We start from the raw sequence: 55895 nt of genomic DNA on the forward strand, positions 1-55895 counted from the left end.
TTGCGCACCACCCTGCGTACTTTCGGAGCCTTGACCCTGCCGATCTTGTCCTGCCTGTTGCTGGCGGCCCATTACCTGCGTTCCGGCGACCTGGGAATGGTGGCGGTCTGCCTGGCCTTGCCCGGCCTGTTTTTTCTTCGCCAGGCCTGGGTGCGTCCGGTGCTGCAAGCGGCCTTTGCAGCGGGCATGGCCGTCTGGGTACTGGCCATGATGGATCTGATCCAGTTTCGCCAAGTGGTCGGCCTGCCCTGGCTGCGGCTGGCCCTGATCCTCGGCTCGGTGGCCATGGTCACGGGCAGCGGAGCCTTGTTTTTCGAAACCCGCGTTCTTCGAGAACGCTTCCGCCGAAGGCCGGAAGCGGCATTGGTCCAGGCCGGGGCGTTTCTGCTCACGGTTTGCGCTTTGGTGCTGGCCCAGGCCAAGGTTTCCTTTCCGATCCTGCTCGCGGACCGCTTTTTCCCGGGCTTCGGCGTGCTCCAAATTCTGGGCATGGGCCTCTATGCGGCGTGGATCGCGGGCAAGCTGACGAATCCGGAGAGGGCTCCGCTGGTGCGTGCCCGGATGTGGCTGTTCTTTTCCCTGGTCTTTTTCGGCCAACTGGCCCTGGGTTTAGCGGGATGGGAGCGGTTCTTGATGACCGGGGACCTGCATCTGCCGGTTCCGGCCTTGATCCTGGCCGGACCGATCTATCGCGGGGAGGGGATCTTCATGCTCACTCTCTTTCTGAGCACGGTTCTCCTGGTGGGGCCGGCCTGGTGCAGCCATCTCTGCTACATCGGGGCCTGGGACCACCAGGCGGCCTTGCGGACCAAACGTCCGCAAGCCCTGCCGTCCTGGGCCTTCCCTGCCCGCCTGAGTATTTTCGCGCTTGTGATGGTTACGGCCCTGGGGTTGCGCCTGATGGGCGTACACTGGACCTGGGCCGTGACGTTGGCCGCCGGATTCGGACTGGTGGGAGTGGGGATCATGGCCGCAATATCCCGTAAAGTGGGCGTGATGGCCCATTGCACGGTCTTTTGTCCGATAGGGTTGGCCGCGGTGGCCCTGGGGCGACTGCTGCCTTGGCGGCTGCGCATCAACCGGGACTGCGACGCCTGCGGTCGCTGCGCCCGGGTCTGCCGGTACGGCGCCCTGGAGCCGGAACACCTCGCCAACCGAAAACCCGGATTGTCCTGCACCCTGTGCGGGGACTGCATCCACCGCTGCCGCGACGGTCGGTTGACCTACGGCTTTGCCCGGCTCTCGTCGGTCGCATCTCACCAATTGTTCGTCCTGCTGATCAGCACCTTGCATGCCGTGTTCCTGGCCACGGCCAGGATTTGATTCGAGTCGAAAAGAATGGTTCGGATCAAAAATCAGGGTTGACGCCGCAATGCACGCGCATTACCTTCAACCAATGCCATGAAGGAGGTATCATGCCAGCATCAACTTTGTTTGAGTCAACTCTGACAGAACGCTACCAAACCACCATTCCCAAGGTCGTTCGGGAAACCCTTGGACTCGGGAAAGGGGATAGGCTCAGGTACAGCATTGACGCGGGGGAAGTGTTCATTGCTCGTGTCGACGAGGAGGATAATGATCCCGTGCTGGAGGAATTCCTCGCATTTCTGGTCCGAGACATGGAACAACATCCAGAACGGATTCAGGCGATAGACAGTGGTCTAGCCCAACGGATCACGTCGTTGGCGCAAAATATTCAAGTGGATCTTGACCAGCCGTTGGAAGAAGATTGATGAGCGACGCTGCCCGGCCACTCGTCGTCAATGGATGGTCAATTTACGCCCACCCTTTGTTCCTGGACCAGTTAGAACGGCTTGCCGCGCAAGTGGCGAGTCTGAGGGACAAGGACCCACGAGGGTACCAGAAAAAAAATATCGCCAAACGTCTTGCCGCCATCTCCAAGCTGGCCTTCGAGATCATTCCCCAAGACCCGCGGCGTCCGGAATACCGCCAGGGCGGAACGCTGGGCGGCCAACGCAAGCACTGGCTCCGAGCCAAGTTTTTTCAACAATACCGGCTCTTCTTCCGTTATCATCAGAAAAAGCGAATCATTCTCTATGCCTGGGTCAACGACGAGCAGACAAAAAGGGCGTACGACAGTGGAAACGACGCTTACAAGGTCTTCCGGAAAATGCTCGACAAAGGATGCCCTCCGGAAGACTGGGAAAGCCTTCTGGCCCAATCGAAGGCGCACTCGAAGACATAATCGGCACAACAGCGCCTGCTCCGGACTTTAACCGTCACGCCCTCCAAAAGGCCGGCAGCAGGAAGATGATCACGGCGTAGAGTTCCAGCCGTCCCAGGAGCATGCCCCAGGCGAGCAGCCACTTGGCCGCGGCGGGCAGGTGGGCGAAGTTCTGCGCCGGCCCAACGTCGCCGAAGCCCGGGCCGATGTTGCCCATGGCCGCGATGGCCGCGCTGAAGGAGGTGACCATATCCAGCCCCATGGCCGCCAACAGCAGGGACAGCACCAGGTACAGGGCCGCGAACAGGCCCAGAAAACCCCAGATTCCGCTGATTACGCTTTCCTCCACGGGCTTGCCGCTCATCTTGACCTGGACCACGGCCTGGGGATGGATGACCCGGAAGCTTTCCCTGTACATATGCCTGGCCGCCAGGAGCACGCGCATGCACTTCACCCCTCCGGAAGTGGACCCGGCGCATCCGCCGATGAACATGGCCGCGAAAAGAAGAGCCCCTGCCAGTGGCGGCCAAAGGGCGAAGTCCGCCGTGGCGTAGCCGGTGGTGGTGATGATGGAGACCAGGTTAAAGGCACTGTACAGGAACGCTTCACCCAGGGTTTCGTAGGTCCGGTTTGTCCAAAGCGTCACGCCGATCACGGCAATGGCGCCCAGGACCAGCAGAGTGAAGAATCGAGCTTCGGAATTGCGCCACAACGCCAGAGGACGTCCGCGCAGGGCCTGGTAGTGCAGAGCGAAATTGATCGCGCCCAGGAACATGAACACCGTGACCACCAGATGCAGATAAGCGCTCTGGTAATGGCCCATGGACAGATTCTTGGTGGAATAGCCGCCCGTGGCAATGGTGGCGAACATGTGGCACAGGGCGTCGAAGAGGTTCATCCCGCCCAGAAGCAGCAAACCCACCAGCACGGCGGAAAAGAGCAGGTAGACCTTCCACAGCGACAGGGCCGCGGCCCGGACCCGGGGCTTGATCCGGTCCTGTCTGCCGCCGGAAAATTCGGCCCGGTAGAGGTGCATGCCGCCCACCCCGAGGATGGGCAGTACGGCCACGGACAGCACGATGATGCCCATGCCGCCGATCCATTGGGTCATGCTGCGCCAGAACAGCAGACCCGGAGCCACGACTTCGATATCCGTGAGCACGGAGGAGCCCGTGGTGGTGAAGCCGGAGACCGACTCGAAAAAGGCGTCCGTAAAGGTGTCGAACACGCCGCCGAGGTAGAAAGGCAGGGCCCCGACCAGCCCGGCGCTGATCCAGCACAGGGCCACCACGCTCATGGCCTCCCGGCTGGTCACGGTTTCCGGAGCGTGCTTGCGCCAAACCAGGTACAGCGCCAGCCCCGCGAGGCTGACCGAGACCATGGAGACCAGCAGGGGCGTGACGCCCGCATCCCCGTAATACAGCGAACAAGCCAGGGCCGGGAGCATGAGCAGGCCCACGGCGGCGATGATCACGCCGGTGTAGGAGAGGATGCCTCGCCAGTGCATATGTTTCCCTTGCAATAACCTGTGAGGGGTGGCTTGTGGTTGTTGCGGACGAATCTCCAGGCACAGGCCACGGATCACGATTTCAGATGTATTCCAGTTTGACGGCCAGGACCCGCTCCACTTTGGAGATGTTCGCCCGGGTGGAGAGGATCACGATTCTGTCACCGGGCCGGATCACGCTTTCCCCGTCCGGAATGATCACCTCTTCGCCGCGGATCACGCAGAGAATCAGGGCGCCCTTGGGGAAGCGCAGGTCCTTGATCGGCTTGTGGACAATGGGCGACTTTTCCTGGGCCACGGCTTCCAGGGCCTCGGCTTCTTCGCCGCGGATGAAGACCGAGGAAATGACCTTGCCCCGGCGGACATGGCGGTAAATGGTGTGGACCGCGGATATCCGGGGACTGATCACGTTTTCCAGGCCGATGGCCCGGACCAGAGGAATGTAGGCGAACTTGTTGATTCGGGTGATGGTCTTGGCCGCGCCCAGCCGCTTGGCCAGCAGGGAGAGCAGGACGTTGGTCTCCTCGCCGCCGGTCAGGGCGATGAAGGCGTCGGTTTCCCGGATGCCTTCCTCCTGAAGCAGGTCCCCGTCCGAGCCGTCGCCGTGGAGCACGATGGTCTTGTCCAATTCTCCGGCCAGCTTTTCACAGCGTTGCGGGTTGCGTTCAATGAGCTTGACGGACAGGCCTTTGCGTTCCAAGGCCTTGGCGGCCAAGAGCCCCACGCTGCCTCCGCCGACGATCATGGCGTTGCGGACCTTTGTCGTGCAGGGGGAAAACAGAGGCAGGACGCGCTCGACCCGGTCGCCGGCGCAGATGAAGTAGACCACGTCCTCCCTGCGCAAGGCGTCCGGGCCGGTGGGTATCAGCAACCTCTCGTCGCGGACAATGGCCGCGACGATGAACCGATCGTCCCGGTAGCGATCCGGGATATCCATCAGCCGCATGCCGATCAGCGGGCTGTCCGGACAGATCCGCACCCCGATCAGCTTGACCCGTCCCCCGGCGAACGGGTTGACCTCCATGGCCCCGGGAACCTCCAGCATCCGTTCCAGGGCCAGAACCACTTCCTGATCCGGATTGATCACATGAGCGATGTTCAGGATTTCCCGGGTCAGGGTGGATTTGTAGTGCAGGTATTCCTGGTTGCGGATCCGGGCCAGTTTGGTCAAGTCCGGGGCCAGGGCCCGGGCGAACAGACAGGCCGTGAGATTGGTTTCATCGCTGTCCGTGACCGCCAGCAGCAGCTTGGCCTGCTGAATCCCGGCCTGCTCCAAGAGCACCGGGCTGCTCCCGGAACCCAGAATGGTCTGCACGTCCAGGTGATCGTTGATCCGCCTGAGAGCCTCCGGGCTTTTGTCGATGACCACCACGTCCTTGTGCTCCAGTGAGAGGCGCTGGGCCACGTGAAAGCCGATTTCCCCGGCCCCGATGATCACAATGCGCATACGACGGTTGCTCCTTGTCGAAATTGCCGGCCCGTTTCGTAAGCCTTCCAAATGGGCTCCATACGCCCGGCAGGACCATCACGCAAGAAAACCCTCCGGAGGCTCCACGGCAAGTTTGTTCTCATCGAAATCCAAATCGCGATCGAAATCGCGATCGAAATCGAAACTTGAAAAATGCTGTGCATCACCCCGTGATTGCGTCATCTTCTTGGACATGATGTTCGATTTCGATCACGATTTCGATTTCGATACCGATTCAGATAGCGGGTGAGAGTCGAACAAATCTGCCCCCTCCGGTGGCCATTGACACCCTTTCTTGATGTTTGCGTGGGGTTTTGTCACAAGCCGCTTGGCGATTTGGACGCCGCAGATTACCGCGACCATCTTGGTCGCTGTTTTTCGCGCCATTTATCTCTCTTTCCGGAGTTCAATCAATGCTCATTATTTTAGTCAGCTTCGCCTTTGTCTTCGGCTTGGCCCTGACCCGGATCGGTCTGCCGCCCATGGTCGGATTCCTCGTGGCCGGGTTCGCCTATAACATGGCCGGTCTTCTGCCGCCTGCCGGACTGGATATGGTGGCGGACCTGGGCATCACGTTGTTGTTGTTTTCCATCGGACTGAAGCTGGACGTCCGCGGTCTGCTCAAGGCCGAGATCTGGGCCGGCGCCACGGCCCAGATGATCCTGACCACGGCCTTCATGTGCGGGGTTCTGCTCTTGGGGCAGTACTGGCTGGATACTCCGCTGATGGACATGACCTGGCAGACGATTTTGGTGCTGGGTTTCGCCCTATCCTTTTCCAGCACGGTGTTCGCGGTCAAGGTGCTGGAGGAGAAAGGCGATCTGACGGCTTTTTACGGTCGGATCGCCATCGGGATTCTGATCATGCAGGACCTCTTCGCCGTACTTTTTCTGAGCGCTTCAGAGGGCAAGGTCCCAAGCGTCTGGGCCTTGAGCGTGCTGGCCCTTCCGTTGTTGCGACCGGTGCTCTATCGGCTCCTGGACATGGCCGGCCGGGGCGAGCTGTTCATCCTGTGCGGACTGTTTATTGCGCTGGGCGTCGGGGCCGAAGGCTTCGCCCTGGTCGGCCTGAAGCCGGATCTCGGCGCGTTGGTGGTGGGCGTGCTGATCGCCGGGCATCCCCGGGCCTCGGAACTGTCCAAGGCCCTTTTCGGCTTCAAGGAATTGATGCTGGTGGGCTTTTTTCTCTCCATCGGCATGACGGGCCTGCCCACGCTGGAAATGCTGGTCGCCTCCGTGCTGCTCTGCCTGCTCCTGCCCGTGAAGACGGGCATCTATCACTTCATCGTCAGCCGCTTCGGCCTGCGGGCGCGTTCCAGCCTCTTCGCCTCGTTGTCCCTGACCAACTATTCGGAATTCGGGCTGATCGTGGCGGCCATTGCCGTGGGCCAGGGGCTGCTCTCCGCGGACTGGCTGCTGATCACGGCCATGACCGTAAGCATCAGCTTCGCCATTTCCGCTCCGCTGAGCACCCATTCCGAGTTCGTCTACCGCCGGATGTTCACCTGGCTGTGTCGATTTGAGCGGGATTATTGCCACCCTCACGACGCACCCATCGACCTTGGCGAGGTGAAGGCCGTGGTTCTGGGAATGGGGCGCATCGGCACCGGAGCATACGACGAGCTCCAAAAAACCTATGGCAAGCAAATCTGTGGCGTGGAGCACGCCCCGGAGCGGGTGGACTTCAACCGCGGGCAGGGCCGCAACGTGATCCTGGGCGATGCCTGCGACACCGAGTTCTGGCTGAAACTGCGCAAGGACATCCAACTGGAGTTGGTCATCCTGGCCATGCCCAACCACCAAGGCAACATCTACGCGGCGCAACAGCTGCGCAACCTGGGCTTCAACTGCCAAGTCGCGGCCATTGCCCGGTTCCCGGAGGAAGTGGAAGAACTGTCCGCCATCGGCGTCTGCACGGCCTTCAACATGTACGAACAGGCCGGGACGGGCCTGGCTCGCAGCGCTCTTGAAGGATGCCGGTTGGCGCAAGAGTGACGGCGGAACGGTTCAAGCAAAGCTGCCGCCGCGTTGCTTTCTTCCTTGTGGACGTGCCAGGCGAAGGATTGGTGAAAACGGATGAGAAGCAAATTCATGAAGAGTCGACAGGCCAAGGTCGGGGCCGCTCCGGGTACCATGGTGCATGTGGGGGAGCGAATGGCCGACAAGACTTCTTTGCGGGTGGTGACGTACAACGCGGCGGAGGTGCGGACCTGGCCTCCCCGCGACAGCGCCGAGGGCATTTTCCCATCCATTGGGCAGGGGGTCACGTGGATCAACGTGGACGGCCTGCACCAAGTTGACGTGGTCACAACCCTGGGTCGCGAATTCAACCTGTCCGCCCTGGTTCTGGAAGATATCCTGAACACCGATCACCGGCCCAAACTGGAGATCCACGACGACTTCCTGTTTATCGTCGTCAAGATGCTGGTTCCCGAACCAGCCCGTGACTCCTTCCGTGTCGAACAGCTCAGCCTGATCCTGGGCGATGCCTTTCTGCTGTCGTTCCAGGAATCGGAAGGGGACGTTTTCGATGCGATACGCCAGCGCATCACCATCGGCAAAGGTCGCATCCGCCAGAGTGGTCCCGACTATCTGGCCTATGCCCTGCTGGACGCCGTGGTGGACAATTACTTTCTGGTCCTGGAAACCATCAGCACGGAATTGGAACGCCTGGAGGAAGCCCTGCTGTCCGCCCCCGGGCCGAGCGACCTGCATCGTTTCCACCGCCTGCGACGGGAGGCGATCCTTTTGCGCCGGATCATCTGGCCGCTCCGGGAGGCCCTCGCCGGCCTGATCCGCGACGACTCCGCCCTGATCAAGCCCGAGACCCGCGTCTTTTTACGCGACGTCCACGACCACGCCGTTCAGGCCATGGACATCGTGGAAAGCCTCCGGGACCTGGCGTCCAGCCTTTTGGAGCTGCACCTCTCCAGGAACAGCCAGCGCATGAACGAGACCATCAAGGTGCTCACCCTGATCGCCACGATCTTCATCCCCCTGACCTTCATCGCCGGAGTCTACGGCATGAATTTCGAATTCATGCCCGAACTGCGCTGGCCATGGGGCTATCCCTTGATCCTGCTGTTCATGCTGGGCGTGGCCGTGACCATGCTGCTGTATTTCAAGCGCAGACACTGGTTGTAGCTGCAAATAAATCTCCCGAGAGTCGATGTCGGCGCTTGCGCAGCAGGCCGGGAAACATTATATCGAATTTCGATATCGAATAAAGGCGGTCTGACATGCCCCGAGAAAGCTCCACCAAAATGTTGGAACACCACGACCTGCTCTCCGGCCTGGTCCGGCTGCACGTGCTGCACCACGCCGCGGAGCAGGAAATTTACGGGCAGTGGATGATCGACGAGCTGGCCGAGCACGGGTATCGGCTGAGTCCGGGGACCCTGTACCCGATGCTGCACGCCATGGAACGCAAGGGGTACCTGGTCTCCCGCACGGAAAAGAACGGGAAGGTGACGCGCAAGTTCTACCGGGCCACGGCAAAGGGGCTGGAGGGTTTGGCCGTGGCCAAGGAACGGCTGCGGGAGCTTGTGGGCGAAACCATGCCGGAGCATGCGGAAGTTCGGAAACAAGGCGCTCCGAAAACCGGTTAGGGAGATCAACGGTGTTTGAATTCATCGACGTGCACTATGACAACATTCTGGACCTGCCGAGCCTAGTGCTCGGCACGGAACAGGTCACCTCCCTGGTGGGGGCCAGCGGCAGCGGCAAGACCACGGTGTTGCGCCTGCTGAACAAGATGATCTCGCCCACCCGCGGACGTATCCTGTTCCAGGGCGAGGACCTGACTCAAAGGGACTCGGTCCGCCACCGTCGCGACGTGGTCATGCTTTCCCAGAGTCCGGCGATCTTCGAGGGCACGGTGGGGGACAATCTGCGGGCCGGGTCGCGGTTTCAGGAAAAGGAACCGCTCGGCGACGGTGATCTGAAAAGATTATTGGAGCAGGTCCGCTTGGCCAAGCCCCTGGACGAGGCGGCAGACAAGCTTTCCGGCGGGGAGCGCCAGCGGCTGGCCCTGGCCCGGGTGCTCCTGCTGGAACCCCGGGTCTATCTGCTGGACGAGCCCTCCTCGGCCCTGGACGAGGAAACCGAACAACTGATCTTCGACATGCTCACCGCCCATGTCCGGGCAGCGGGCAAGACCATCATCATGGTCACCCATTCCAAGGCCATGGCCCGGAAGTACTCGGACACGATCATCGAGATGTCCGGGGGGAAAGTGCGTCGAGAGGAGGCTCGTCCATGAACGACGTCATTGATCTGACCATGCTCCAGGTCGGCCTGGCCTACATCTTCGTGCTTATCGTCCTGGCCATCGTCCGTTTCCGGGGCATCGGCCGCGAGAAGGAAATCGTACTGTCCTCGTTGCGCATGACGCTGCAACTGGTCCTGGTCGGGTACGTGCTGGTCTACGTGTTCGACAATCCGAGCCCGTACGTCACCGGCCTGATCATCGTGGTCATGGAAGCGTTCGCGATCCACACAATATTCCGGAAATTCCGGGACAGGCTGACCAATCCCCTGCGCAAGGTCATCGCCTTTGCCATGTGCTTCGGCACCCTGACCTGCATCGTCTATTTCCTGCTGGTGGTGGTCCGCGTCACGCCCTGGTACGAACCCAGGTACTTCGTGCCCATCGCCGGGATGATCATCGGCAACTCCATGACCGGCATCTCCCTGGGCGTGAAGTCGCTGCTGGAGGGCATGACCACCCGCAAGCACCTGGTGGAGGAAGCCCTGATTCTCGGCGCCACGCCCAAGGCCGCCACCCGGGGGATCGTCAACGGGGCCTTTGACTCGGCCATCATGCCGACCATCAACTCCATGGTCGGCATGGGCATCGTTTTTCTGCCGGGGATGATGACCGGCCAAATCCTCTCCGGTACCGTTCCGACCACGGCCATCGCCTACCAGATCGCCATCATGCTCGGCATCCTCGGCGCCGTGGCCCTGACCATCATCACCATGCTGCAGCTGGGCTGCCGCACGTTTTTCAACAAGCAGGACCAGCTGATGTGACGCGGAACCAATTCTCCCAGGGGCGGCTTTCAAGCTTTCCCTCTGAGCATCAAGGACACCGAACTCGAATCAGGAGTTGATCAATGAATGACAACCCAGCGAACACCTGGCGGATTTGGGAGGTTTTCAAGGCCTTTCTCGCGTTAGGCCTGACCTCCTTCGGCGGTCCCATCGCCCATCTGGGTTATTTCCGGACGGAGTTCGTGGCTCGGCGGAAGTGGCTGAACGAGTCGAGCTACGCCGATCTGGTGGCCATGTGCCAGTTTCTGCCCGGTCCGGCCAGCAGCCAGGTTGGGTTCGCCCTGGGGCTGATGCGGGCAGGGCCGTTGGGCGCCGCCGCGGCCTGGCTGGCCTTTACCCTGCCCTCGGCCGTGATCCTGGTACTCTTCGCCTACGGGGCCGCGGTCATGGGCGGGCCCATCGGCATGGGCGTGATTCACGGGCTGAAGATCGTGGCCGTGGCCATCGTGGCCCATGCGGTCTGGGGCATGGCCAAAAACCTCTGTCCGGATCGGGAACGGGCCGGGATCGCCCTGGGGGCCGTGCTGATCATCGTCTTCACGGGCGGGGCACTGGGCCAGGTCGCCGCCATCATTGTCGGGGCCCTGGCCGGATTGTGGTTGTGCCGGGCCAAGGTGGAAAACTGCGCGGAGCGTGCACGCTTCCCGGTTTCCCGGACCGTTGGCTTCGTTTCCCTGGCGCTTTTCCTGCTCCTGTTGCTGGGCCTTCCGTTGCTGACAACACTCACCTCGGCCCAGGGGCCGGCCCTGGTCGATTCCTTCTACCGGGCCGGGGCCCTGGTCTTTGGCGGCGGCCACGTGGTCCTGCCGCTTTTGGAAGCCGGAGTGGTGCAGCCCGGCTGGGTCACGCCGGATCAATTCCTAGCGGGCTACGGCGCGGCCCAGGCCGTGCCCGGACCGCTGTTCACCTTCGCGGCCTATCTCGGCGCGGTGGTCGAACCGGCCCCCAACGGCCTGCTCGGAGCCCTGCTCGCCCTGGTCGCGGTTTTCGCGCCGGGTTTTCTGCTCCTGGTGGCCGTGCTGCCGTTCTGGAACGACTTCTGCCGCGTCGAGGGCGCGCAGGCCCTGATGCGCGGGGCCAACGCCGCTGTGGTCGGCATTCTCGGGGCGGCCCTGTACCACCCGGTCTGGACCAGCGCCATTCTCGGGTCGTATGAATTCGCCCTGGCCCTGACGGGGTTCGTGCTGCTGGAAAAGTGGAAAGCCCCGTCCTGGGCCGTGGTGATCATCTCCGCACTGGGCGGCTTGCTGATCAGCCTGGCAAAGGGAACGGCCCTGTAATGCAGCGCCACGGATGGACAGACTGGAGCCGGCCGGCCCTCACACAAACGGCATGAGCAGGAGCTTGCGAAGTTTTTGGAAGCTCGCGTCCCGGAAGATGTTCAGGCCGATGGGCATGTGTTCGTGGCCCTGGGCGGGCTGGTCCTGGTAGGTTCGAAACAGGCGGTCCCACCAGGGGAAGTTGAACCCGAAGTTCCTGTTCGCTTCCTTCATGTTCGTGGAGTGGTGAACTCGGTGCATGTCCGGCGTGACCACCAGCCGCCGCAGCCGGGCGTCCGCGGCCAGGGGCAGACGGATGTTGGAGTGATTGAACATGGAGACGCCGTTAAGCATGATTTCAAAGACGATCACCGCCAGGGCCGGTGGCCCCAGGACAAGTACAACCAGCAACTTGATGCCCATGGACAGGATGTATTCCAGGGGGTGAAAGCGCACCCCGGTGGTCAGGTCGAAAACCGTGTCCGCGTGGTGCACCCTGTGGATGCGCCACAGGGGTATCCAATAGTGCAAGGCCCGGTGCTGGAAATAGATGACCAGGTCAAACAGCAGCAGGCCCGCGATAAACTGCGCGGGATAGGGGAGCGACACGCTGTTCAGCAGCCCCCAGCCCCGCTCCGTCGCCAGCAGGGCCAGCCCCACGGGCAGGACCGGAAACAGGACGCGCAGCAGCAGCAAGGAGCCCGCGACCAAGCCGAGGTTGCCTACCCAGCGGATCATCCGTTGGGGAGGCGTTCGCCGACGAGGAAAGAGGTGCTCGGCGATCCCGAAGAGCAGCAAAGCGCCCGCGAAAAACGCCAAACGCCACCAGTGTTCGTGTTCCATGCGCTTCTCCGCGATTCCCGGTTGATGGTCTTTCCGAACCGCCGGTCAGGAAAAAAAGCGGCTCAGAAAACCTGTTTTAGCCTTTTCCGGTTCCGGCAGGCCCAGGTGCCGACAGATACGGCATTCCAGCTCGTGTTCATCCACGTCCTTGTTCTCGACTACGATTTCGTCGTTGACCATAATGGCCGGGGCCGTGGGCAGGTCCAGCTCAAAATACTCGTCCGTGTTGTATTCCGCGATGGGCTTGGAAATGGTCTCCACCTCAATGGCGTATTTCTCGCCCAGACCGGGCGAGATTTTCAGGAAATGCTTTCAAGGTTTGCCTCGCGGTTCGTTCAGAAAAAACCGTACCAGGACCATTCAATCGCCTCCTTGGATTGTGGGGTCCGCGTCCAATTGATCCCGCACCGCCGCGAAAATCTGACCTTCCTCCATAAAGCCGCCGCTGATCAGCACGTGGTCGTTGATCATGATTCCGGGAGCCACCGGCAGGCCGAGACTTTTGTACGCCTCGGTGTGAAACTCCTCGCGGGGTTTGGAGACGATCTCCGTTTCCACGCCGTTAAGCTGGCCCAACCTGGGCAGCACGGACAGATAGTGCTGTCAGGTCTTGCCCCGGGGTTCATTCAGAAAAAAACGCACCTTGACCATGATCATTCCTCCCGTGAATCGGTGTTGAGCAGTTGATCCATGCGCCCCGCGAAAGCCTCAGGGGCGAGAAAGTCCACCAGCCGCAGGTCCGGGCGCTCCCGGCCCCGGGCGTCGAGAAAGACGATGGTCGGCACGCCGCGGACCCGGTACTCGCGCAACAGCCGCTCATGCAGCGGATTGCCGCCCCGGGTCACGTCGACCTTGATCATGACCATGTTCCGGGCGCGTTCGACCACGTCCGGATGGTGGAAGGTCACGGCTTCCAGCTCCCGACACGGCGCGCACCAGGTGGCGGAGAAGTCGATGATGACCGGCTTGTCCTGTTCCCGGGCCTGTTCCAGCAGTCTTTCGGAATAGGGCTGCCAGTCCACCCCGGCGCCGCGTACGGCCCAGGAGCCCACCAGGAGCGCGGCCAGAAGCAGCCCGGCCAGGCCCACGCCGTTCTTGATCCAGGGGAAAGCCCTGAAGCTGGCCGAGGAGCGGTCCACCCAGGCCAGGTGCACGGCCGCGGCCAGGGCCGTTCCGGCCATCAGGAACAGGCCCCAGGGCTCGCCCAATATCGGTCGGACAAAATAGGCGGCCATGCCCACCAGGACCCAACCCATCAGCTTGCGCACCCAGATCATCCATTCCCCGGAGCGGGGCAGGCGCTGGAGGTTGCCGGAAAACACGGCCAACACGAACAGCGGGATGCCCAGACCAAGACTGAGGGTGAAAAAGACCAGAAAACCGATCCAGGGGCTGCCCATGGTCGCCACCCAGGTCAGCAGACCCAGGACGAACGGGCCGATGCACGGCGCGGCCACCACGCCCAAAGTCAGGCCCATGAACAGGGTGCCCACGTACCCGGCCCGGGATTTGGACGCGGCCCGGGTCAGGGCCGCGGGCATGCGCAGCTCCCAGAAGCCGAACAGGCTCATGGCAAAGGCCACCAAAACCAGGGCGATGACCCCAAGGACCAGAGGGTTCTGGAGCAGCCCGCCCATCAAGCCCCCGGTCATGGCCGCCACCGTGCCCAGGATGGAATTGGTCAGGGCCAGTCCGCCGATGTACAGCAGCCCGTGGGCGATCAGCCCGGCCTTGCCTTGCTCGTCCCGCCCGGCGAAATAGGACACGGTGATGGGAATCAGCGGATAGACGCAAGGCGTCAAATTCAGGGCCATGCCGCCGAAAAAGATGCCCAGCAGGGTCCAGACCATGGCCCAGCCGGACAAGGGGCCCGGCGCTTCCGGAGCGAACGGAGCCTCGACGTGGCCGTCGTCGAACTCAGGCAGGGTGGCTGCCGTGGGATACCCTTTCTCCTCCCACTCCCGAAAACCCAACGGATCGCGATAAACGTTCACATAACCCAAGGAAACGGCCACCCGGGCCGCCGAGTCGCTGCGGACTCAGGCCAGACCGTCTCAGTAAAAGACGATGGTCCGTTCCTTGTCCTCGCCCAGGACGGCCCGCAGGTCGTCTTTCTTGCTCCATCTGGCCCACCAGGTGGGTTCCATGGGAAAGACCACGGCCCTTTCCATGTGCCCGGGGGCGAACTCCCATTCCTGGCGGGTGTCCACCAGCAGCAGATCCGGGTCCCTCTGGTACAGCTCCCAAAGCTCGTCCGTGGTGATCACGCCGTACCCGCCGCGCTCGGCCTCGGCCAGGACGTCGTCCCAGCCGGCCTCTTGCGGCGTAACGGCCCGGCTGGTCAGCCACAGGGCGCTTCCGGCGGCGATCACGAAAAGAAGCAGTCCCAGTACGATGCGTTTCGGCATGACGACCTCCCAGGATTTGGAGTGCGGCTCAGTCAATACGGCCTTCGTGCCGCAGCTTGGCCAGGAGGAAGTCGGCCCCGGAGCGGGAAAGCCCTACGGCTTCGGCCACCTGGTCCGCTTCCAGAGTGCCCGAACGGGCCATGTGCAGCACTTCCTCCTCCAGCTCTTCCAGCCAGTTCTCGAACAGCACCAGGATTTCCGGGTGAGCGATGGCCATCAGCTGCCGGGAGCGGGCCACCTTGTCCACGAGACTTTGACACATTTTGGTTGGATCGACACCTTCGTCCATGCATTCGGCCAGTCAGAGGTGGACCATGCTGCTGACCTTGTCTTCCCCCTGTTCCGTGCCTTGCCCCCCGGTCATGCCGACGATGATTGTCAGCCGCTGTTCGTCGGAAAGCAGGGGAAAGACCTCCGCGGCCGCGTCGGCCACGACCCGGGCCGCCTCTTCCGGAGGCATGGTGCTTAGGATGTCGCGAAAGTTGTTCATTGTCGCTTGTCTCCGTGGTCAAAAGGATTTTTTCTCGGCAAGCAGAGCCTGGGCCAACGCGCTCAAGGTCCGCAGGATGAACAGGATTTCCTCGGAAGCCAGGGTGTAGAAGATGAACGGCCCGCGCCGCTCCACCCGGACCAGCAGGGCCCGCTTGAGTTCCTTCAGGTGATGCGAGACCAGGGGTTGGGAAAGGTCCAGGACCTCGGCGATCTGGTTCACGGACTGCTCTCCTTGACCCAGGTGACACAAAATCCGCAGCCGGTTGGCGTCGGACAGCACCTTGGACAGAAAGGCCGCGTCGGCGAGTTGCTCTCGGGGAATGCAGGCAGGCTTCGTCATCATGACCTCAACGAGAAATAAGCATATAAACAGATATTGATATATTGACTGGAAACGATACGGTCAAGGGCTGGAGGGCAAATGGATTTTAATTCGCGGTTGACTTAAATTGATGGATTGATTCATAGATGAAGGAACTATTCAGCACATCCTGGGTAGAGCCTCATCCCGATGCTGGATTACCACCTTCGCGGGAATGAGTTTTTTCCCCTGTTGCCTGAATCAGTCGTACCCGCGAAGGCGGATATCCTGGACGCTTATACTCGGATGAACCGGTAGTTACGAACAAACATAATCGCAATTTCCGTCCGGGATTTTTTCCCGTCTCCCGGGATTTTCTTCGTCTAGAATTAGGAGATTCCCCTACAGACAAGACCAACCTACATGCTATTGAGTTGGTATGCTTTTCACGCCCAGGCGCACGGCTGCGGTCAATTATCAGTTCCACCCCAACATCCTTATCAAGGAGGTCGGCATGAAGCGCAAGATTACCGTACTGGTTATGGCGGGTTTTTGGATAGCGGCCGTGGGGCTTTTCGCCTGCGGCAGGGAGCAGGCCGTGGATGTTCGCGAGGTCAAGGCCCAGCCCAAGGAATTCGTCGGATCGGACACCTGTCGCAACTGTCACCTGGAACACTACGACTCCTGGAGAATGACCCTGCACAGTCGGATGCTCATCGACGTGCGGGAGAACCCTTACGCCATCCTGGCGGATATGAACCCCGACCTGATCCGGGCCGACCTGGAAAAGGTCAAGGACCGGCTCAAGGTTCCGGTGGAGGACGTCTACATCCCGACCAAGGATGAAATCCTCTACACCATCGGCACGCAGTGGAAGCAGCGCTACATCGTCCAGAAAGACGGCAAGTATCATGTGGCGCCGGTCCAGTACAACATCGCCACCAAACGCTGGGTCAACTATTACGACGACGCCTGGGACAAGCGGGACTGGCTGGTGCGCTGCGGCGGTTGCCACGCCACGGGCGTGGATCTGGACAACTACACGTTCGCCGAGACATCCATCGGCTGCGAGGCCTGCCACGGCCCCGGCTCGCAACATACGGCTCTTCCACGCACTGCTTTGTTCGAGAAACGGGAAACCATCATCAACCCGGCCAAGCTCACCGCGGGCGTCGCCGTGCAGATTTGCGGCTCCTGCCACACCCGTGGCAATGCCAAGCATGAAACGTACCCTGAAGCCGGCTGGCCCGTGGGGTTCACCCCGGGCATGGTCATGGAGCCGATTTATGAAAGCTCCTACGACAAGGCGGACATGCGGCGTCTTTACCCGGACTACGCTTCCCGCTCACACCACCAGCAGTATATAGACTGGATGCAGTCCGAGCATGCCGTGCAGGGCGTGACCTGCACCTCCTGTCACTCCGTACACCGTCTGGGTATTTCCCCCACCAGGTTCCAGACCAAGGAAGCCGGGTCCAGCCAGTGTCTGAGCTGCCATACCATGGTCAACGCCAATCGGGCCCATTCCATCCATTCCTTCGCCAACTGCCTGGGCTGCCACATGCCGCGCATCGCCAGCACGGCCGAGCCCAACGACATCCGCAGCCACACCTTCAACGCCAGGGCGCCCATGGACACCATTGACGACCCGAACCTGCCCAATTCCTGTCAGATCTGCCACTATCACAAGGACGACGATCTGGCCGAGTTGCAGCGTAAGTACGAAATCCTGACCCAGTTGCCACAGCCCCAAGGAATGATGATTCCCGCGGTAACGTACGATACATTCACGGAACGTCCCGGAACCGCTCCCGTGGCCAGCCCGGAATAATGCTCAGGGGAGATTCAAACCAACAAGGGGGATGTCATGATCATCAAAAAAGCGACGCCCCTGCTCTTCATTCTGATGCTGCTCCTGCCCGAACAGGTGTTCGGGCAGGAGGAGATGGCCTCCCGGTACTACCGCTATCGCAGCACGGAAATGAGTACGGGCGTTTACGAGGAGTACGAGGTCCGACCCCGGTCCATGGGCCGGGTCGACGCCGTCGGGGAAGTTCAGGGCCGAGGCCTCAGCAGGATCGACGAAGAGGAAAGCCGGGCCTTGAACCGGATGTTTCTGAACGACGCGCACCAGGGGCTGCGGTTTTACGAACAACGCCGCTGCGTGTCCTGCCATGTCGAGGAGGCGCGCAACAACCGCCACTACGTCCGGCACGGCATCACCTGTCGCCAGTGCCACGGCGAGGAGCCCATCGCCAGCAGCAACCACTTTTTTTCCCGGTTGAACAACATTCGCCAGCATACCCACGTCTGCGCGAAATGCCACGAAGGCGCCTCCGCCTCCTTTGCCCTGTACAAGGTGCACGAGCCCAATCCGGCCATGATCAGCACCGCGGACGTTCTTCCGCTGCTGTTTTATGCCTTCTGGATCATGATCGCCGTGGCCGTGGGCACCTTTGCCCTGTTCCTGCCGCACACCTTCTTGTGGGGCGTGCGGGAACTGTTCATCAAGAAAGCGAGGTCCGACGATGAGCAGCACTGAGAGCAGCACTAACGCCAAAATCCGGATCAAGCGGTTCACCGCGACGCAACGATTGTTTCACTTGGTGCTCATGGTCACCTTCCTGGTCCAGTCCGCCACCGGGCTGGCCAGGATGTACCACGAGACGGCCTGGGGGCAGGGTCTCGGGAATATTTTCGGCGGATTCGAGGCCTCCCTGACCGTGCACATCTACGTGGGCATCTTCATGGTCTGCGCGTTCGTGGTCCATGTCCTCTATGCACTGCTCAACATGGTCATCAACCGAACCGGCCTGTTCGGGCCGGATTCCCTGCTGCCCCGGTTCGCCGACCTGAAGCAGGCCGGGCAGCACGTGGGCTGGATTCTCGGTCTTTCCAGGCATCCGCCGTTGGATCGCTGGGGATACTGGGAAAAATTCGACTATTGGGCTGTTTTCTGGGGTATGGTCATCCTGGGCGGGACCGGCCTGCTCCTAGCCTATCCCCTGGCGTCCAGCAACTACATGCCCGGCTGGGGGCTGAACGTGGCCTTCTGGGTGCACCGCATCGAGGCCATCCTGGCCATGGCCCACATCTTCGTCATCCACTTCTTCATCGCCCATCTGCGGCGCAGCAACTTCCCCATGGACCGGACCATCTTCCAGGGCAGCGCGGACCTGCGCGTCGCCGCGCACGAACGTCCGGCCTGGTTGGCCCGGCTGAAGGAATCCGGCAAGCTGGACCAGATGATCGTGGGGGAGGCTCCGGTTTACAAACGGGCCGTCTTCCTGATCATCGGCTTCGCCGCCGTGGCCGCCGGCGTGTACATGCTCATCGGCGGGCTGGTTCACGCGCCCCTGATTACGTGGTGATGAAAGAGAAACAACCGGCGCACCCCAACACCAAAAACGCCCCTCCGCTCGACGAGCGGAGGGGCGTTTTTACGACATCGGTGCATCCGGTTATCTTCACTGATCCACTTCACTGATCAGGGCGCCGTAGCCCTGCTCTTCCATCTCTTCGATTGGGATGAACCTCAGCGCCGCGGAGTTCATGCAATAACGCAGGCCGGTTGGAGCCGGACCATCGGCGAATACGTGTCCCAGATGAGAGTCGGCATAGCGGCTGCGGATTTCGGTGCGAACCGAAAAAAAGCCTCTATCCTCTTTCTCCACCACCCAATCCGGGTTGATAGGTTTGGTAAAGCTGGGCCAGCCGGTGCCGGAGTCATACTTGTCGCGGGATGAGAACAGCGGTTCGCCGGATACAATATCCACATAGATACCCGGCCGCTTTTCATCATTGTATGCGTTCTTAAAGGGGGGCTCCGTACCGTCTTTTTGGGTGACGTTGTATTGCACCTTGGTCAGCCGAGCCCTGAGTACCCTGTCGTCCGGTTTTTCAAAGGTAGCGGGGTTGAATCCCTCCACCTGGATTTGCCGACGGTTGGATTCGCCACGATCAGCCTGCCCGGGGCCATCGCCGATTTGCGGACGATACCGGGAGTAATCCACTTCCATATCTTCTCCCCAGACGGATTCGATGAATTGGTAGCGTCCCGAGTTGAAGGTATAATACTTGTAGCGCAGCGGATTTTTCTTGTAGTAATCCTGGTGGTACTCCTCGGCCTCGTAGAAGACTTTGAAAGGGACGATCTCGATCACGACCGGAGCGGCATAGCGGCCGGACTCCTCCAGTGCCTTCACTGAGGCTTCCGCGGCCAGTTTCTGCTCCTGATCATGATAGAAAATCGCCGGGCGATATTGCCTGCCGCGGTCCACGTACTGGCCTTCGGCATCCGTGGGGTTGGCGGTCCGCCACAGCGCCTGAAGCAGTCCTTCGTAGGTGATCACCGTTGGGTCATAATGGACCTGTACGACCTCGGTATGGCCGGTGCGACCACCCGCGACCTCCTTGTAGGTCGGGTTTTTCTCTTCGCCTCCGCTGTAACCGGATACCGCCTCGACCACGCCGGGGACTTTTTCAAAGGCTTCCTCCACACACCAGAAGCACCCACCAGCGAAGGTGGCAAGAGCCAGATCACGATCGACCGGGGCATACTTCGAGTCCATGTCGCTGGAAGCGCTCAGTTGGAATCCCGCCAACGCCATGACAGCCGCTGTGAACATCAGGAACAGATGCCGTTTCATAATCTTGAATCTCCCGCTCCTTTCCCTTCAATCGCACGGATTGGCTTGTTCGACTGTCCGTCCATTGATCCATATCTCCGATTCCGCCAGATCAATTTCATCATTCCAGATGACTCCGTAGCCGTGGGGATCGGCATAAGCACAGCGGAAGATCACTTCGTCCTGCAAGGGGCGGAACGCCTCGGTCTGGAGGAGCGGGGTACAGTCGTACACTTTCTGATCACCGTTCACGAACCTGACCAAGAGGGTCTTCCCAGACTTTGGGTCAACGCTTTGGATTCTCGGGTAGACGGTTGCTGTTGTCATTATTTACTCCAATCCGGGTAGCTTCTTGTAGTTCTGTGTCTCCCACATCTGCTGGAGTTCGTTCCTATACTGCTCTGCCCAGTCGCGAACGAGGCGTTGTGCCCTCTGTGGGAGATCACCCTCAATCATTTCGAGTGTAATCACGTCGAACACTCCGTTGAATTCTCCATAGATCGCGTGAAAATGGGGAACTCCGTGCTCCCGAAAAAACATTTTGATCAAGATCCCGTAGAACCGTGCTATAACTGGCATCTCGTCTCTCCTTCGAAACCGTAGATTGGCATATAAGCTCAATTTTGTCATTCGCCACCGCCGCCCATATGCCGGGCGAATTTAACGCGGCGAAATGAGCGTCGCTTGATGGGTATGCCGATGGATTAGGCCTCTCGCCATCACCGGTGCACATCAAGATTGAACCGCGTTCTCCGTCGACAACTCAGCTTGTCGCAACACGAGCTGCGTCGCGCCTTCCGCGAGGTCCGGCGGGTAGCCGTACTTGGCCAGCAGTCGTCGCACGTTGCGCCGTAGGCTCGCCCGCACCGACTCGCGCTGGGTCCAGTCGAGCTTGGGCATGTTTCTGACCATCTCGGTGAGCTCTCGGGCCATGAGTCGGAGCGTGTCGCTCTGCATCGCCTCTCGGGCCGATTCGTTCTCCGCCAGCGCGTCGTAGAAAGCGGTTTCCTCGCTGCTCAGGCCGAGTTCCTCGCCGTGCTTCCGGGCGTCGCGCAGGTGCTTCGCCAGGTCGATCAGGCGGGTGATCATCTCGGCGGTGGAGATCGCCTTGTTCGTGTAGCGCAACATGGCGTCTTCAAGGGCCTCGCGGAATTTCCTGCTCTGGACAAGGTTCGTGCGCTCGGTGATGCGAATCTGGTCGTTGAGCAGCTTGCGCAGCGTCTCCAAGGCCAGGTTCTTCTGCTCCAGCGCCGCCACCCGACCAAGGAACTCGTCGCTGAGGATGTCGAGGCGCGCTTCCGACAGGCCCGCCACGGCGAACAGGTCGATCACCTCGTCGGCATCGACCGCGCCGCCGATCACCTGGCGCACGGCGGCGTCGATGTCGCGCTGGCGAGCGTGGCCCGCGCCGCCGCTATCGTCGGCCAACCGCTTGCGGATCATCGCCACCGCGCGCTGAAAAAAGGCCAGATGCGGCGTGATGGCTTCGGTTTCCGGGCGCGGCACCGCCAGTGCGAAGGCTGCTGACAGTTCCTTGACCATTGTCCTCAGGCGCTTCCAACCATCCTTCTGGCCGAACACGTGGTCGATGGCACGCAGGTACACCGGCAGGACATCTCCGGGCGTCGCGTCGAGTGCCTGCTCGTAGTCGCAGCCGTGGAAGAAGCCGCGCAGCTTCTCGAACGCCGCCTGCATCGCGGGCACCGCCTCGCCCTGCACCTTCCGGACAGCCTCGCCCGTGCCACCGGCCTGGGTGTAGGTGGCCAGCGCGTCGGCCAACTGGTCGGCCAGTCCCAGCAGGTCCACGATCAAGCCGCCGGGCTTGTCGCCATAGACGCGGTTCACGCGCGCGATGGCCTGCATCAGATTGTGCCCGGCCAGCGGCTTGTCCAGATACATGGTGTGCGCCGGCGGGCAGTCGAAGCCGGTCAGCCACATGTCGCAGACGATCACCAGTCGCAGGTCGTCGTCCGGGGCCTTGAAGCGCTCTGCCAACCGCTTGCGCGCCGCCTTTGTCCGCACATGACCGCGCAGCGGCTCCGGATCGTCGGCCGTTCCGGTAACCACCACCTTCATCGCGCCGCGCTCGTCATCCGCGTCGTGCCAGTCAGGATGCAGTACGCGGATCGCCTCGTAGAGTCGTGCGGCGATGTCGCGGCTCATGGTCACGATCATTGTCTTGCCTTCCATGGCTGCCCGGCGCTTCTCCCAGTGCGTGACGATGAACGCCGCCAGGCGTTCAATACGCTCCTGGGCGCCGACCAGCGACTCCAGCGGAACGCGAATCCGATCCTCCGCCGACTCCCCGTCGCGGTCGGTATTGGCCGCGTACTCGAGCTTTTCCTCGGCGACGCGCGAGCCTTCCTCGTTCACCTTCAGCTTGATTATGCGCGACTCGTAGTAGAGCGGCCGGGTGGCGCCGTCCTCGACGGCCTGGCGGATGTCGTAAACGTCCGCGTACTCGCCGAAGACGTGGATCGTGTTCTTGTCGTCGCGCTCCAGCGGCGTGCCGGTGAAGCCGATGAAGGTGGCGTTGGGCAGCGCCTCGCGCATCCAGCGCGCGCCGCCCTCGACAAAACCGTACTGGCTGCGGTGCGCCTCGTCGGCCATCAGCACCACGTTGGATCGGTCCGACACCACACCGTGCGCCTCGGCAAATTTCTGAATCGTCGTGAACACCACGCCCCCTGCCGCGCGGTCGAGCAGCGCCTTCAGTTGCTCCCGGCTCTCAGCCTGGACGGGAGGCTGCCGCAGCAGCGCGCGCCCGGCGGCGAAGGTGTCGAAGAGCTGATCGTCGAGATCGTTGCGGTCGGTGATCATCACCACTGTCGGGTTGGTCAGGCGCGGCTCGCGGATCAGCGCACCGGCCAGCATCAGCATGGTCAGCGACTTGCCCGACCCCTGGGTGTGCCAGATCACGCCGCCGCGACCGTCGCCCTCACCTGAGGGCGGCCTGAGACTCGTCAGCACGCTGGCCCGCGCCTTGCGCACCGCGCGGAACTGGTGGTAGCCCGCGATTTTCTTGGCGATGTCGCCTCTTTCGTCCTCCTCGAAGGTGACGCAGGTCCGCAGGTAGTCTGTCAGCGCCCGCGGCTCGAACAGCCCCCGGATCAGCGCTTCCAGCGTTGGCGCGCCGCCGCCGTCGTTGTTCAGCGGCCGCCAGGGCATGAAGCGGCTGCGCCCGCTGGTGATTGAGCCGACGCGGGTCAGCATGCCGTCCGAAACCGCCAGCAGCAGGTTCGGCACGAACAGGTCGGGGGCGGTCTGCATGTAGCGGTCGAGTTGGTCGATGGCGACGCCGAGGTCGGCCTGGGTGTCGGTCGGGTCCTTCAACTCGATGACCGCGACCGGCAGGCCGTTCAGGAATACCGTCAGGTCCGGGCGGATAAGTTTTTGTGAAGCTCCGGCGACACTGAGCTGGCGTACCACGAGGAGATCATTCGCCGTCGGCTTGTCGAAATCGATGAGGCGCGCGCGTCCTCCGCGTGTTTCACCGTTCCCATGACCAATTCGGGCATCACGGTATTCGACCTCGACGCCATCGGTGAGCAGCGCATGGAACCAGCGATTGTTCTGAAGCAGCGTGGGATGCGGCGGGCGCGACAGAATGCGCACCACCTCCTCGACGGTGTCGTGGGGCAGGTCCGGGTTGAGGCGATGCAGGGCCGCGCCGAGGCGGCCATTCAGCACGACCTCGGTGGCTTTGCCACGCTCGCCTGCGTCGTCAATCTCGACGCCGCGTTTGGTGGCCGCGCCGATTGCGCCGAAGTAGACGGCGGCGACATCCTCGACGCTGTGTTCCGAAACAGCACTCATGACTGCCTCCGGCGCTGTTGGCGGGTTCGATAGAGCCGCTCAGTGAAGCCGCCTTCCTGCTCAAAGGCGGCGGCCTGCGCCTGAACTTGACGGTCCAGCAACGAGATCGCCACGCCGATCAGAACCAGCGCCGCATTGGCCGCAGCGCCAGAATACATGGACTGCATGGATTGCATGGACGGCATGGACCGGGCATCAAGTCCGATCTGTCCATCGATCTGTCCATCGGGTCCAGCCAATCCATGATCTCGAACCCAGATCGCCACCTCGTCCACGGTGGTGCAGCGGCGGGCCACCAGCATCTTGCGCCGCGGGTCGTCCGGCACCCACAGCGCCAAGCCCCGCTGGCGTAGGAAATCCTCGTAGTCCAGGCGCAGTTCTTCGAGGCTGGCCTTGGCCACGTTGGTCAGCTTCAGTTCCATTTTCTTCGAGGTGCCGCTGGCTACGCTCCCCTCGGCGATATTCTGCACCCCCGAGCGCGCCGCCTGCACCATCTGGTCGTGGGTGCGGCTGCGCCGGTCGATGTAGCGGTTGCAGAAGCGCACGGTCACGTCATAGGCCAGTTGCGCCACCTGAAAGCTCTTCAGCTGACGGTATCCCCCATGCTTCGGCAGCAGCGGCTCCCGCCCATCTCGTCCATTCATGGCGCCGCCTCCACGCGGATCAGGCCGCTCAGCAACTTGGGTAGAAGGTAGTCGCGCATCTCGGCGAGCTTGCGGGATTCCTCCATCCCACCGCGAATGCAGTCGAACATCGGGTTCATAATTTCGCCGAACTCCACGGCCACTTCCTCAGAGGGGACGGCAAGTCGGAAGTGGTCCATAGCGGTCGAGGCGACACGCTGTCTGCCGCTCGTGCCAGTCATGTTCTGGATTGCGAAATCTCGGAACTCATCGGTTCTTGCGAGACAGTAGGCGAAGAGTGGCGGTAGCGGCGGCAGAGGACGAAGCACGATGTACTCAGTCGAACCCCATGCAATCTGTCCGTCCTCCAAGAAGTCCACGAACGATGTCTTGCCGTTTTCCAAGCACGGCGTAATACGTGCGACCAGGGTATCGCCGTTCATGAAGCGCATTCCGGAGCCGAACGGGCGCTCGATCCACGAGTCCGGCGCGTGCCCATTCGTCGGCATGTTCTTCATGTCAAGGTACGGCGCACGCTCGCTCTTCCGAAGCGATCGGGTCGGATTGACATCGAAGGCCTCTGATACGGCCTTCACCACCCAACCCTCCGGCACGGGGCCGATCTCCGAATCAACGAAGCGGGTGGGCAGGGCGTCGAAGACGGGCTGGGGCATGGAGGGGAAGGCGGTCGCGCCTGCGGCCTTGGCCTTGACCGGCTCGAAGTCCACGAACCACGCCCGGAAGATCGCCCGCGTCAGCCGCTCCAGCACCCGCGCCGTCCGCCGGTTCTGCTCGATCTTGTCGTCAATATATGCAAGCGTTTCCGCGATTGTCTGTTGGATTTCCATCGGTGGGAACGGAAGCAACTGGGCCGCGAAGGTGTCGCGACTGAGGGATGGATTAGACGTGCCATCTTTGAGGTGATTTAGCCCGATGTAACCAATCAAGTAATAAAAAAAACGAAGGTCCAGCGCATCGGTCTTCGGGATGACGAAGTAAGCGGTGTCAATCACCCAGAATGGTCCGCTACACCATTCCACACCGAGGTTGCCCATACCCTTTCGCCCCAGTATTACACTGGGACCGTCATCCAGCGCTTCGTTATGCCAACCGCATTGTCCGTTAGTGCCGTACACTGGAACTGATCCAGGCCGTCGTTTGGACTCAGTTAGTGCGCGGCCGTATCGCAGTTCCACTAACGAATCTGCACGAACCAATGGCCAAACGGGTAGCCGTTCTTGTGAGAATCCGCGAGGAAACGTGCCGACATCGGCCGTCAGCGAGTCACTCACTGGACGTAATCCTTCCCAACCGTTCCCGTACCACCCCCATCAACCGCTCCCCCTCCCCAAAGCACTCCTCCAACTCCGCCAACAAGCGCGGGTACTTCTCCGCGAACGGTTCGCCGTCGTCCTCCTGCGCCTCGGCGCCGACGTAGCGGCCGGGGGTGAGGACGAAGCCGTGCTTGCCGATGCCTTTGATGGTCTCGGCCTTGCAGAAGCCGGGGATGTCGCGGTAGGCCCACGCGCCGTGCTCGGCCTCGTCCCACCAGGCGGGCGCGGGCTCGCCGCGCCATTGGCGGAAGGCGTAGACGATGCGGCCGAGGTCGGAATCGAAGTTGGGGTCGCCCATGCCGTCGGCCAGCATGCTTTCGCCGTCGTCGCCGCCGGTCAGTACGCGCAGCGTCCGGGTCTGCATGGTGCCCAGTTTGCGCGCGTCGATGAACAGCGTCTCGCCTTTCCGGTCGCGCCCGCCATGCTTGAGGTTCTTGCCCGTCTTGTCGCGGGTCAGGAACCAGAGGCAGGCGGGGATGCCGGTGGTGAGGAAGAGTTGGGCCGGAAGCGCAACGATGCAGTCCACCAGGTCGGCTTCGACGATGCGCCGGCGGATCTCGCCCTCGCCGCCGGAGCCGGTGGAGAGCGAGCCGTTGGCCATGACGAAGCCGGCGACCCCGCCGCCATGGCCATTGGGCGGCGCCAGGTGGTGGATGAAGTGCTGGATCCAGGCGTAGTTGGCGTTGCCGACCGGCGGCGTGCCGTAGCGCCAGCGCACGTCGTCGGCCAGGAGCTTGCCCGACCAGTCCGAGATGTTGAACGGCGGGTTGGCGAGGATGTAGTCGGCCTTGAGGTCGGGGTGCAGGTTGCGCAGGAAGCTGTCGGCGGGCTGGGAGCCGAGGTTGGCCTCGATGCCGCGGATGGCGAGGTTCATGTGCGCCAGCCGCCAGGTGGTCGGGTTGGACTCCTGGCCGAAGATCGAGATGTCGGTCTTCTGCCCGCCGTGGGCCTCCACGAAGCGTTCCGACTGCACGAACATGCCCGCCGATCCGCAGCACGGGTCGTACACGCGCCCCTCGTAGGGTTCGAGCATCTCGACCAGCAAGCGCACGATGCAGCGCGGCGTGAAGAACTCGCCGCCGAGCTTGCCCTCGGCCTGGGCGAACTTGCCGAGGAAGTACTCGTAGACGCGGCCGAGCGTGTCGCGGGCCTTGGCGCGGTCGCCCTTGAAGCCGATGTCGGCGATCAGGTCGATCAGGCCCTTCATCTTTTCCGGCGCGATGCCGCGGCGGGCGTAGTCGCGCGGCAGTTTGCCCTTGAGGTTCGGGTTGTCGCGCTCCACGGCGAGGATGGCATCATCAATCAGCGTGGCGATGTCAGGCCGCGCGGCTTGGTTCTGGAGGTTCTGCCAGCGCGCTTCGGGCGGCACCCAGAAAACCCGCTCGGCGGTGTACTCGTCGCGGTTCTCCAGCAAGCTTTCGAGCTGTGGGCCGGTAATGCCGTCGGCTTCCAGCTCGACCTTGAGTTCATCGCGACGGGCCTCGAAGGAGTCGGAGATGTACTTCAGGAAAAGCAGGCCGAGGACCACGTGCTTGTACTCGGCGGCGTCGATCTGCCCGCGCAGGGCATCAGCCGATTTCCAGAGAATCTCGGCGCGGGCCAAATCGGTGTTGTTCGTCTCAGTTTTCGCCATCAGGGTTTTCCCAGGTCGTTCCAATCCCCCCTCCTTACTCATTCCTTGGACATTTTACGCACCATATCCTAATTTCTCCTGGGCCTTGATCTTTATGGATTACGCGCTGGAACGTCACCTGCAATTCCAACAGGAGACAAAAGACGAGCGGGCGGTTCAATTCTTCAAGTGTCGGGATGTTTTGAATCCATTACAGGAAACCGGTAAAATACCGAATGGTTGGACTTTTAAACTACAATTGGAGTGGAAGCAATCGCATGACGGAGGAGAAGGCATCATCGTCGAGTCGAGCGGAATCGTCGTGTCGCGGGCGCATCGTGGACAGCTGCGCACCCTGCACGCACAGGACCGCAAAGCCGGGCTGTCGGGCGCGGTCATTGAGGAAAAGATCGCCATGAAGCTGACAAACGCGGGCCTGGTGCTGGAAGGCGGGGGGCTGCGGGGGGTGTTTACGTCCGGGGTGTTGCGGCGGCTCATGGACGAGGGAGTGTGGTTTGCCTCGGTGTACGGGGTGTCCATGGGCGCGTGCAACGGGGCCAACTACGTGGCCCGGCAGCCGGAGCGCAACCGGATGGTGAACATCGGGTTCGTGCGGGACCGGCGCTATCTGAGCTGGATGCGGCTGCTGCGCGGCGGGGATTTGTTCGGCATGGAGTTCATCTTCCGGGTCATTCCGCGGCGGATCATCCCCTTTGACTACGCGGCGTTCCGGGACAGTCCCGTGACGTTCTGGGTCGGCCTGACCGACTGCGAGCAGGGGGAGGCGGTCTGGTTGGAGAAGGGCGGGTTCGCCCGGACCGACGACTCCGTGGACGAGGTGTTCCGGGCCACGGCCAGCCTGCCGGTGATTTCCTCCCCGGTGCGCTACGAAGGGCGGATGGTCATGGACGGCGGCATCGCCGACCCGGTCCCCGTCCGCGTCTGCATGGACCAGGGCCACGCCAAGCGGGTGATCGTGCTCACCCAGCCGGACGGGTACGTCAAAAAGCCGGGTAAAAGCGGCTGGGCCTGCAGATGGCGGCATCCCGAGCTTGCGGGCATGCACCGGATGCTGGCCCGCCGCCATGACGTCTACAACGAGACCCTGGCCGCGATCCGGGACATGGAGGCCCGAGGCGAGGCCTTTGTCATTCAGCCGGACACGACCATGGGCGTGGGCCGGATCTGCCGGGAACCCAGGAAGCTTTACGACCTCTACGACCACGGCTATTTCACGGCCCAGAGCCGGATGGACGCCTTGCGGGCGTATCTGGCGGCTTGAATCAGGGCCGACCCTCACGGTTCTTTCCACTCATCAGCCCAAAGGATGAATGCAATTGCTGCACATCTACATTGATGCCGACTCATGTCCGGTCAAGCAGGAGGTGTATCGCGTCGCAGACCGGTACCAGCTTGATGTGACGCTGGTGGCCAATTCTCGGATGCACGTACCCCGTGAACAGCGGGTGGCGCTCATGGTGGTGAAAGGCGGTTTTGACGCGGCTGATGATTGGATTGTCGAGCACGTCGGCATCCACGACATTGTGGTCACCGCCGACATCCTGCTGGCCGACCGCTGCCTGAAAAAGGGTGCGCTCGTTGTCGGCCCAACCGGAAAACCCTTCACCGCCGAAAGCATCGGCTCAGCCGTGGCAATCCGGGACCTGATGGCGGAACTTCGCAGTTCTGGGGAGATGACGGGAGGGCCTGCGCCGCTCAAAAAACAGGATCGCTCACGTTTCCTGCATCAGCTCGATGAAATGATCCAATCGATCCGTCGCGAACACCGGTGAGGTTTGGCTTGAGCCGGTTGATCCGGAATTGATTCAGGTCAAGGATCGTGTCCGTCGCTGTGGTAGAGTCGCTCGAAACCAAGCACCAACGACAAGGAGACGATCATGTCCAAGACCCTACCTTTGAAATCCTACAACATCCTGCCCGGTCCCAAAATGGGCCTGATCACGCCGGAGTATCTGGAGTCCGTGGCCGCGGCGGTGCGCAAGCACGACATCCCCCTGCTCAAGATCACCTCGGCCCAACGGCTGGCCATCGGCGGGCACGGGCCGGAGGCCGCGACGGATATCTGGCGGGCCTTGGGGTTTCCGGACGGCCCGAAAAAGCCCGTCGGCGTGCATTACATCCAGGCTTGTCCGGGCTCGCGCTGGTGCAAGTTCGGCCAACTGGATTCCCTGGAACTGGGCCGCAAGGTGGATTCGGCGATTATGGGCATGGAATTGCCGGCCAAGACCAAGTTCGGTCTCTCCGGGTGCGGCATGAACTGTTGCGAGAGTTATATCCGGGACGTGGGGCTGTTCGGGAAGAAAAAAGGCTGGACCCTGATCTTCGGCGGCAACGGCGGCGGACACCCCCGGATCGGCGACGTGATCGCCAGGGACCTGACCGACGACCAGGCCGTGGAACTGACCCGGGCCTGTTTGAATTTCTACGCCGCCAAGGCCAAGCCCCGGGAGCGGACCGCCCGGTTCATGGAACGGATCGGGGTGGAGGTGTTCATGCGGGCGGTGCTGGGGGAGGGGACCGCCTACTTGGACGGGCGGCTCAGTTCGACGGCTTCGGCTGGCAAAGATGCTTCAGGAGGAGGGGGAGCCAGTTCTCCTGAGGCGTGTTGAAGCGGAATTCGAGTTCCTTGAGATACAGCGGGCAGCATTCCGGGGTGAAGCAGCGGTAGCGGGTCAGCCAGGCCTCCGCGAACCGCCAAAATGTCCGGTCCGCGTCCAAGGGGAGGGATTCCTGATTCCACTTCTTGGCGAACAGTTTACGCAGGTTGCCGCAGCAGGCGAAAAACAGGGCCTCGCGGCTCTCGGCGGGTTCGGTGTAGACAAGGGTGCGCCAGATGCGCTTGCGTAACGGACGTCCGAGAATTTCCCGGACATCCAGGTCGGGAAGCAGCTCAAAGCGAATGCTTCCGGGCGAACGTCGCAACGCGAACACCGGGGCTCCCCTGCCCAGGCAGTGGTCATTTCCGGCGGCGCTGTTCTTGCGGCAGTGCTTGCGCAGTTCCCCTTGTTCGTCGAACAGCGGCGCAAAGGACGGGTCTCCGGCCAGGAGGCTGAACCGCAGCGTGTTCACCGCCTTGAGCGTGGTTTCGTAGGAAGCCTGGACTTCTCCGGCCATTTCCGTGACCGGGACGCCCTCCACGAACAAGCGCATCAGGGCCATCCACTGGGCTCGTGAGAGCGCGCACCGATTCAGCCAGCGGCCGGTGAAGTCGTGAAAGGTGTACACGCACTCCCCACAACGGTAGCGACCGTCCTTGAGCGGATAGACGGATCGCTGTCCGCAGCGGGGGCAGCGCACTTCGCCCTCGGGCCAGCAATGGGTCGCGAAAAGCGTTTGTTGCGGGTTTCGGTCCGAGGTGAACGCGCCGCGGCAGGCCATTGCCCCTATCCTTCCCAGTGAATGCACTCCACCGGGCAGTTGTCCACGGCCTCCTGAATCTGATCTTCCGGGCCACCCTCTTCCTGAATCACCTCCGCCTTGCCCGTCCCGATGTCCAGGTGAAACACTTCCGGACACATCTCCTCGCAAACTCCGCACCCGATGCATTCGTCTTGGTCAATGAGCACTTTTCTGGCCATGATAGTCCTCCTTTGGAGTCAATCGGACGTCGAACTCGTTCCGGCTTCGTCGCGAACATCTCGCGCGGCCCGGGATTTGATTCGCGTATTGTACCAGTCCGAGGTTTTAAGAGTGAACCAGGCGTTTGTCCACCCTGCTTGACAGATCATCCGTCCCCCACATAACTCCCTGCTGAAAAATTACCGCCTCGAACCTCAAGCCTTTCCCCTGGAGTTGCATCATGCGCATCCTGCTCGTCGGATCCGGTGGCCGCGAACACGCCCTGGCCTGGAAACTCAAGCAAAGCCCTCTGGTCGAGACCTTGCTCATCGCGTCCGGCAATCCGGGCACGCTCGGGATGGGGGAGAATTTACCGATCACGGACGACGACATACCCGGCCTGGTCCGCGCCGCCCGGGAACACAAGGTGGACATGGTGGTCCCCGGCCCGGAACTGCCTCTGGTCCTGGGGCTCAAGGACGCTCTGGCCAACGAAGGCATCGCCTGTTTCGGACCCAGCGCCTTCTGCGCCCGGCTGGAGGGAAGCAAGGTCTTTGCCAAAAACATGATGCGCAAGGCCGGGATCCCCACGGCGGACTTCCAGGTTTTCGAGGAAGCCCACGAGGCCAGGGAGTATGCCAAAAAGCACTCCTTGCCCATGGTGATCAAGGCGGACGGGTTGGCCGCGGGCAAGGGAGTGATCATCGCCAAGACCCGGGAAGAAGCCCTGGAGGCCATTGACGCGATCATGGTCCGGCGGATCTTCGACGCGGCCGGGGAGCGGCTGATCATCGAGGAGGCCTTGGTGGGCGAAGAAGCCTCACTGCTGGCCTTTTGCGACGGAAAGACCGTGGTTCCCCTGCCCTCGGCCCAGGACCACAAGCCCGTGGGCGAAAACGACACCGGCCCGAACACCGGGGGCATGGGCGCTTACTGCCCGGCCCCGATCCTGCCCGAGGACAAGCTTGCCGCACTGACCGAGACGACCATCACTCCCCTGACCCGGTTGCTGGCCGAAAAGGGGCAACCCTTTCAGGGGGTCATCTATGCCGGACTGATGTTCACGGCCAAGGGGCCGTACGTGTTGGAATACAACGTCCGCTTCGGAGACCCGGAATGCCAGCCGCTGATGGTCCGCCTGGAGTCCGACCTGGCGAAAATCATGTCCGCCTGCTGCGAAAAACGGCTGGCCCAGGTTCCGGTGCGGTGGTCGGAAAAGACGGGGCTGTGCGTGGTGTTGGCCGCGCCGGGGTATCCCGGGGCCTACCCCAAGGGCATGCCCATCTCCGGATTGGACCGGGCCGAAGCCGTGCCCGGGGTCACCGTGTTCCAGGCCGGCACGGCTCTGAAAGAGGGTCGGCTCGTAACCTCCGGAGGCCGGGTCCTGGGCGTCACCGCCCTGGCCCCGGGCTTGGCCGCGGCCAGGGCCGCCGCCTATCAGGCCGCGGATTTGATCGATTTCGAAGGCAAATATCTGCGCCGGGACATCGGGGCCAAGGGCATCGACCGGGCCGGGTGAGGGCCAGATCTTCCACAAAAAAAGCCCCGGGGTTCGGACCGCATTCCTCGCGGACGCCGAGCCTCGGGGCTTTTTCTTCCAATTCTCCCTGGCCGATCAGTCCTGGACCGTCCCCATGACCACGCAGACCGGATCGCTGGTCAGGGTCTGGTCGATGTGCGGGTCGTCCTCGGGCCGCCACCAGTTGCGGATGCTTACGGTTCGCAAATCCGTCAAGGCCGGGACGGTCTGAAAATACTCCAAAACCAGGCCGATGCGCTCAAATTCATGCAGATCCATCCACATCCGCACGGCCTTGGTCGGGAACCAGCGGCTGGAAATCCCCACCAGCAGCATCCCGCCGGGGCGCAGCACCCTGGCGCACTCGGCGATGACCGCCTGTGGGGAGGTCAGGTACTCGATGGACAGGCTGCATGTCACGGCGTCGAAGCTCTTGTCCGGAAAGGGCAGCTTGGGGGCCGCGTTCAGATCGTGGACCACCCGGTCGGCCAGGCGGGGGTTGGCTTCCATTTCCTCCAGGTTCAAGCCCAGTCCGGTTACGTGGAGGTCGAGATGTTCCGGAATGTGGGACAGGACACTGCTCATCAGGTCCAGAACCTTCGCGCCTGACGGCAAGGAGGACAGGGAGTCGGCGTAGGTTTGCTCCAGAAACGCCCCGGCCTGGGCGTCCACGTGGCCGATGATCCGGGGCGAGGCGTAGAACAGCGCGTCCTCGGTCTCATCCAGGCGGCGCAGTCCGTCTTGCAAATCAAAGCTGGTCGGGTGTCCGTTGTGGCGGCGCTGCATTCCCGGCCCGCTGTCCGCGATTTCCTCCAGCCAGCAGGTCAGCCGCCCTCCGGTTTCCGTGGCCTTGTCCGCCAAGTCCAGGATCGTGGCCCGCAGGGTTAATGGAAAGCCTGCCAGGGGATGGTTCAGGTCCACGACCATGTTCGAGGCATCCAGCTCGATAATCCGTCCTGGTCGGGAGTCCTGCGGGTACACCCCGAGCATGTCCCCCAGCATTCCTCGTGGGTAAAAACGGCCCCGGGCCGGTTCGATGACCCGTCCGCCCACGGTCCGGCGCTGGAATCGGGACCGGGGGACGCGATGGATCAGCTTCGGGTCATGATCCGGGATGGCTTCTCCGGGTTGATACGTTTTCTCCACCGTGTCGCCCACTGCCTTGCCCAGAAGGGCTTCCTTGAATCCGGGCGGAAATACGTCTCGCCAGAGGTTCACGCGCCGGGCCAGATACCGCTCCTGATGCCGGGCTTCCGGGCTTTGCCATTCCAGGGCCAGTTCCAACGTCGTCAAACTGTGTTCACCAAGTCCGCTCACAATCTCCTTCTTTGCTCACCCTGTGTTGGGTTCAGAGGTTAATTGGTCAGGTGGGCCAAATGCAAAGGGGCGGCTAAAAGCCGCCCCTTTGCAACCGAACACGGGGAGTTCTCCCCTGTTCCGGCAGCTTAAGTGCAGAGATAGTACCTCAATCGGCCCGGTCAAGCCTCAGGCAGGCTCCGGTCCTTGATCCGGGCAAAGCCCCGGGCAAAACCCCGGGCAAAGCCCTATTCATCCTTGACCTTGGACTCGGCCACCACCTTTTCCGCCACTGGCGGCGGGCATTCCTCGTAGTGGTCGAATTCCATGACAAAGGTGCCCTGGCCACCGGTCATGGAACGCAGGGTCGGGGCGTACTCCAGGACTTCGGACATGGGCACGTGGGCCCGGATTTCGGTGACCCCCGCGTGGGAGTCCGTGCCCAGGACCTTGCCCCGGCGGCTGGAGAGGTCGCCGATAATGTCGCCCATGAACTCGTCCGGGGTGTACACGGTCATCAGCACGATGGGCTCCAGAAGCTGGATCTTGGCTTCCTCGGCCCCTTTCTTGAAGGCCAGGGACCCGGCCACCTTGAAGGCCATTTCCGAGGAGTCCACGGTGTGGAAGGAGCCGTCGAACAAAGTGACCTTGAAGTCCACCAGGGGATATCCGGCCAGGACCCCGCGCAGGGAGGACTCCTGGATGCCCTTGTCCACGGCGGGGATGTACTGTCGGGGAATGGCTCCGCCGACGATGGCGTCCACGAATTCGTAACCCGCGCCCCGGGGCAAAGGCTCCATCCGGATCCAGCAGTCCCCGAACTGGCCTCGCCCGCCGGACTGCTTCTTGTGTCGGCCCTGGACTTCGGCCCGACCCTTGATGGTCTCGCGGTAGGGCACCTTGGGCGGCTTGAGCACGATGTTCACCTTGTAGCGCCGACGGCACTTCTCCACCGCGGTCTCAATGTGCATCTGACCCATGCCGGACAGCAGCATCTCCCCGGTTTCCTGGCCACGGGAGAGGCTCAGGGTCACGTCTTCATCCAGAAGCTTCTGCACCGCGGCGTAGACCTTGTCTTCCTCACCCTTTTCCTCCGCGCCCAGGGCATAGGTGATCATGCTCGTGGGCAGTTGCGGGGCGGCCAGTCGGAAGGGCTTTTTCTCGTCGCACAGGGTGTCCGCGGTGGCGGTGCTCTTCAGCTTGGCCACGGCGACGATGGCCCCCGGCCCCAGGGGTTCCTTGCACGGCGTGGTGGTTTTGCCCTGGAGCATCAGGAGCTGCCCCAGCCGCTCCCTGGCGTCCTTGCCGGGGTTGAACAGGGCCATGTCCGGGGTGACGACGCCGGAGAGCACGCGCAACACGCTGAGCTGACCGGTGAAGGGATCGGCGATGGTCTTGAAGACAAAGCAGGCCGCCGGAGCGTCGGGACTGGAGGGGCGCTGTTCGCCATCCGCTCCGGTCCAGTCGGCATGGTCCAGGGGAGAGGGCATCAGGTCCTGGATCACGTCCAGGATCAACGGGCCGCCCCGGTTGGCCAGGGCCGCGCAAACCGTCACCGGCACCAGCTCGCCGGAGAGCACGCCCTTGCGTAGAGCGCCCAGCATTTCCGGCAGGGTCAGCGTACCCTCTTCCAGATACTTTTCCATCAGTTCCTCATCGCTCTCGGCGATGTTCTCCATCATGGTCTCCCGGAGGGTCGCCACCTGGTCGGCCAGGTCCCCGGGCATTTCACCGGGCTTGAGGTTCCCGGCATCGTCGAACAGCAAGGCCTGCTCGGCCAGAACGTCCACAACCCCCCTGAAGTCGGTCTCCGAGCCCAGGGGCAGATGCAGCAGGACCGGCTTGATGCCCAGGATGTCCTGCAATCCGCCAAAAGCCATCTCGAAATCGGCCCGATCCCGGTCCATTTTGTTGATGACCACCATGGCAGGCAGACCGGCCTTTTTCACTTCAGCCCAGAACCGCTTGGTCAGGGGCTTGACGCCGTCCACCGCGTCGATCACGAAGACCGCTCCGTCAGCGGCGCTCAGAAGGTAGGGCAGGTCGCCGCAGAAATTGTTGTCCCCGGGCGCGTCGATGAGAAAATGCTGGTTCTTTTTCCAGGAGTAATGGCCGAATCCGGGCTGAATGCCGCCCCGTCGCTTGACTTCCTCGGGTTCGTAATCCAGGCAGGTGGTGCCCTCGTCGATCTTGCCCAGGCGATTTGTCACCGAGGTGTTGAACAACAACATTTCGGCCACGGATGTTTTTCCGCTGCCTCCATGTCCGACCAGGGCGTATGTGCGTTGGGTGCTGAGCTTATCCTGCATTCGGCCTCCTTCAGGGATTGTGTTGGGTAAGGGTTGACGCCGTCAGGCGATGATGATGCGCTGTTATAAGCTTTGCACCTATAGAGACGGGGTTGGAAGAATGTCAAGGGAGGCTCTCAAATGACAGGCTGGATAAGGGTTTATGCGTCCCAGCTGGATTGTTCGGGGACCAGTTTGTTCTGGGCCGGTCCTCCTCCCGAGGAGTTGTGCCGGTCGTTGCTGGCCGTGGGGCAGTTGGACCCCGTCCTGGTCCGGGTCCAAGAGGACCGGGAAGGGCAGAGGAATCGGGAAGGCCAGAAGGACGGAGGAGGCCAGGGGGAGGGCGGCTACAGGCTGTTGTCCGGATACCGCAGGGCGACCTTTCTGGCCCAAGCGGGCCGGGAAATCGCGGCGAGGTGTCTGCCCGGGCCGGGATCGCCGCTGGAGGACGGACTGCTCTACCTGCACGCCAATATTCATCGGCCCCTGGACGAACCCATGCGCGTCCAGGCTCTGCGGTATTTTCAGCCGCTGCTTGAACCGGAAGAGCTGACCCGGCGCGTTGCTCCCCCGCTGGGCGTCCCGCCTCGCTCCGGGATGTGGCGAAAGTATCTCACCTGGCTCGAATTACCCGCGTCCTGGGACGATCTGCTGTACGCCGGCAACGTCCCCCTGGCCGCGGGAACGACTCTGGCTACGCTCCGTCAAGACGAACTGGAAGCGTTGCGGCCGTATTTTACGGCCTGGAAATGGTCCCAGGGCCGGGCCGTTCAGTGGCTGACCCTGCTCAAGGAAACGGCACTGGGCCGCGGGTGGTCCCTGAGCCAGGCCCTGGAAGCCGCCGCAGCTCATCAGGTGCTGGAAAGTGGTCTCGCCCCCCAGGACGCCCTGCAAAATCTGACCACTCAGGCCAAGGCACTCCGCTATCCCCACCTGGACCGGATGGAACGCCGCTTCGCGGATCTGGCCAAACGATTTTTCGGCTCGTCCCGCTGGGACATCACCCCCAGCCCGAACTTTGAATCCGACACCGTGGAACTGCGTTTGCGGGCCCGAAGCGTCGAGGACCTCCGGGCCGGGGGCCAGGCCCTGGACCAGGCCCTGGACCGGGCGCTGGGCCAAGCCCAGGGGCAGACCCAGGGGCAGGCCCAGGATTTGGCCCAGGATCAGGCCCAGGACCGGGCCCTCGGAACGAGCGCGACGCCGGAGAGCTCCGGGGACTCTTTGGAGGGACTGTTTCGGATCAGCCGGGAGGAGAGAGCCGGACCGTGACGTTCGGTCTCTTTTCTCCGAACGTTACTTCTTCTCCAACTCGGCCGTCAGCCATTCCTTGATTTCCGGGCTCAGCTCGTGAATCCCCTTCAGTCCGCCGATGGACTCCAGGTACCGCTTGGCCAGATCCTCGGGCAACCGTTTCTCGCACAGGGTCGTGGAGCCGTAGTTGGTCATCTTCATCAGCACCACCTTGGGCTCCTCCCAGGTGTCGATAACGAAGTAGATCGAGTACTCGTTCGAGCCCCGCACGGGCTGACGCATGGCGTCGTGCCAGTTGTTGTTGCCCCATTCCAGGAACATGGTCACCGCGTCCTCGTGGATCATGTCCCAGTTGACCTCGTTCAGCCACACCTTGCAGGCGTCCAGATCGCTCATGCTCATTGCCCCTTTGCGGTTTGGGTTGTGTCTTGGGTTATACTTGGGTTGCGTGTTCGACTACAATCAGTTCGTTCACCGGAAAATCCAGCTTCGCGGCCCGCCCACCGGCTCCCCCCTTGGGAAGGCCCGCGCTCCCAGAGAGGAGCACCGAGAGGAGCACGGCGAGCAGCGCCGCCAGGAGCACTGCAATAATGCCTTACCGATCTCTGATCGCTTCCTCAGCCGTATTGCCTTCCCGGCTGCCCCTGAAAGAATTCGTTGACCGCCTGGCTGACGTAGAGTTTGACCTCTTGCTCGCCTTCCTCCAGCAGAACGTTCGACTCGGCGAACAGGCCCAGATCCTCGGCCACGTCCTCCCAGTGTTTTTTCATTTTCGCGATATCGGGATCCCCGACATCAAACCGCCTGATGGCTACCCAAGACATGGTCGCCTCCTTTATTGTTGTTGGTTGGTGTACACGAATAGGATCGGCCCGAGTGCGTCAATGTGCGTCATGGACGCACCTTGCGTCGCGAGCCGCATCGAATCGCCCAGCAATAATTGCCCCCATGGTTCAAGTCAATTTTGTTGCATTTCTCCCTGCCCGGGGCTATGCGTCGAGGTCATGTCGGGTTGCTTTTCTCAGGATGCAAGCATGTTGAATGGTATTCCGGTAACGCTGGATGGAACGGATGGAGTTGAGATGGAATCAAGGACCGTGGAGGAGAACAAGAGCGAATACGTCGGGTCCGTTCTCCTGATCGAACCCGACGCGGGCATGGCCCGGGCCATGGAGTCCGAATTGGCCAGGGGCAAGTTCGCCGTCCGCGTGGTCCGGAGCCACCTCGGGGCCTTGGGAATGATTGAGGATCTGCGAGAACCGCACGTGGTGCTCGTCCCGGCCGAAGCCACGGATATCGACGGGTTTGATTTCGTCCACCTGGTTCGACACCGCAACCGCTTCCTGGGGCAGTGCCTGCCGATCATCATGGTCGGTTCCGGGGACAATTTCGCCAGAATTGCTCGCAGTGACGATGGCGGGATCGACGATTTCCTGTTGCGTCCGTACTTTCCTGGAGAACTGGCCTGGCGGGTGCGCAAAGCCTGGAAGGTTCTGGAGAAGCGGCGCCAATCAGCCTCCCTGGAATACATGGACACGTCCTCCGGCATCCTGACCCCGGCCGGGCTGAAGCGCGCCATCCATGAGGAGTTGAACAAGTCGTTTCGTAAACGGGCCTGTTTTTCCCTGGCGGTGATCGCGTTTCATCGCTTGGAAGACGTGCATCTGAACTACGGGCTGATGATGGCCGAATGGATGGAGCGGGACCTCTCCGTTAAAGTCCGGCTTTCCCTACGCAGTTACGACCGGTTGGGCAAAATTGAGTTCGGGAGGTATTGTTTGTTGGCCCCGGACGTGGACCGGGAGCACCTGCAAATGCTGAGCTATCGCCTGAGCGAACAGGTCAGGGATTGGAACGAGTCCGTGTCCAGGAATTCCCATATTCGCACACCCCTGGAGCCGAAAATCCGCCCTCTGACCGTTCTTCCCCAATTTGAACCCCACCATCTGACCAAGGCCGCGACCTTGCTCTGGGACTGGGTAGAGCAGCGTGAAGGCCATGTGGATATTCCCCGGGCCGAGTTTTCCGAAATTGCCCTGACCCCGAAGGTCGTCATGGAACGTCTTTTACCCGGCTTTTCATCCGGCAGCGGTATTCCGCTCGACCATCCGCAACGCCCATGACCGTCGCCCCGACCTCCCCATTGCAAGGCGAAGTGTTGTTTCGCCAAGGACGCTTTCAGGATGCGGTGCAATCCTTGCTGGATGAATATCGTGGAGGCAGGAAGACCTTTGCGGTAACCACCCTGCTGATCCAGTCCATGCGTGCCCTGGGGCAGCACCGGGAAATGGCCGACTTTCTGGCCAAGGCGGTGATGGAATCCTCGCTTTCCATGCCCGAGCAGGCCGCGCTCTACTATCAGCTGGGGCAGGCCTTGTTCCAGGCCAAGGACATGACCCAGGCCAAGCAGGCTTTTTGGCAGGCCCATCGGCTAAACCCGAACCATCCGGGACTGGCAGAAAAATTGAAAGCCATCGGACATCGGGAGCTTCGGCCGCAACACCGCTACAGCCTGTTGGTGTCCCGTGGCCTGCTGACCGAGGACCAACTCGCGGAAATGACCCAGGCCGCCAAGGATGCCGGCGAGGATCTGGACCAATATCTGCTCAGGGAAGTGAAGCTGGACAAGACCGTGCTGGGCGAGTCCTTGTCCGCGTTCTACGAAGTGCCCTTCGTGCCCTTTGATCCGAATGTCGACGCGCCCTTTGAACTGCTGGAAAAACGCAAGCTGGACCCGGATTACCTGAAACGTTCCGGCTGGACCCCGCTGGCTGTGGACGGCAACTCCATCACCGTGTTGATGGCCAACCCTTTTGATCACGCCCGGCTGGACGAGATCCGGTTCATTTTCGGCACCAGCCGGATCGAGCCCAAGGTCGCTCTGGCCTTGGACATCCAGGGTTTCATCGACTTGTTCTACCGCAGCCTGGGGTCCGAAGAACTGATGGAACTCGGGGACTCAATGGAGGCCCAGACCGACGAGGAGACTGAACCGGGGCTGGACGAGGAAACCGGGGTCTCGGACTCCGAGGTCGTCCGGCTGGTCAACGCTCTGCTGGTGGAAGCCTGGCGGCGCAATGCCTCTGACATACACATCGAGCCCGACCCCCAAAATCGGTTTTGCACGGTACGCTTTCGGATTGACGGCAGTTGTCACGAATTCCGCAAGATCCGCGCCGGGATGGCCAAGCCGCTGATTTCCCGGGTCAAGATCATGGCTCACCTGAACATCGCCGAGCGTCGGCTGCCCCAGGACGGCAAGATCAAGATGCGCCTGCCCGAGCTGGGCAAGATCGTCGAATTCCGAGTGGCCATCCTGCCGACCATCGAGAATCACGAAGACGTGGTTTTGCGTGTACTGGCCTCAGGCAAGCCCTTGCCTTTGGAACGGCTGGGCATGTCCGACGAGAACCTGGCCAAGTTCAAGTCCTCGGTCTACAAGCCCTATGGGCTGATCATCGTGGTCGGGCCCACCGGTTCCGGAAAAACCACGACCTTGCATTCGGCCATCAGCTACATCAACACCCCGGAGCGCAAGATCTGGACCGCGGAGGACCCGGTGGAAATCACCCAGGAAGGGCTGCGCCAGGTTCAGATCAATCCGAAAATCGGCCTGGACTTCGCCACCACCCTGCGCTCTTTCCTCCGGGCCGACCCGGACGTGATCATGATCGGCGAGATGCGCGACGCGGAGACCGCGCACATCGGGGTCCAGGCTTCGCTGACCGGGCACATGGTCTTTTCCACCCTGCACACCAATTCCGCGCCCGAAACCATCACCCGTCTGCTGGACATGGATCTTGACCCCTTCAATTTCGCGGACTCCCTGCTCTGTGTCGTGGCCCAGCGCCTGATCAAAACCCTGTGCCCCCAGTGCAAGGAGGCCTATCGTCCGGACAAGCAGGAGGTGGACGACCTGGCCAAGGAGTTTGGGCCGGGCTTTGAGCAGTACATTCCCATGTCCCGGGAAATCTCCCTGTATCGGGCCAAGGGCTGCGGGCAGTGCAACCATGGGTACCGCGGCAGAACGGGGGTCCACGAGCTGATGACCAGCTCCACGCAGATCAAGAACCTGATCAAGCGCCGCGGCCACACGGAAGAAATTCGGGACCAGGCCGTGGCCGACGGGATGCTGACCCTGAAGCAGGACGCCCTGCTCAAAGTGCTCCAGGGTTTCACGGACATGGCCCAGGTGCGCTCGGTCAGCGGATGGTAAGCAAACCTTTCAACGAATCAGAATCGAAATTCGCGGCCAAACAGCCGTGGATAATCTTGAGGAGAACGTCGTAAATGGAACTATCGTCCGTCGTTGAACTGCTCTTCACGGCCCAGGGGCCGTCCGAATGGGCCCACTGGCCCTTTGGCCCGTCGTTTGTCGGAAGCTGGCTGAACATGCTCACGAAGTTCGTCTTCATCGGCCTCGTGCTGGCCTTGATGATGTACCTGCTGCGGTATTTGTTCGGACCCGGCGGTCCCATGAGGGATGAAGGCCTGGATGCATCCCCTGATGAGCAGGTCCTTGAGCAGGCCTTGGCCGTGTTGCGCAAACGGATGATGGAAGGGCGCATCGAACCCGAGGATTTCGAACGGGCCAGAAAACTCATGGAGCAGTGATCGGCGTGGACATGGAGGCCCCCATGCTCGCCTTGGTGGGCTTTGCCCGGGAACATTTTCTCGCTGCTGCGCAAGACCGGGCCAACATGGCCCTCAAGCTGGATCACTGCCTGCGGGTCTTTCAGGAAGCCGAGACGATCACGACCCGGGAAGATCTTCCCCCGAACGCGACCCGCCGGTCGCTGTGGGCCGCCTTGTTCCACGACGTGGGGCGGTTTCCGCAGTACGCGGCGCATAAGACCTTCGACGACCGCAAATCCACGGATCATGGACGTCTCGGGGTCCGGACCCTGAAGCGGCGCAGCCTGCTGGAATCCCTGGATAAACAGGATCGCAAAGCCGTGCTGACGGCGGTGATCCTGCACAACAAACGCTTCCTGCCCCCCGACCTGCCGGACTGGGCCGCGGTCCCGGCCCGGGTGGTCCGGGACGCGGACAAACTGGACATCTTCCAGGTGATGCTTGAACATCTGCGTCCCGGCGCATGGAACAACCCGGTGGTCACCCTGGGATTGCGCGACGAACCCGGCGTCTGCACGGATGCGCTGGTGGACCAGATCCTGGCCGGAAAACTGGGCGACTATGCCAGGATGCGCACGCTCAACGACTTCCGGCTGCTGCTGTGCAGCTGGGCCTTCGATCTGAACTTCCCCGCCTCCAGACAGGCCGTTCAAGAGCGCGGCTACCTGAACGAACTTCTGGACGAACTCCCGGACCTGCCCAAAATTCGTCGCGTGCGGGAAACCGTGCTTTTTGCTTTGGAACGGAAGTAATCGCCGTTTCAGGGCCGGAACCGTCTCTCGCCAAATAAAAACACTCCGCCCAGCATGGCGCCGGAGAGCAGTGCTGTCCAGACGCCAAGCCGCGGCTACAGCAGATCGTTGATGTTGATGGGCTTGCCGCAGTTTGGACAGCGCATCAGTTTGGTCATTTTGGCCCGGGGTTGATACAGGTGCCGGATGCCCTTCTTCGTGATCACATACGCCACCATGACCGGATGACCGCATTCACAGAACCGCTGTTGCATTGGAATGTCTCCTTGTGTTTACAAAAGTAAATCAACAGGGCAAAAAAAATATCAGGCGTAGCTCCGACTGCTCCACAGAACCCGACCAATGACCCGCAACGTCTCGACCTCGTCGCCCTGCAAGGTGACCGGCTGATAGCGTTGATTGGTGCTGTAAAGCGTAATCAGGCCGGGACGGGCCTGGACTCTTTTGATCTGCAACACGTCCGCCAAGCCGACCACGTAGAGGTTGTTGTTCAGAACTCCGGTTTGGCTTTGATCAAGCAGGATGCTGTCGCCGGGTTCCAACTCCGGAGACATGCTGTCGCCGACCACGTCCATGACCACCATGTGTTCCGGCCGGCCTTTCCTGGCGACCCATTTCCGATCAAAAGGAATTTCATCGACGATATTGTCCCGCACGTCCAAGGAACCGATGCCGGCGCAGGCCCTGGCCGAGACCTTGGGGATGTATCGGGTCTTGTGCTTGTCGGCCTGATACACCGGTCCGATTCCGGTTTTCAGCCACTCCGGATTCACCCCGAACATGCTGGAAAGGGTCAGTGCCCAGCCTTTGGGCACGCCTCGCGTCTTGGCCAGGGTGATGGCCGGGGGTTCGATGCCCAGGAGGTTGGCCAAGTCTTTTTGGCTGCCGATCTCGGCGACCTGGGATGCGCGTTTGAAGAAATCGTCGAATTTCATGGGGTGGCCTTGGGACGGACTGTTTACAAAAGTTAATAGATTGTCAAGTCCCCCGCAATCATTCATATTCGCTGTCATCTTCCAGTCAGTGGGAAGTGTTGGGAAAGAGAGGGAACGCTCGTGGCGATTATTTCCAGAAACAGATTGAAAGCAATGAGGATTTATTGGAAAAGTTATTTTTTCCAGTGCCTTGCAGCGTCGGCTACCATATTCGCCATTCTTATACTCGTCAGCATTCACAGAAAGCCCATCATCATAGCGTCTCTCGCTGCCTCAGCCTTTATCGTGTTCACGATACCCAGCTATCTCACGGCCCGGCCGAGAAATCTGATTTGTGGACATCTTATCGGCCTGTTTTGCGGTCTTTTCGTTGCCGAGCTCATTGTGCCGTATTTCAGTCCAAGAATGGTCGTCTTGGAATTTTGGTATGCCTTTGCCGTCGGGCTGTCCATTTTCATCATGGTTGCAACCGATACGGAACATCCCCCCGCTGCCGGAACAGCCCTTGGCGTGGTGACTCTCGGCTTTTCCATGAAACTGCTTTTCACTGTTTTGATCGGCATATCCTTCCTTGCCGGTCTTCACTATTTCTTCAAGAGCAGATTGAGAGACCTCACGTTGTGAGTCATCCCCGTGCTGTCTGTATCATTCTCCAGCGCAGCCTGATTTATTCGGGGGCACAGGGGGAGACTCCTCATAAAACTTTGATGAGGATTGAAACGCTATGCACCTGAGACCTTTTCGATTGGAGCGGTATTTCGCCAAATATGAATTCACGGCTCCATTTCTGCTCTGTACCTCGGACAGCGAGAGCATGTCTCTGGGCGAACTGCTGGCCATGGAACCCGATGCCGAGCGGCGTTTCCAGGCGCTTTGGCTGGGCTACACGGAATCGCTTGGCGATCCTGAACTGCGGCGCGAAATCGCGGCGCTGTACGACACGGTATCCGCGGAGCATGTTCTTGTTCACGCCGGGGCTGAAGAGGCGATCTTCAACTTCATGCATGTCGCGCTGGAGCCGGGGGATCACGTCGTCGTGCATGCGCCGTATTATCAATCCCTGGGTGAGGTGGCCCTGAGTATTGGCGCGCATGTCGTCCCGTGGCGCGGCGATCCGGAGCGGGGCTGGGCCCTGGAGATCGACGACCTCGTGCCGCTGTTGACCCCGCGCACGAAATTGGTGGTGGTTAATTTCCCACACAATCCAACGGGCTTTCTGCCGTCCGCGGCATTTGTCGGGGAACTGGCCGCGTTGTCCAAACAGCATGGCTTCATCACCTTTGCCGATGAGGTCTACCGGGGCCTGGAGCTTGATCCTTCCCGTCGCTTGCCGGGCTTCGTGGACCTGGACGAACGGGCCGTCTCCCTGGGGGTGATGTCCAAGGCCTACGGCCTGGCCGGATTGCGCATCGGTTGGATTGCCACCCACGACAGGGAACTGTATCGGAAAATGGCCGCCTTCAAGGACTACACCACCATCTGCAACAGCGCTCCCAGCGAGTTTCTGGCCGCCTTGGCGCTACGCAACGCCGCTGGGATCATCCAGCGGAACCTGGAAATCGTCCGCTCCAACCTGGATACTCTGGACGCCTTTTTCGCCGAACATGCCCGCTGGTTCGACTGGCAACGACCTCCTGCCGGTACGGTGGCCTTTCCGCGACTGAAAGGCACCGATGTGGACAGGTTCTGCGCCGATCTCGTGGAGCGGGCCGGGGTGCTGTTGCTTCCGGGAACACTGTATGAGCCGGGGTTGAACCATTTCCGGGTCGGATACGGTCGACGCAACCTGCCTCAGGCCTTGAACCAACTGGCTTCCTATCTGGCGACATCCTGAAGCCGGGCTGAAACCGCGCTGGCCGGGCCTTTTTGGTACAGCGACATTTCACGTTGACGTCTCGACGTATTGCCGCAATCGGCTCTCTCGTGCTTCGGAGGCCAGGGCCTTCCAGATGTTGTAGCACATGAACAGCAGGACGAAGTTGAACGGCAGGGCTGCGGTGATGGCCATGCGTTGCAGGGCGGTCAGGCCTCCGGAAACGAGCAGGATGGCGGCAACGGAGGATTGGGTGATTCCCCAGGTGATTTTCTTGGCCAGGGTGGGGTTGGGCGATCCTTTGCTGGTCATGATGCCCAGGACAAAGGTGGCCGAGTCCGCCGACGTCACGAAAAAGACGATCAACAGTACCAGGGCGGCGTTGGACAGGATCAGCGCGCCGGGAAAATGGTCGAAGACCAGAAACAGGCCCGTGGACACGTCGTTTTGGACCGCCATGCCGATGTTCGTCCCTTGTTCCAGCTCCAGGAACAACGAGGCCCCTCCGAACACGCTGAACCAGACAAAGGTCAGCAAGGTCGGCACCAGCAGGGCTCCGCTGACGAACTCCCGGATGGTCCGGCCACGGGAAATCCTGGCCACGAAGATGCCCACGAAGGGCGACCAGGCGATCCACCAGGCCCAGTAGAACAGGGTCCAGTTCTTGTACCATTCCTGTCCCAGGAACGGATTCACCGCCAGGCTCATTTCCAGCACGTTGCCCACGTATCCGCCGATGGTGTCGGTAAACACATTGAGAATGTACGAGGTCGGTCCGGCGATCAGCATGAACAGAAGCAGGACAAAGGCCAGGAGGATATTGGTCTTGCTCAGGGTCTGAATGCCCTTGTCCAGGCCCACCGCGGCGGAAACCATGAACAGAAGCGTCGTAACCAGGATGATCAGCAGCGTGTAGCCGGTGGAGGAAGGCAGGCCGTAGAGGTGCTCCAGGCCGCTGTTGATCTGGATCGCGCCAAGCCCCAGGGAGGTGGCGATTCCGAAGATGGTGGCGAAAACGGCCATGATATCGATGAAATGGCCGATGGGACCGTAAATCCGGTTGCCGAGCATGGGGTAGAAGCAGGAACTGATCAGGGGCGGCATGCCGCGGCGGAAGGAAAAGTAGGCGATGCCCAGGCTCATCACGATGTAGATCGCCCAGGGATGCAGGCCCCAGTGAAAGAAACTGTAGCGCATGGCAAACGTCGCCGCTTGTCCGGTTTCCGGCTGGATGAATTCCGGTGGGTCCATGTAGTGGCTGAGGGGTTCGGCCACGCCCCAGAAAATTAGGCCGATGCCCATTCCAGCGGCGAACAGCATGCTGAACCAGCCGAAGTAGGTGTACTCGGGCTTTTCATGATCCCGCCCTAATTTGATCTCGCCGTATCTGCTCAAAGCCAGGACCAGGCAGAACACCAGGAAGAAAAAGCCGGAGAGCATGTACGCCCAGCCGAAATGGGCGATGATCGCTCCGTGGAGGGCGGCGGAGGTACGGTCCAGAAATGCCGGATCAATCACCCCGGCAAGAACGAACACGACGACAATGACCAACGAGGTCAGAAAGACCTTGTCTTGGAACATACGAGACTCCCATCTGTTGGGATAGTTGGCGGGCTTTGTCAATACAGTCAGGGAATCAGCAAAACGGAACTGGACACCCCGGATGTGACCCGAGAGCAGGTGGAACCGAGCAGTTTGGAAGGGAACGGTTCATTGAGTCGCCCTAGGACGACCAGATCGGCCTGGATCTGCTCGACGACATCGATGATGTGTTTGGCCGGCGAGCCGATCCGGGAGATCAGGGCGATTTCCTGGAAGTCGTCCGTGAATTTTGCGCGCAGCTCATTGAGCAACATTTCGACGTTTTCCCTGCGCAGCTGTTCCGTGTCCGGGTCGGAGGCCCGTTCGCCCACATGGAGAATGGTCAGCTTGGAAACGAAACGGCCCAGCATGCGCACATACAGCCAGACCCGGCTCGCCGCTTTGCGAAAGTCCGTGGCAAAGACAATATTGTGAACCTTCTCTGTACTGACCAGCACCGGGCGCTGTTTGTGAATGAAGACTGGAATATCGGAAAGGCGGATGACGTCTTCGGTCGTGCTCCCTAATAATGACGAAACCAGGACGTTTTTTCGACTAGCTGGCAGGTAGATCACGTCTGCGGCCAACTCCATGGCGGTCCGGGTGATCTGTGAGGCAACATGGCCTTGCGTGACCACGGATTTGGCCTGGATGCCCACCTGGTTCAGCTCGTCGGCAAGGTGCGCCAATCGCGACTGGACCATGTCCTTGTCGCCGAGCCCGGGGTTCATCACATGGACCAGAACAATCTCCCGGCCGCCGAATCGTTCGATGAATGATGCGCGGATCTTTACATCAGTGAGGGATTCGCTCAGGTCCACCGGCTGCACAATTATTTTCAGCATCGCACTCCTCTGGCGGATCGGATCACGTTTCTGGAAACGGGTATCCCAAAGTCAGCCGACCGCCCTCCGGATCAAAGGAAATATCAAGGCGTGTGGTACCTACTCAGCTCATTTTGTATCCGCCCTTGCTCCGGCAATCGGAGTCGGGGTCGCTATCGGAATCGGAATCGGAACAGCAAAAATTTTGAACGCTTCCCAGCGTTTTCGATCCCGATAGCGAAGGGCCGATCCCGACTCCGACCCCGACAACGGCGTTACTCTATGCTGAATAGTTACGGCGTGTGGAGCAACTGTTCGGCCAGTTCCAGGGCATCCACGGGCCAGTAGATTTCCGGACGGGGACGGCGCACTCCGGGTAGGCCCTCCTGGGGGCGGCAGGCGAGGACGGTTTTGGTCCATCTTTCCGGCACGGCGCTCAGGCCGTGGACCGCGCCCAGCAATGCCCCGCAAATGGCGGCGTTGGTGTCCGTGTCCCCGCCGCGCATGACCGTGTCCACGATCCCGTCTTCCAGACTTGGGGCGTTGAGCAGCTGCCAGACGGCGTTGCCGAAGGCGATGAGCACCCAGCCCTGGTGATGGAGATAATCTCTGGGCGGTTCGTTGATGCAGGCTTTGATCACACGGAACAGGAGCGGGTCGGCGTCCATGTCCTGGGCCCATACGAGCATGTCGACGACAAGTTCCTTGGGATTGGCTCCGGTGGCAACGGCACGGGCAATGGCCATGGTGAAGAGGGCGTTGACCTGGAGACAAATCGGGTGGGGGTGGGTCAGTTCAGCGTCTTGGACGGCCCACCGGGCCACCTGGTTCAACTCGAATCGCGAACCGAAGATGCCCAGGGGGCTGATGCGCATCAGGGCCCCGTTGGCCTGGCTGTCCTGCTTTGGTTCGCCGGTCAGCCCGGCGGTGATGGTCGCGCCGCGGGAGAAGGGGTCGGAGCGTAGCCAGTCGAGATAGGCCTGTTTCGTGGCCCCGGCGTCGTAGTCGCGGCGCGAAACGAGCATCCTGGCCAGGGCCAGGGCCATTTCTGAATCATCCGTGGGTTGGCCCGCGAGGGTGTCGTGCGCACCGCCGTCGGCCATGTCGCGCACCCCGTCGGGATACGCGCGCTGGATTTGCTCCGAGGACTGAAATTCCACCAGGCTTCCCAGCGCGTCGCCGGCCAGTTGCCCCAGCAGGCATCCCTGGGCTCGTTCGATGATATGTTTTGCCCGCATGTTTTACCCTACTTCCTTCAGTCTTCCGGAAACGAGCTTGTGCAATGCCCCTGAGATGTAGGTCTGGTAGGGAATGCCTTCACGCGCGGCTCGCATCCGTAAACGTTCCAGGTCGCGAGAAGATATTCGGATATTAATCCGTTTATCTTTCTGGAGGGTTCTGCGCGCTGAGGCTTCCAGTTCCTCTTTCTCTGCTTCCAGATTGGGAATTCTCTGGAATTCTCCACGTTCAAAATCTCGAAGAATCTGTTCTTCCTCCGCATCAAACTGCATCGTATCGGTCATGACAGATACTCCTTTGTTGCTTTGCGACTGGGGATGACGGTTTTCAGAAACCTGACGCCACTCTGTTTGATGTACGGAACCAGCCAGACATAACCGTCCATGTTCAAAATGATGATGTTCTGGCGAGGATAGCGATCCCGGTTAGGATGCCGGATGACGTCCAGTACCTGACCGTTCTCAATGCTGACCACGACATCCTCGAAGCTTATGCCTCGTGTTTGTTCGAGAAACACGTTTTTTTCCTCGCTCCAGTCAAATCTGCTCATGGATCGAGATTAAACCATGTGTGCCGTATGTCAACGGAATGCGTTTGAATTCAGCTCGGCCTTTGACGGTGAAAGGCAGGGGGCAGAGCGTCTTACCGCCTTCCCCCGCCATACTGCTTGCGCCATTCGTCCAGAAACAGCAGGGCGGTTTCCAGTTCGCTGAGGGTACCTTGGCGTTGACGGATGGTCCAGATCAGGTCTTCGAAGCGGACGGTGGGGCGCAGGTCCAGGTCGCGAAGCAGGGCGTCCACCTGGGCGCGCAGATCCGGGGAGAGGGCGGCCAGGGGGGAGGCGTCGGGGGTTGGTTCGGGAGCGCCGGAGTCTGTTTTGGTCCGTGCCGCGCCCAGGCCGAGGCGGTCCTGGAGGAATGCCAGCAGGGTCGCCATGCGGTGCTGGTAGGTGTGCTCGCGCAACACCCGTTCCCGGGCCAGGCGGCTCATGGCCAGGCGCTCTTCGGGGTGGGCCAGGTAGTGGTGGATGGCGTCGCGCAGATCGTCCATGTTCTCGAACACGGCCAGCTCCCGGTCCGTGAACAGTTCGGCCAGCAGGCCGCGGCGGTCCACCAGTTGGAACGCTTGGCAGGAGGCCAGTTCGAAGGTCCGGGGGTTGACGAAGTCGCCGCCGGGAACCAGGGGATCGGCCTTGACGCTGGAGTGCAGGTTCAGGTTGATCTTGGCGGCGTTGAAGATCTTGACCGCCTCCTCCGGGGTGATCCGTTCCCCGGGGCGTTGCAGCAGCGGAGTCAGGGGGCCGTGAGTGGGCCAGTCGTTGCCCCAGATCTTGAAGTCCAGGGACAGGAATTGGCGGAAGGCGACCAGGCGGTTGGGATACCCCGCTCCAAGGAAGGAGAGGTCCGATCCGTAGCGGCGCTGGTCCACGGCGGACAGCTCCCGGGTGATCTCCAGGGGGCGGTGAAAGTCCGGGTCCGCGGCCAGGGGCAGGTAGAGGGCGTTGCGCTGGTCCAGCTCTTCCAGCAGGCCGAAAAACGGCTCCTTCTGGATCACCGCGAAGGCGTCGTAGAGCCGGGCGAAGGCTTTCCAGTAGGGAAAGACCTGATAATCCTCCACGAACCACATGGCCGTGGGCACCTTGTCCCGGCGCAGGCGTTGCAGGGCCTGGCGGCTTAACGGAGCCTGGGCCAGGGCCAGGACCAGGTCCGGCTCGAAATGTTCCACCTTGGCCAGGACGGTCTGGGCCACGAGTTGGAGGAAGCCGTTTTCCAGGGCCACCAGCCGATCCGCGGCAATGCGCTGTTCCTTGAGGGCCCGGAATGCGCCGTGAAATTCCGGAGCCTCGAAGCACTCCACCGTATGGCCCAGGGCGCGCAGGGCCCGGACGCAGTAGCGGCCGATGGGCAGGGACCCGCCGTACAGGGGCAGGACCGTGAGAATTCGCAAGGGCGTGGTGGTCATGGCGTGTCGATCATCCAGTCGGGTTCATGGTACAGGGTCTCGGCCGCGGCCTGCTCCAGGCGGACCCGGCGCGGGCCGATCCGCAGCCGGTGGGAGCGCAGCAGTTCGCGTCGGGCCGATCGGGCTTCCTGATCCGGCAGCTCCCCGGCCACGGGATGGAACTCCAGACCGAAGTCGTCCAGTCCGGTGCGCAGCAGGCAGAGGGATTCCGGCGGAGCGGGATGGTTGGTCCGCTCCGGTCCAGCGGACGGGGCCGATCGGGCCAATCGGGCCAGGACGGCCTTGTCCGCGAAGGCCTGGGCGCAGGCCGCGGACCGGGGACAAGGCGCGGCTTCCAGGCAGGGAGCGCAGGGTTCCACGGATTGCCAAACCTGATGGCCTTCGCCATAGGGTCCGGTCTCGAAGGCCCAGGCCGAGGAAAGGAAAAAGGCCGTGACCGGGGTGCCCAGGTGCGCGGCCAGGTGCATGGTCCCGGTGTCCGGGGTGAGCAGCAGGTCCAGCCCTTGGACCACGTCGCGCAGACCGGTCCAGCCGGTGCGCCCGGTGAGGTCGTTCAACCTGGCCTGGATCGTGGCCGGGAGCAGGGGCCGCAACGCTCTGGCCGGTTCGCGCTCCGCAGTCGTTCCCAGCAGATGAATCCAGCCGTCGATCCGGGCCGCCGCGGCCTGGATTACCCTGGCCAGGATGGGAACCGGCAGGGTCCGCCGGGCATGGCGTCCGGCCAGGACCACGCCCAGCCCTCCGCCCTTGGGCGTTGCCGGAGGGTTGATCAGGGCCGGGGATTGGGAAGGGTCAAGAAAAAAACCCCAATAGTCCATCAGATTCAGGGGATTGGCCGTTCGGTGCGCACTGAGCCGGAAGACCGTTTCCGGCCACGCACCTCGCAGCGCCTGGCCCTGATGCCACCGATAGCCCACGACCTGCTCCGGCGCGAACAATCCGGCCAGGACATGGTTGAAGCCTGAATGGTTCAGGTTGTAGACCCGGACCACGTCCGCGGCCTTCCAGGCGGAGAAGATATCGGCGCAGGAGCGGATCAGGGTCGCGGGTTCCGAATGCGGGTCATGGACCGGCAGGCCGTGGACCATCACGTCCGGATAGATCATCTCGGCCAGTTCAACCAGCCCGGCGTCCACGGCCAAATGGACCTGGTTGCCGGGGTCGGCCAGCAGGCCGCGAATCAGCCGTTTGGTCTGGATGATATCCCCGAAGCGGGCCAATTGGATGATAAGATGCACGTTCATGGCGGTTGCCCGAATGATTCCCATTCAGCAAGGCGCAAACAGTCCGGGCATGCCCTGAGTCGAAATCGAGATCGGAATCGAAATCGTTCTTTCCGCCATTCTCGCGACATACCTGTTTTTATCGATTTCGATAGCGATTTCGATTTCGATCTTGAGCAAATTTGTCGTCTTCTGTTCGTCCATTTGCAAGGTCGCTATTCTCTCTTCACGGCCCGCATGAAGGTTTCCAGGCGGTCTGCATAGGGCGGGAAGCCGAAAAAAGCTGAGCCGGAGACGAAGACGTTGGCGCCCAAATCGGCCAGCTCGCGGATGTTTTCCGGGCTCACGCCGCCGTCCACCTGGATGAAGGTCTCAGCCCCGGCCTCCTGGATCATGGCCCGGAGACGCTGGATTTTTTGCCTGGTGAAGGGGATGAACTTCTGGCCGCCGAAGCCGGGATTCACGGTCATGATCAGGACCATGTCCAACTGAGGCAGCAGATATTCCACCATGTCCAGCGGGGTGTGCGGGTTCAGGGCCACTCCGGCCTTGGCGCCCAGGCGCGTGATTTCGGAAACGGTCCGCTCCAGGTGCACGCAGGCTTCGGCGTGGACGCAGAGCAGGTTCGCCCCGGCGTCCACGAACTCTGCCAAATAGCGGTCCGGCTGTTCGATCATCAGGTGGACGTCGAAGAACAGCCCGCAACTTTTGCGGCAGGCCTTGATCACCGGCGGGCCGAAGGTGATGTTGGGCACGAAGGCCCCGTCCATGACGTCCCAGTGCACCCACTGCAGCCCGGCCTGCTCCAGGGCGGCCAGCTCCTCGCCGATGCGGCTGAAGTCCGACGAGAGCAGGGACGGGGTGAGAATGATGGGGGGCGTGCTCGGCATTGGCGGTCTCCTAGTGCGAGTCGGTTTTGTTGTATTCGATGGAGCTGATGCGCATCAGTTTGGAGAAGGAATGCTGGGCCTCGATCCGGCGGAAGGTTCCGGTTCTGCCGCGCATGACCATGGAGTGGGTCACCGCGCCCTTGCCGGTGAATTCGACGCCCTTGAGAAACGTTCCCCCGGAAATGCCGGTGGCCGCGAAAAAGACGTCGTCGCTACGGACCAGATCGTCCACGGTCAGGACCCGGTTCACGTTGTATCCGTTCTCCTCCACGGCCCGGCGCTCGTCGTCGGACTGCGGGTCCAGCATGCACTGCATCTCCCCGCCCATGATCCGGATGGCCACTGCGGCCAGCACGCCTTCCGGGGTCCCGCCGGTACCGATCATCATGTCCACCTCGCCGCCCGGGGTCGTGGCCATCAGGGCCCCGGCCACGTCGCCGTCCGTGTGCAGCTGGATGCGGGCTCCGGCTTCGCGGATTTCCTTGATCAACTCCACGTGCCGGGGCTTGTCCAGGATAAAGACCGACAGGTCATCCACGGACTTGCCCAGGGCCTTGGCCACCCGGCGCAGGTTCTCGGCCACCGGGGCCTTGATGTCCACCTGGTATTTGGCCTCGTGGGGCACGGCCATCTTTTTCATGTAGAAGGCTGGCCCGGGGTCGTAGAGCGTTCCACGCGGGGCCAGGGCGACCACGGCGATGGCGTTGGGTCGGCCGTAGGCCAGCAGGCGCGTGCCTTCCACCGGGTCCACGGCCACGTCCACTTCCGGCCCGTTGCCCGTGCCGAGCTTCTCTCCGTTGTAGAGCATCGGGGCTTCATCCTTTTCGCCCTCGCCGATGACCACCACGCCGTCGATGTCGATGGCGCTGAAGCTCAGGCGCATGGCCTCCACCGCGGCATAATCGCCGCGCTCCTTGTCGCCTTTGCCCAGCCAGCGGGAAGAGGCCAGGGCCGCGGCCTCGGTCACCCTCGCCAGGTCCAGGGCCAAATTGCGTTGCGGGGTTTCTTGGGACATGAACGTCTCCTCCGTCATGCATTATTTGCTTGAGAAAATGTAGTTTTCGGCGTCGGAGTCGGGATCGGGGTCGATGATGTTTGTGCGCCAACAACCAGAATTCGATCCCGATTCCAATCCCGATTCCGATCCCGATTCCGATCCCGATAGCGACACCGAAAGAGAATTATTGAAACGAAATTGTATCACTCCAGTAAGTCCGCCGCCTGCTCCACGGTTTGCACGTCGCCCAGGTTGCGGCGCATGATCTGGTGGATCGGGGCGTAGGCATTCGCGGTTCTCCTGATGAGTTCGATCAGCTCCAGTTCGTCCCGGATGGCCTCCGGATCGAAGTGCTGTTCGACGATGCCCAGCATCCGCCGCGTTTCGAAATTGTGCGCTTGCCGGACCCGGTCCATTTCCTCGGCCTGGTCCAGGTAGCGCAGCAAGGTCTCGCGGCGCTTGGCCAGGGCCGTGGGAATATCATCTCCGGAATACTCCAGAAAGGCCAGGGCCCACCGGATCACGTCCAGAGGGCGGCGTAGCGGCGTTTTCGGCTTGGGTACGTTTGGGTCGGGCTTGGGACCTGGTTCTTGATCCGAACCGGGGAGGCAACCGTGCAGCAAGGTCAGGATAAAGGTCTCCTGGCTCGGGGTCCAGAGCAGTCGGGACTGTTTGCAGGCCAGGCTCAGGGCCGCCGCAAGTTCTCGATTCGTGGAAACGGGAGCGGTGAGAAGATCGCGAACCGATTCGGGCAGGCGTTTGCCCAGGCGCAGACGGCTTGCCAGCAGGCAGGCTTCGTCCTGGGCCAGGGTCAGCCACATTTCAGTTCGATCTGGAAGGCGTAAACGCAACCCGGCATGGGCTAGCAGAGCGGCCACGGTAGCCTGGTCCGGCATGACAGCGTTGTCGTCGTGTTGTTTTCGTTCCAGCAGCCAGCCTTCCACGGCCAAGCCCAAGGACTGGTCTGGAAACAGCACCAGGTCGCGCATGGACCAGGCTTCGGCGTCGTCCGGGTCGGTCAAGCGGGCGGCGAGTTCCTCCGCCTCAGCGCCTCCCAGAACCTGGGAAATGGTGGTCAGGGCCGCTCCGTCCAGGTCCATGCCCTTTTCCAGAAGGGAACGGATCAGGGCCGCGAGTTCGGTGTCCGGTCGTTCGTGCATGGCGGTTCGTCAGAACGGCGGCGAGGCGCTGGTGTAGAGATAGCGCTTGATTTTGTGGGTCGGGGTTTTTTCAAAGGCCTCGGTCTGCTCGATCATCTTGCTGACCCGGGCAAAGGAGGCCAGTCCGGCGTTGGTGCGGGTCCTGATGGTTTCCAGCAGGTCGGTGACGTACTTGCGGGCCTCGAATTCGTTCATCTTCCGCCAGGAAACCTCTTCGTCCAGCCGGTCATAGTCCAGGAAGACCCGGGCCGCGACCTTGCCGTTCAGGTCAAAGGCCAGGGATTCCAGGACGTAATCCTGTTCGTTCAGGACGTTCTCGATCTCCTCAGGGTAGATGTTCTCCCCGCTGGGGCCGAGAATCAGGTTCTTCAGGCGGCCGCGGATGAACAGATAGCCGTCCTTGTCCAGCGTGCCCAGG

At 61.6% G+C, this 55895-nt stretch carries 58 protein-coding genes (2 of these 58 only partly in view); 23 read left to right on the forward strand and 35 right to left on the reverse strand.

Annotated elements, in window-relative coordinates; all coding sequences use genetic code 11:
* The 3 genes from AC559A_RS00775 to AC559A_RS00785 form a co-directional block, all read left to right on the forward strand.
* Positions 1–1323, forward strand: the 3' portion of a protein-coding gene (locus tag AC559A_RS00775) for a 4Fe-4S binding protein (RefSeq protein WP_498815597.1). The gene continues 21 nt to the left of window position 1, outside the view; 1323 of the gene's 1344 nt are visible here — the last part of the coding sequence; its start codon lies beyond the left edge, outside the window; its stop codon occupies positions 1321–1323.
* A 92-nt stretch (positions 1324–1415) separates the two neighbouring features.
* On the forward strand, positions 1416–1733 hold the full coding sequence (locus tag AC559A_RS00780; protein ID WP_498815598.1) for a type II toxin-antitoxin system PrlF family antitoxin: 318 nt from the start codon (positions 1416–1418) through the stop codon (positions 1731–1733).
* A complete protein-coding gene (locus AC559A_RS00785) occupies positions 1733–2206 on the forward strand; it encodes a type II toxin-antitoxin system YhaV family toxin (RefSeq protein WP_028572982.1) in 474 nt (157 codons plus the stop codon). The genes AC559A_RS00780 and AC559A_RS00785 overlap by 1 nt, the downstream gene beginning before the upstream one ends.
* 34 nt (positions 2207–2240) lie before the next feature.
* Here AC559A_RS00785 and AC559A_RS00790 read toward each other — a convergent pair whose 3' ends face one another.
* The 3 genes from AC559A_RS00790 to AC559A_RS00800 all read right to left on the reverse strand — a co-directional run bounded on the left by AC559A_RS00790 (position 2241) and on the right by AC559A_RS00800 (position 5355).
* Positions 2241–3692 (reverse strand): TrkH family potassium uptake protein, encoded by a 1452-nt coding sequence (locus tag AC559A_RS00790; protein WP_028572983.1) that lies wholly within the window; start codon positions 3690–3692, stop codon positions 2241–2243.
* Between the two features lie 82 nt (positions 3693–3774).
* A complete protein-coding gene (trkA, locus tag AC559A_RS00795) occupies positions 3775–5139 on the reverse strand; it encodes a Trk system potassium transporter TrkA (protein WP_498815600.1) in 1365 nt (454 codons plus the stop codon).
* 78 nt (positions 5140–5217) lie between these two features.
* Positions 5218–5355, reverse strand: a complete 138-nt coding sequence (locus AC559A_RS00800; RefSeq protein ID WP_498815602.1) for a hypothetical protein — start codon at positions 5353–5355, stop codon at positions 5218–5220.
* A gap of 218 nt (positions 5356–5573) precedes the next feature.
* Between AC559A_RS00800 and AC559A_RS00805 the strand changes: the two genes are divergently transcribed.
* The 6 genes from AC559A_RS00805 to chrA all read left to right on the forward strand — a co-directional run bounded on the left by AC559A_RS00805 (position 5574) and on the right by chrA (position 11494).
* Positions 5574–7154, forward strand: coding sequence for a cation:proton antiporter domain-containing protein (locus tag AC559A_RS00805; protein ID WP_498815603.1), 1581 nt, complete (start codon positions 5574–5576; stop codon positions 7152–7154).
* A gap of 96 nt (positions 7155–7250) precedes the next feature.
* Positions 7251–8303 (forward strand): magnesium/cobalt transporter CorA, encoded by a 1053-nt coding sequence (corA, locus tag AC559A_RS00810; protein WP_498815605.1) that lies wholly within the window; start codon positions 7251–7253, stop codon positions 8301–8303.
* Between the two features lie 95 nt (positions 8304–8398).
* On the forward strand, positions 8399–8767 hold the full coding sequence (locus AC559A_RS00815; RefSeq protein ID WP_245590069.1) for a PadR family transcriptional regulator: 369 nt from the start codon (positions 8399–8401) through the stop codon (positions 8765–8767).
* Between the two features lie 11 nt (positions 8768–8778).
* Positions 8779–9420, forward strand: a complete 642-nt coding sequence (locus AC559A_RS00820) for an ABC transporter ATP-binding protein (RefSeq protein WP_498815607.1) — start codon at positions 8779–8781, stop codon at positions 9418–9420.
* The gene (locus tag AC559A_RS00825) at positions 9417–10193 is read left to right on the forward strand and encodes an ABC transporter permease (protein WP_498815609.1); all 777 of its coding nucleotides are present in this window, start codon (positions 9417–9419) and stop codon (positions 10191–10193) included. The genes AC559A_RS00820 and AC559A_RS00825 overlap by 4 nt, the downstream gene beginning before the upstream one ends.
* A gap of 83 nt (positions 10194–10276) precedes the next feature.
* Positions 10277–11494, forward strand: coding sequence for a chromate efflux transporter (gene chrA, locus AC559A_RS00830; RefSeq protein ID WP_498815611.1), 1218 nt, complete (start codon positions 10277–10279; stop codon positions 11492–11494).
* Positions 11495–11533: 39 nt separating this feature from the next.
* Here chrA and AC559A_RS00835 read toward each other — a convergent pair whose 3' ends face one another.
* From AC559A_RS00835 to tsoR, 6 genes are read right to left on the reverse strand one after another with little or no spacing between them, the layout of a single operon-like run.
* Positions 11534–12316 carry a sterol desaturase family protein gene (locus tag AC559A_RS00835; RefSeq protein ID WP_498815612.1) on the reverse strand — a complete coding sequence of 261 codons (783 nt, stop codon included), beginning with the start codon at positions 12314–12316 and terminating at the stop codon, positions 11534–11536.
* 45 nt (positions 12317–12361) lie between these two features.
* Positions 12362–12619, reverse strand: coding sequence for an NEPxGxxU motif selenoprotein TsoC (gene tsoC / locus AC559A_RS00840; protein WP_498816050.1), 258 nt, complete (start codon positions 12617–12619; stop codon positions 12362–12364).
* A 57-nt stretch (positions 12620–12676) separates the two neighbouring features.
* Positions 12677–12967, reverse strand: a complete 291-nt coding sequence (gene tsoC / locus AC559A_RS00845; RefSeq protein WP_498815613.1) for an NEPxGxxU motif selenoprotein TsoC — start codon at positions 12965–12967, stop codon at positions 12677–12679.
* 2 nt (positions 12968–12969) lie between these two features.
* Positions 12970–14724: a rhodanese/DsbD fusion-like selenoprotein TsoB gene (gene tsoB / locus AC559A_RS00850; RefSeq protein ID WP_498815614.1), complete on the reverse strand. Its 1755-nt coding sequence runs from the start codon at positions 14722–14724 to the stop codon at positions 12970–12972.
* A gap of 28 nt (positions 14725–14752) precedes the next feature.
* The gene (gene tsoA / locus AC559A_RS00855; RefSeq protein ID WP_498815616.1) at positions 14753–15214 is read right to left on the reverse strand and encodes an LULAXC motif selenoprotein TsoA; all 462 of its coding nucleotides are present in this window, start codon (positions 15212–15214) and stop codon (positions 14753–14755) included.
* Positions 15215–15232: 18 nt separating this feature from the next.
* Complete coding sequence (tsoR, locus tag AC559A_RS00860) at positions 15233–15559, reverse strand: ArsR/SmtB-type metalloregulator TsoR (RefSeq protein ID WP_156932978.1); 327 nt, start codon at positions 15557–15559, stop codon at positions 15233–15235.
* 472 nt (positions 15560–16031) lie between these two features.
* Here tsoR and AC559A_RS00865 point away from each other — a divergent pair, with 472 nt between their 5' ends.
* The 3 genes from AC559A_RS00865 to AC559A_RS00875 are packed head-to-tail and all read left to right on the forward strand — an operon-like array spanning position 16032 to position 18888.
* Entirely contained in the window at positions 16032–17348 is a 1317-nt protein-coding gene (locus AC559A_RS00865; RefSeq protein ID WP_498815618.1) for a multiheme c-type cytochrome, read from the forward strand.
* A gap of 36 nt (positions 17349–17384) precedes the next feature.
* Entirely contained in the window at positions 17385–18059 is a 675-nt protein-coding gene (locus AC559A_RS00870; RefSeq protein ID WP_498815619.1) for a hypothetical protein, read from the forward strand.
* Entirely contained in the window at positions 18046–18888 is an 843-nt protein-coding gene (locus AC559A_RS00875) for a formate dehydrogenase subunit gamma (protein WP_035261874.1), read from the forward strand. Before AC559A_RS00870 ends, AC559A_RS00875 begins: the two co-directional genes overlap by 14 nt.
* Positions 18889–18984: 96 nt before the next feature.
* Here AC559A_RS00875 and msrB read toward each other — a convergent pair whose 3' ends face one another.
* The 7 genes from msrB to AC559A_RS00910 form a co-directional block, all read right to left on the reverse strand.
* Entirely contained in the window at positions 18985–20166 is a 1182-nt protein-coding gene (msrB, locus tag AC559A_RS00880) for a peptide-methionine (R)-S-oxide reductase MsrB (RefSeq protein WP_498815621.1), read from the reverse strand.
* Between the two features lie 27 nt (positions 20167–20193).
* On the reverse strand, positions 20194–20472 hold the full coding sequence (locus AC559A_RS00885; protein WP_498815623.1) for a DUF2442 domain-containing protein: 279 nt from the start codon (positions 20470–20472) through the stop codon (positions 20194–20196).
* 3 nt (positions 20473–20475) lie between these two features.
* Positions 20476–20724, reverse strand: coding sequence for a DUF4160 domain-containing protein (locus AC559A_RS00890; RefSeq protein ID WP_498815625.1), 249 nt, complete (start codon positions 20722–20724; stop codon positions 20476–20478).
* Between the two features lie 153 nt (positions 20725–20877).
* On the reverse strand, positions 20878–23961 hold the full coding sequence (locus tag AC559A_RS00895; protein WP_498815626.1) for a type I restriction endonuclease subunit R: 3084 nt from the start codon (positions 23959–23961) through the stop codon (positions 20878–20880).
* Entirely contained in the window at positions 23958–24605 is a 648-nt protein-coding gene (locus tag AC559A_RS00900; protein ID WP_498815628.1) for a four helix bundle suffix domain-containing protein, read from the reverse strand. Before AC559A_RS00900 ends, AC559A_RS00895 begins: the two co-directional genes overlap by 4 nt.
* Positions 24602–25876, reverse strand: coding sequence for a restriction endonuclease subunit S (locus tag AC559A_RS00905; RefSeq protein WP_498815629.1), 1275 nt, complete (start codon positions 25874–25876; stop codon positions 24602–24604). Before AC559A_RS00905 ends, AC559A_RS00900 begins: the two co-directional genes overlap by 4 nt.
* Entirely contained in the window at positions 25869–27551 is a 1683-nt protein-coding gene (locus AC559A_RS00910) for a type I restriction-modification system subunit M (protein ID WP_498815630.1), read from the reverse strand. Before AC559A_RS00910 ends, AC559A_RS00905 begins: the two co-directional genes overlap by 8 nt.
* A gap of 301 nt (positions 27552–27852) precedes the next feature.
* On the opposite strand from AC559A_RS00910, the gene AC559A_RS00915 reads away from it, so the two are divergent.
* From AC559A_RS00915 to AC559A_RS00925, 3 genes are all read left to right on the forward strand, one after another.
* Positions 27853–28812: a patatin-like phospholipase family protein gene (locus AC559A_RS00915; protein WP_498815632.1), complete on the forward strand. Its 960-nt coding sequence runs from the start codon at positions 27853–27855 to the stop codon at positions 28810–28812.
* 55 nt (positions 28813–28867) lie between these two features.
* On the forward strand, positions 28868–29323 hold the full coding sequence (locus AC559A_RS00920) for a YaiI/YqxD family protein (protein ID WP_498815634.1): 456 nt from the start codon (positions 28868–28870) through the stop codon (positions 29321–29323).
* Between the two features lie 105 nt (positions 29324–29428).
* Complete coding sequence (locus tag AC559A_RS00925; RefSeq protein ID WP_498815636.1) at positions 29429–30160, forward strand: NAD(P)/FAD-dependent oxidoreductase; 732 nt, start codon at positions 29429–29431, stop codon at positions 30158–30160.
* Here AC559A_RS00925 and AC559A_RS00930 read toward each other — a convergent pair.
* On the reverse strand, positions 30090–30929 hold the full coding sequence (locus tag AC559A_RS00930) for a transposase (protein ID WP_498815638.1): 840 nt from the start codon (positions 30927–30929) through the stop codon (positions 30090–30092). The two genes, AC559A_RS00925 and AC559A_RS00930, sit on opposite strands and share 71 nt — an antisense overlap.
* Positions 30930–30934: 5 nt before the next feature.
* Positions 30935–31129 (reverse strand): ferredoxin, encoded by a 195-nt coding sequence (locus tag AC559A_RS00935; protein WP_028573010.1) that lies wholly within the window; start codon positions 31127–31129, stop codon positions 30935–30937.
* A gap of 221 nt (positions 31130–31350) precedes the next feature.
* Here AC559A_RS00935 and purD point away from each other — a divergent pair, with 221 nt between their 5' ends.
* A complete protein-coding gene (purD, locus tag AC559A_RS00940; protein ID WP_498815640.1) occupies positions 31351–32628 on the forward strand; it encodes a phosphoribosylamine--glycine ligase in 1278 nt (425 codons plus the stop codon).
* 96 nt (positions 32629–32724) lie between these two features.
* Here purD and AC559A_RS00945 read toward each other — a convergent pair whose 3' ends face one another.
* Complete coding sequence (locus tag AC559A_RS00945) at positions 32725–33945, reverse strand: methyltransferase domain-containing protein (RefSeq protein WP_498815642.1); 1221 nt, start codon at positions 33943–33945, stop codon at positions 32725–32727.
* Between the two features lie 227 nt (positions 33946–34172).
* On the reverse strand, positions 34173–36233 hold the full coding sequence (gene fusA / locus AC559A_RS00950; protein WP_028573013.1) for an elongation factor G: 2061 nt from the start codon (positions 36231–36233) through the stop codon (positions 34173–34175).
* A gap of 120 nt (positions 36234–36353) precedes the next feature.
* Between fusA and AC559A_RS00955 the strand changes: the two genes are divergently transcribed.
* Positions 36354–37484, forward strand: coding sequence for a hypothetical protein (locus AC559A_RS00955; RefSeq protein ID WP_498815644.1), 1131 nt, complete (start codon positions 36354–36356; stop codon positions 37482–37484).
* Positions 37485–37508: 24 nt separating this feature from the next.
* Here AC559A_RS00955 and AC559A_RS00960 read toward each other — a convergent pair whose 3' ends face one another.
* Entirely contained in the window at positions 37509–37862 is a 354-nt protein-coding gene (locus tag AC559A_RS00960) for a DVU0772 family protein (protein WP_498815646.1), read from the reverse strand.
* A 221-nt stretch (positions 37863–38083) separates the two neighbouring features.
* Complete coding sequence (locus AC559A_RS00965) at positions 38084–38290, reverse strand: hypothetical protein (RefSeq protein WP_028573016.1); 207 nt, start codon at positions 38288–38290, stop codon at positions 38084–38086.
* A 258-nt stretch (positions 38291–38548) separates the two neighbouring features.
* Here AC559A_RS00965 and AC559A_RS00970 point away from each other — a divergent pair, with 258 nt between their 5' ends.
* From AC559A_RS00970 to AC559A_RS00985, 4 genes are all read left to right on the forward strand, one after another.
* Positions 38549–39589, forward strand: coding sequence for a hypothetical protein (locus AC559A_RS00970; protein ID WP_498815648.1), 1041 nt, complete (start codon positions 38549–38551; stop codon positions 39587–39589).
* Positions 39586–41682 (forward strand): ATPase, T2SS/T4P/T4SS family, encoded by a 2097-nt coding sequence (locus AC559A_RS00975; protein ID WP_498815650.1) that lies wholly within the window; start codon positions 39586–39588, stop codon positions 41680–41682. The genes AC559A_RS00970 and AC559A_RS00975 overlap by 4 nt, the downstream gene beginning before the upstream one ends.
* Positions 41683–41756: 74 nt before the next feature.
* Positions 41757–42080, forward strand: coding sequence for a hypothetical protein (locus AC559A_RS00980; RefSeq protein WP_035261882.1), 324 nt, complete (start codon positions 41757–41759; stop codon positions 42078–42080).
* Positions 42081–42103: 23 nt separating this feature from the next.
* Positions 42104–42853, forward strand: coding sequence for an HD domain-containing protein (locus AC559A_RS00985; RefSeq protein ID WP_498815652.1), 750 nt, complete (start codon positions 42104–42106; stop codon positions 42851–42853).
* A gap of 95 nt (positions 42854–42948) precedes the next feature.
* Here the strand turns inward: AC559A_RS00985 and AC559A_RS00990 are convergent, their stop codons facing one another.
* Entirely contained in the window at positions 42949–43107 is a 159-nt protein-coding gene (locus tag AC559A_RS00990; RefSeq protein ID WP_169732636.1) for a hypothetical protein, read from the reverse strand.
* Positions 43108–43158: 51 nt separating this feature from the next.
* Positions 43159–43788, reverse strand: a complete 630-nt coding sequence (locus AC559A_RS00995) for a LexA family transcriptional regulator (RefSeq protein ID WP_028573019.1) — start codon at positions 43786–43788, stop codon at positions 43159–43161.
* A 120-nt stretch (positions 43789–43908) separates the two neighbouring features.
* On the opposite strand from AC559A_RS00995, the gene AC559A_RS01000 reads away from it, so the two are divergent.
* Together AC559A_RS01000 and AC559A_RS01005 are read left to right on the forward strand one after the other, a co-directional pair.
* The gene (locus AC559A_RS01000) at positions 43909–44412 is read left to right on the forward strand and encodes an HPP family protein (RefSeq protein ID WP_498815654.1); all 504 of its coding nucleotides are present in this window, start codon (positions 43909–43911) and stop codon (positions 44410–44412) included.
* Between the two features lie 100 nt (positions 44413–44512).
* The gene (locus AC559A_RS01005) at positions 44513–45622 is read left to right on the forward strand and encodes an aminotransferase class I/II-fold pyridoxal phosphate-dependent enzyme (protein ID WP_498815656.1); all 1110 of its coding nucleotides are present in this window, start codon (positions 44513–44515) and stop codon (positions 45620–45622) included.
* A gap of 48 nt (positions 45623–45670) precedes the next feature.
* On the opposite strand, the gene AC559A_RS01010 is transcribed toward AC559A_RS01005, so the two are convergent.
* The 11 genes from AC559A_RS01010 to AC559A_RS01060 form a co-directional block, all read right to left on the reverse strand.
* The gene (locus tag AC559A_RS01010) at positions 45671–47182 is read right to left on the reverse strand and encodes a glycine betaine uptake BCCT transporter (protein WP_498815658.1); all 1512 of its coding nucleotides are present in this window, start codon (positions 47180–47182) and stop codon (positions 45671–45673) included.
* Between the two features lie 47 nt (positions 47183–47229).
* Entirely contained in the window at positions 47230–48027 is a 798-nt protein-coding gene (locus tag AC559A_RS01015) for a universal stress protein (RefSeq protein WP_498815660.1), read from the reverse strand.
* Positions 48028–48299: 272 nt separating this feature from the next.
* Positions 48300–49244, reverse strand: coding sequence for an ADP-ribosylglycohydrolase family protein (locus AC559A_RS01020; RefSeq protein WP_498815662.1), 945 nt, complete (start codon positions 49242–49244; stop codon positions 48300–48302).
* A 3-nt stretch (positions 49245–49247) separates the two neighbouring features.
* Positions 49248–49529, reverse strand: coding sequence for a CopG family antitoxin (locus tag AC559A_RS01025; RefSeq protein WP_028573024.1), 282 nt, complete (start codon positions 49527–49529; stop codon positions 49248–49250).
* Positions 49526–49762, reverse strand: coding sequence for a BrnT family toxin (locus AC559A_RS01030; RefSeq protein WP_245590072.1), 237 nt, complete (start codon positions 49760–49762; stop codon positions 49526–49528). The genes AC559A_RS01025 and AC559A_RS01030 overlap by 4 nt, the downstream gene beginning before the upstream one ends.
* 125 nt (positions 49763–49887) lie before the next feature.
* Positions 49888–51207 carry a CgeB family protein gene (locus AC559A_RS01035; RefSeq protein ID WP_498815664.1) on the reverse strand — a complete coding sequence of 440 codons (1320 nt, stop codon included), beginning with the start codon at positions 51205–51207 and terminating at the stop codon, positions 49888–49890.
* Complete coding sequence (locus tag AC559A_RS01040; protein WP_498815666.1) at positions 51204–52451, reverse strand: glycosyltransferase family 9 protein; 1248 nt, start codon at positions 52449–52451, stop codon at positions 51204–51206. The genes AC559A_RS01035 and AC559A_RS01040 overlap by 4 nt, the downstream gene beginning before the upstream one ends.
* Before the next feature lie 194 nt (positions 52452–52645).
* Entirely contained in the window at positions 52646–53320 is a 675-nt protein-coding gene (gene rpe, locus AC559A_RS01045) for a ribulose-phosphate 3-epimerase (RefSeq protein ID WP_028573027.1), read from the reverse strand.
* Between the two features lie 10 nt (positions 53321–53330).
* The gene (glpX, locus tag AC559A_RS01050) at positions 53331–54335 is read right to left on the reverse strand and encodes a class II fructose-bisphosphatase (protein WP_498815668.1); all 1005 of its coding nucleotides are present in this window, start codon (positions 54333–54335) and stop codon (positions 53331–53333) included.
* 185 nt (positions 54336–54520) lie between these two features.
* Complete coding sequence (locus tag AC559A_RS01055; protein ID WP_498815670.1) at positions 54521–55477, reverse strand: hypothetical protein; 957 nt, start codon at positions 55475–55477, stop codon at positions 54521–54523.
* A gap of 9 nt (positions 55478–55486) precedes the next feature.
* Positions 55487–55895 carry the 3' end of an AMP-binding protein gene (locus AC559A_RS01060; RefSeq protein ID WP_498815672.1) on the reverse strand. It continues 1361 nt past the right edge of the window, so 409 of the gene's 1770 nt are visible here — the last part of the coding sequence; its start codon lies beyond the right edge, outside the window — the gene reads right to left on this strand; the stop codon is at positions 55487–55489.

Source organism: Desulfonatronum zhilinae (assembly GCF_900182865.1).
Classification (GTDB): domain Bacteria; phylum Desulfobacterota; class Desulfovibrionia; order Desulfovibrionales; family Desulfonatronaceae; genus Desulfonatronum; species Desulfonatronum lacustre.

What these genes read in the sequence shown, in the direction of transcription:
- AC559A_RS00780 (WP_498815598.1), top strand. Translation starts at nt 1,416, where the DNA reads ATGCCAGCATCAACTTTGTTTGAGTCAACTCTGACAGAACGCTACCAA.
- AC559A_RS00785 (WP_028572982.1), top strand. Translation starts at nt 1,733, where the DNA reads ATGAGCGACGCTGCCCGGCCACTCGTCGTCAATGGATGGTCAATTTAC.
- AC559A_RS00790 (WP_028572983.1), bottom strand. Translation starts at nt 3,692, where the DNA reads ATGCACTGGCGAGGCATCCTCTCCTACACCGGCGTGATCATCGCCGCC.
- trkA (WP_498815600.1), bottom strand. Translation starts at nt 5,139, where the DNA reads ATGCGCATTGTGATCATCGGGGCCGGGGAAATCGGCTTTCACGTGGCC.
- AC559A_RS00800 (WP_498815602.1), bottom strand. Translation starts at nt 5,355, where the DNA reads ATGTCCAAGAAGATGACGCAATCACGGGGTGATGCACAGCATTTTTCA.
- AC559A_RS00805 (WP_498815603.1), top strand. Translation starts at nt 5,574, where the DNA reads ATGCTCATTATTTTAGTCAGCTTCGCCTTTGTCTTCGGCTTGGCCCTG.
- corA (WP_498815605.1), top strand. Translation starts at nt 7,251, where the DNA reads ATGAAGAGTCGACAGGCCAAGGTCGGGGCCGCTCCGGGTACCATGGTG.
- AC559A_RS00815 (WP_245590069.1), top strand. Translation starts at nt 8,399, where the DNA reads ATGCCCCGAGAAAGCTCCACCAAAATGTTGGAACACCACGACCTGCTC.
- AC559A_RS00825 (WP_498815609.1), top strand. Translation starts at nt 9,417, where the DNA reads ATGAACGACGTCATTGATCTGACCATGCTCCAGGTCGGCCTGGCCTAC.
- chrA (WP_498815611.1), top strand. Translation starts at nt 10,277, where the DNA reads ATGAATGACAACCCAGCGAACACCTGGCGGATTTGGGAGGTTTTCAAG.
- AC559A_RS00835 (WP_498815612.1), bottom strand. Translation starts at nt 12,316, where the DNA reads ATGGAACACGAACACTGGTGGCGTTTGGCGTTTTTCGCGGGCGCTTTG.
- tsoR (WP_156932978.1), bottom strand. Translation starts at nt 15,559, where the DNA reads ATGATGACGAAGCCTGCCTGCATTCCCCGAGAGCAACTCGCCGACGCG.
- AC559A_RS00865 (WP_498815618.1), top strand. Translation starts at nt 16,032, where the DNA reads ATGAAGCGCAAGATTACCGTACTGGTTATGGCGGGTTTTTGGATAGCG.
- AC559A_RS00870 (WP_498815619.1), top strand. Translation starts at nt 17,385, where the DNA reads ATGATCATCAAAAAAGCGACGCCCCTGCTCTTCATTCTGATGCTGCTC.
- AC559A_RS00875 (WP_035261874.1), top strand. Translation starts at nt 18,046, where the DNA reads ATGAGCAGCACTGAGAGCAGCACTAACGCCAAAATCCGGATCAAGCGG.
- msrB (WP_498815621.1), bottom strand. Translation starts at nt 20,166, where the DNA reads ATGAAACGGCATCTGTTCCTGATGTTCACAGCGGCTGTCATGGCGTTG.
- AC559A_RS00885 (WP_498815623.1), bottom strand. Translation starts at nt 20,472, where the DNA reads ATGACAACAGCAACCGTCTACCCGAGAATCCAAAGCGTTGACCCAAAG.
- AC559A_RS00890 (WP_498815625.1), bottom strand. Translation starts at nt 20,724, where the DNA reads ATGCCAGTTATAGCACGGTTCTACGGGATCTTGATCAAAATGTTTTTT.
- AC559A_RS00895 (WP_498815626.1), bottom strand. Translation starts at nt 23,961, where the DNA reads ATGAGTGCTGTTTCGGAACACAGCGTCGAGGATGTCGCCGCCGTCTAC.
- AC559A_RS00900 (WP_498815628.1), bottom strand. Translation starts at nt 24,605, where the DNA reads ATGAATGGACGAGATGGGCGGGAGCCGCTGCTGCCGAAGCATGGGGGA.
- AC559A_RS00910 (WP_498815630.1), bottom strand. Translation starts at nt 27,551, where the DNA reads ATGGCGAAAACTGAGACGAACAACACCGATTTGGCCCGCGCCGAGATT.
- AC559A_RS00925 (WP_498815636.1), top strand. Translation starts at nt 29,429, where the DNA reads ATGTCCAAGACCCTACCTTTGAAATCCTACAACATCCTGCCCGGTCCC.
- AC559A_RS00930 (WP_498815638.1), bottom strand. Translation starts at nt 30,929, where the DNA reads ATGGCCTGCCGCGGCGCGTTCACCTCGGACCGAAACCCGCAACAAACG.
- AC559A_RS00935 (WP_028573010.1), bottom strand. Translation starts at nt 31,129, where the DNA reads ATGGCCAGAAAAGTGCTCATTGACCAAGACGAATGCATCGGGTGCGGA.
- purD (WP_498815640.1), top strand. Translation starts at nt 31,351, where the DNA reads ATGCGCATCCTGCTCGTCGGATCCGGTGGCCGCGAACACGCCCTGGCC.
- fusA (WP_028573013.1), bottom strand. Translation starts at nt 36,233, where the DNA reads ATGCAGGATAAGCTCAGCACCCAACGCACATACGCCCTGGTCGGACAT.
- AC559A_RS00955 (WP_498815644.1), top strand. Translation starts at nt 36,354, where the DNA reads ATGACAGGCTGGATAAGGGTTTATGCGTCCCAGCTGGATTGTTCGGGG.
- AC559A_RS00960 (WP_498815646.1), bottom strand. Translation starts at nt 37,862, where the DNA reads ATGAGCGATCTGGACGCCTGCAAGGTGTGGCTGAACGAGGTCAACTGG.
- AC559A_RS00965 (WP_028573016.1), bottom strand. Translation starts at nt 38,290, where the DNA reads ATGTCTTGGGTAGCCATCAGGCGGTTTGATGTCGGGGATCCCGATATC.
- AC559A_RS00970 (WP_498815648.1), top strand. Translation starts at nt 38,549, where the DNA reads ATGGAATCAAGGACCGTGGAGGAGAACAAGAGCGAATACGTCGGGTCC.
- AC559A_RS00975 (WP_498815650.1), top strand. Translation starts at nt 39,586, where the DNA reads ATGACCGTCGCCCCGACCTCCCCATTGCAAGGCGAAGTGTTGTTTCGC.
- AC559A_RS00980 (WP_035261882.1), top strand. Translation starts at nt 41,757, where the DNA reads ATGGAACTATCGTCCGTCGTTGAACTGCTCTTCACGGCCCAGGGGCCG.
- AC559A_RS00985 (WP_498815652.1), top strand. Translation starts at nt 42,104, where the DNA reads ATGCTCGCCTTGGTGGGCTTTGCCCGGGAACATTTTCTCGCTGCTGCG.
- AC559A_RS00990 (WP_169732636.1), bottom strand. Translation starts at nt 43,107, where the DNA reads ATGCAACAGCGGTTCTGTGAATGCGGTCATCCGGTCATGGTGGCGTAT.
- AC559A_RS00995 (WP_028573019.1), bottom strand. Translation starts at nt 43,788, where the DNA reads ATGAAATTCGACGATTTCTTCAAACGCGCATCCCAGGTCGCCGAGATC.
- AC559A_RS01005 (WP_498815656.1), top strand. Translation starts at nt 44,513, where the DNA reads ATGCACCTGAGACCTTTTCGATTGGAGCGGTATTTCGCCAAATATGAA.
- AC559A_RS01010 (WP_498815658.1), bottom strand. Translation starts at nt 47,182, where the DNA reads ATGTTCCAAGACAAGGTCTTTCTGACCTCGTTGGTCATTGTCGTCGTG.
- AC559A_RS01015 (WP_498815660.1), bottom strand. Translation starts at nt 48,027, where the DNA reads ATGCTGAAAATAATTGTGCAGCCGGTGGACCTGAGCGAATCCCTCACT.
- AC559A_RS01020 (WP_498815662.1), bottom strand. Translation starts at nt 49,244, where the DNA reads ATGCGGGCAAAACATATCATCGAACGAGCCCAGGGATGCCTGCTGGGG.
- AC559A_RS01025 (WP_028573024.1), bottom strand. Translation starts at nt 49,529, where the DNA reads ATGACCGATACGATGCAGTTTGATGCGGAGGAAGAACAGATTCTTCGA.
- AC559A_RS01035 (WP_498815664.1), bottom strand. Translation starts at nt 51,207, where the DNA reads ATGACCACCACGCCCTTGCGAATTCTCACGGTCCTGCCCCTGTACGGC.
- AC559A_RS01040 (WP_498815666.1), bottom strand. Translation starts at nt 52,451, where the DNA reads ATGAACGTGCATCTTATCATCCAATTGGCCCGCTTCGGGGATATCATC.
- rpe (WP_028573027.1), bottom strand. Translation starts at nt 53,320, where the DNA reads ATGCCGAGCACGCCCCCCATCATTCTCACCCCGTCCCTGCTCTCGTCG.
- glpX (WP_498815668.1), bottom strand. Translation starts at nt 54,335, where the DNA reads ATGTCCCAAGAAACCCCGCAACGCAATTTGGCCCTGGACCTGGCGAGG.
- AC559A_RS01055 (WP_498815670.1), bottom strand. Translation starts at nt 55,477, where the DNA reads ATGCACGAACGACCGGACACCGAACTCGCGGCCCTGATCCGTTCCCTT.